This is a genomic window from Gluconobacter sp. P5H9_a, from assembly GCF_018812085.1.
GTDB lineage: Bacteria > Pseudomonadota > Alphaproteobacteria > Acetobacterales > Acetobacteraceae > Gluconobacter.
The window spans coordinates 173015-229847 of the sequence record NZ_JACRVW010000005.1; the positions used below are offsets into that span (position 1 = coordinate 173015).

58 protein-coding genes and 1 riboswitch (2 of these 59 cut by a window edge) are annotated in these 56833 nt (G+C 57.7%); of the genes, 28 read left to right on the forward strand and 30 right to left on the reverse strand.

Going from position 1 to position 56833, the window contains the following annotated elements:
* The 9 genes from KP708_RS07460 to aat form a co-directional block, all read right to left on the reverse strand.
* A protein-coding gene (locus KP708_RS07460) for an AsmA family protein (RefSeq protein ID WP_215749056.1) crosses the window boundary here: on the reverse strand, nt 1-1622 show its 5' portion. It extends 952 nt beyond the left edge of the window; only the first 1622 of its 2574 coding nucleotides appear in the window; its start codon is at nt 1620-1622; its stop codon lies beyond the left edge, outside the window.
* On the reverse strand, nt 1619-2611 hold the full coding sequence (locus tag KP708_RS07465; protein ID WP_046899953.1) for an RluA family pseudouridine synthase: 993 nt from the start codon (nt 2609-2611) through the stop codon (nt 1619-1621). The genes KP708_RS07460 and KP708_RS07465 overlap by 4 nt, the downstream gene beginning before the upstream one ends.
* Nucleotides 2608-4020: a replication-associated recombination protein A gene (locus tag KP708_RS07470; protein WP_215749057.1), complete on the reverse strand. Its 1413-nt coding sequence runs from the start codon at nt 4018-4020 to the stop codon at nt 2608-2610. Before KP708_RS07470 ends, KP708_RS07465 begins: the two co-directional genes overlap by 4 nt.
* Before the next feature lie 77 nt (nt 4021-4097).
* Complete coding sequence (locus KP708_RS07475) at nt 4098-7328, reverse strand: DUF3971 domain-containing protein (protein ID WP_215749059.1); 3231 nt, start codon at nt 7326-7328, stop codon at nt 4098-4100.
* A gap of 64 nt (nt 7329-7392) precedes the next feature.
* A complete protein-coding gene (bcp, locus tag KP708_RS07480) occupies nt 7393-7878 on the reverse strand; it encodes a thioredoxin-dependent thiol peroxidase (RefSeq protein WP_215749436.1) in 486 nt (161 codons plus the stop codon).
* Between the two features lie 60 nt (nt 7879-7938).
* Nucleotides 7939-8325: a hypothetical protein gene (locus tag KP708_RS07485; RefSeq protein WP_046899957.1), complete on the reverse strand. Its 387-nt coding sequence runs from the start codon at nt 8323-8325 to the stop codon at nt 7939-7941.
* Between the two features lie 142 nt (nt 8326-8467).
* Nucleotides 8468-9040, reverse strand: coding sequence for a hypothetical protein (locus tag KP708_RS07490; RefSeq protein WP_215749060.1), 573 nt, complete (start codon nt 9038-9040; stop codon nt 8468-8470).
* Nucleotides 9037-9915, reverse strand: coding sequence for a hypothetical protein (locus KP708_RS07495; protein WP_215749062.1), 879 nt, complete (start codon nt 9913-9915; stop codon nt 9037-9039). The genes KP708_RS07490 and KP708_RS07495 overlap by 4 nt, the downstream gene beginning before the upstream one ends.
* Complete coding sequence (gene aat / locus KP708_RS07500) at nt 9915-10574, reverse strand: leucyl/phenylalanyl-tRNA--protein transferase (RefSeq protein WP_215749063.1); 660 nt, start codon at nt 10572-10574, stop codon at nt 9915-9917. The genes KP708_RS07495 and aat overlap by 1 nt, the downstream gene beginning before the upstream one ends.
* Nucleotides 10575-10666: 92 nt before the next feature.
* Between aat and KP708_RS07505 the strand changes: the two genes are divergently transcribed.
* Nucleotides 10667-10834 carry a hypothetical protein gene (locus KP708_RS07505; protein ID WP_157091174.1) on the forward strand — a complete coding sequence of 56 codons (168 nt, stop codon included), beginning with the start codon at nt 10667-10669 and terminating at the stop codon, nt 10832-10834.
* Between the two features lie 3 nt (nt 10835-10837).
* On the opposite strand, the gene KP708_RS07510 is transcribed toward KP708_RS07505, so the two are convergent.
* On the reverse strand, nt 10838-11230 hold the full coding sequence (locus tag KP708_RS07510; protein WP_252347239.1) for an MAPEG family protein: 393 nt from the start codon (nt 11228-11230) through the stop codon (nt 10838-10840).
* Between the two features lie 31 nt (nt 11231-11261).
* Nucleotides 11262-12095, reverse strand: coding sequence for an EcsC family protein (locus tag KP708_RS07515; RefSeq protein WP_215749065.1), 834 nt, complete (start codon nt 12093-12095; stop codon nt 11262-11264).
* A 120-nt stretch (nt 12096-12215) separates the two neighbouring features.
* Here KP708_RS07515 and KP708_RS07520 point away from each other — a divergent pair, with 120 nt between their 5' ends.
* Complete coding sequence (locus KP708_RS07520; RefSeq protein ID WP_202206396.1) at nt 12216-12731, forward strand: hypothetical protein; 516 nt, start codon at nt 12216-12218, stop codon at nt 12729-12731.
* 15 nt (nt 12732-12746) lie between these two features.
* On the opposite strand, the gene KP708_RS07525 is transcribed toward KP708_RS07520, so the two are convergent.
* Nucleotides 12747-13163 (reverse strand): EVE domain-containing protein, encoded by a 417-nt coding sequence (locus KP708_RS07525; protein ID WP_215749067.1) that lies wholly within the window; start codon nt 13161-13163, stop codon nt 12747-12749.
* A 148-nt stretch (nt 13164-13311) separates the two neighbouring features.
* Here KP708_RS07525 and ccmC point away from each other — a divergent pair, with 148 nt between their 5' ends.
* The 11 genes from ccmC to KP708_RS07580 all read left to right on the forward strand — a co-directional run bounded on the left by ccmC (nt 13312) and on the right by KP708_RS07580 (nt 24359).
* A complete protein-coding gene (ccmC, locus tag KP708_RS07530) occupies nt 13312-14073 on the forward strand; it encodes a heme ABC transporter permease CcmC (RefSeq protein ID WP_086634380.1) in 762 nt (253 codons plus the stop codon).
* Nucleotides 14070-14237 carry a heme exporter protein CcmD gene (locus KP708_RS07535; RefSeq protein WP_143412318.1) on the forward strand — a complete coding sequence of 56 codons (168 nt, stop codon included), beginning with the start codon at nt 14070-14072 and terminating at the stop codon, nt 14235-14237. Before ccmC ends, KP708_RS07535 begins: the two co-directional genes overlap by 4 nt.
* Entirely contained in the window at nt 14234-14737 is a 504-nt protein-coding gene (gene ccmE, locus KP708_RS07540) for a cytochrome c maturation protein CcmE (RefSeq protein WP_064273832.1), read from the forward strand. The genes KP708_RS07535 and ccmE overlap by 4 nt, the downstream gene beginning before the upstream one ends.
* 8 nt (nt 14738-14745) lie before the next feature.
* Nucleotides 14746-16725 (forward strand): heme lyase CcmF/NrfE family subunit, encoded by a 1980-nt coding sequence (locus tag KP708_RS07545; protein ID WP_215749069.1) that lies wholly within the window; start codon nt 14746-14748, stop codon nt 16723-16725.
* Between the two features lie 12 nt (nt 16726-16737).
* Complete coding sequence (locus KP708_RS07550; protein ID WP_046899968.1) at nt 16738-17292, forward strand: DsbE family thiol:disulfide interchange protein; 555 nt, start codon at nt 16738-16740, stop codon at nt 17290-17292.
* A complete protein-coding gene (locus KP708_RS07555; protein ID WP_215749440.1) occupies nt 17292-17750 on the forward strand; it encodes a cytochrome c-type biogenesis protein in 459 nt (152 codons plus the stop codon). Before KP708_RS07550 ends, KP708_RS07555 begins: the two co-directional genes overlap by 1 nt.
* Before the next feature lie 4 nt (nt 17751-17754).
* Nucleotides 17755-18495, forward strand: coding sequence for a c-type cytochrome biogenesis protein CcmI (gene ccmI, locus KP708_RS07560; RefSeq protein WP_086634377.1), 741 nt, complete (start codon nt 17755-17757; stop codon nt 18493-18495).
* Nucleotides 18492-18776: a hypothetical protein gene (locus KP708_RS07565; protein WP_046899971.1), complete on the forward strand. Its 285-nt coding sequence runs from the start codon at nt 18492-18494 to the stop codon at nt 18774-18776. The genes ccmI and KP708_RS07565 overlap by 4 nt, the downstream gene beginning before the upstream one ends.
* Nucleotides 18777-18975: 199 nt before the next feature.
* A complete protein-coding gene (locus tag KP708_RS07570; protein WP_215749070.1) occupies nt 18976-20382 on the forward strand; it encodes a lyase family protein in 1407 nt (468 codons plus the stop codon).
* A gap of 114 nt (nt 20383-20496) precedes the next feature.
* On the forward strand, nt 20497-21999 hold the full coding sequence (locus KP708_RS07575; RefSeq protein ID WP_215749072.1) for a S10 family peptidase: 1503 nt from the start codon (nt 20497-20499) through the stop codon (nt 21997-21999).
* A 155-nt stretch (nt 22000-22154) separates the two neighbouring features.
* Nucleotides 22155-24359 carry a histidine kinase dimerization/phosphoacceptor domain -containing protein gene (locus tag KP708_RS07580; RefSeq protein ID WP_215749074.1) on the forward strand — a complete coding sequence of 735 codons (2205 nt, stop codon included), beginning with the start codon at nt 22155-22157 and terminating at the stop codon, nt 24357-24359.
* Nucleotides 24360-24444: 85 nt separating this feature from the next.
* On the opposite strand, the gene purF is transcribed toward KP708_RS07580, so the two are convergent.
* The 4 genes from purF to thiC all read right to left on the reverse strand — a co-directional run bounded on the left by purF (nt 24445) and on the right by thiC (nt 28700).
* A complete protein-coding gene (gene purF, locus KP708_RS07585; protein WP_202206389.1) occupies nt 24445-25884 on the reverse strand; it encodes an amidophosphoribosyltransferase in 1440 nt (479 codons plus the stop codon).
* Nucleotides 25885-25909: 25 nt separating this feature from the next.
* A complete protein-coding gene (locus KP708_RS07590; RefSeq protein ID WP_215749076.1) occupies nt 25910-26473 on the reverse strand; it encodes a CvpA family protein in 564 nt (187 codons plus the stop codon).
* 3 nt (nt 26474-26476) lie between these two features.
* Nucleotides 26477-26779 (reverse strand): hypothetical protein, encoded by a 303-nt coding sequence (locus KP708_RS07595; protein ID WP_237389821.1) that lies wholly within the window; start codon nt 26777-26779, stop codon nt 26477-26479.
* 67 nt (nt 26780-26846) lie between these two features.
* Complete coding sequence (thiC, locus tag KP708_RS07600; protein WP_237389820.1) at nt 26847-28700, reverse strand: phosphomethylpyrimidine synthase ThiC; 1854 nt, start codon at nt 28698-28700, stop codon at nt 26847-26849.
* 58 nt (nt 28701-28758) lie between these two features.
* Nucleotides 28759-28908: riboswitch (TPP riboswitch) on the reverse strand.
* Nucleotides 28909-29009: 101 nt separating this feature from the next.
* On the opposite strand from thiC, the gene KP708_RS07605 reads away from it, so the two are divergent.
* Both KP708_RS07605 and KP708_RS07610 read left to right on the forward strand, forming a co-directional pair.
* Entirely contained in the window at nt 29010-29507 is a 498-nt protein-coding gene (locus KP708_RS07605) for a DUF1543 domain-containing protein (RefSeq protein WP_215749079.1), read from the forward strand.
* A 31-nt stretch (nt 29508-29538) separates the two neighbouring features.
* Nucleotides 29539-29886: a gamma-glutamylcyclotransferase family protein gene (locus KP708_RS07610; RefSeq protein WP_252347240.1), complete on the forward strand. Its 348-nt coding sequence runs from the start codon at nt 29539-29541 to the stop codon at nt 29884-29886.
* A 75-nt stretch (nt 29887-29961) separates the two neighbouring features.
* Here the strand turns inward: KP708_RS07610 and hemA are convergent, their stop codons facing one another.
* On the reverse strand, nt 29962-31173 hold the full coding sequence (gene hemA, locus KP708_RS07615; protein WP_215749081.1) for a 5-aminolevulinate synthase: 1212 nt from the start codon (nt 31171-31173) through the stop codon (nt 29962-29964).
* Nucleotides 31170-32123 carry a LysR family transcriptional regulator gene (locus KP708_RS07620; protein WP_215749083.1) on the reverse strand — a complete coding sequence of 318 codons (954 nt, stop codon included), beginning with the start codon at nt 32121-32123 and terminating at the stop codon, nt 31170-31172. Before KP708_RS07620 ends, hemA begins: the two co-directional genes overlap by 4 nt.
* A 112-nt stretch (nt 32124-32235) precedes the next feature.
* Here KP708_RS07620 and KP708_RS07625 point away from each other — a divergent pair, with 112 nt between their 5' ends.
* The gene (locus tag KP708_RS07625; protein ID WP_215749084.1) at nt 32236-32940 is read left to right on the forward strand and encodes a pirin family protein; all 705 of its coding nucleotides are present in this window, start codon (nt 32236-32238) and stop codon (nt 32938-32940) included.
* Nucleotides 32941-33071: 131 nt separating this feature from the next.
* A complete protein-coding gene (locus KP708_RS07630; protein ID WP_215749086.1) occupies nt 33072-33431 on the forward strand; it encodes a YidB family protein in 360 nt (119 codons plus the stop codon).
* A gap of 52 nt (nt 33432-33483) precedes the next feature.
* On the opposite strand, the gene KP708_RS07635 is transcribed toward KP708_RS07630, so the two are convergent.
* Nucleotides 33484-34473, reverse strand: coding sequence for an EAL domain-containing protein (locus KP708_RS07635; protein ID WP_252348088.1), 990 nt, complete (start codon nt 34471-34473; stop codon nt 33484-33486).
* A gap of 240 nt (nt 34474-34713) precedes the next feature.
* Between KP708_RS07635 and KP708_RS07640 the strand changes: the two genes are divergently transcribed.
* Nucleotides 34714-36000 carry an MFS transporter gene (locus tag KP708_RS07640; protein WP_215749088.1) on the forward strand — a complete coding sequence of 429 codons (1287 nt, stop codon included), beginning with the start codon at nt 34714-34716 and terminating at the stop codon, nt 35998-36000.
* Here the strand turns inward: KP708_RS07640 and KP708_RS07645 are convergent.
* Genes KP708_RS07645 through KP708_RS07660 form a run of 4 tightly spaced genes read right to left on the reverse strand, consistent with a single transcriptional unit; the run spans nt 35997 to nt 39210 of the window.
* Nucleotides 35997-37604 (reverse strand): NAD(P)/FAD-dependent oxidoreductase, encoded by a 1608-nt coding sequence (locus KP708_RS07645; RefSeq protein WP_215749090.1) that lies wholly within the window; start codon nt 37602-37604, stop codon nt 35997-35999. The two genes, KP708_RS07640 and KP708_RS07645, sit on opposite strands and share 4 nt — an antisense overlap.
* Complete coding sequence (locus tag KP708_RS07650) at nt 37601-38218, reverse strand: TIGR00645 family protein (protein ID WP_046899986.1); 618 nt, start codon at nt 38216-38218, stop codon at nt 37601-37603. Before KP708_RS07650 ends, KP708_RS07645 begins: the two co-directional genes overlap by 4 nt.
* 60 nt (nt 38219-38278) lie before the next feature.
* Entirely contained in the window at nt 38279-38602 is a 324-nt protein-coding gene (locus tag KP708_RS07655; RefSeq protein WP_046899987.1) for a ribbon-helix-helix domain-containing protein, read from the reverse strand.
* A 26-nt stretch (nt 38603-38628) separates the two neighbouring features.
* Entirely contained in the window at nt 38629-39210 is a 582-nt protein-coding gene (locus KP708_RS07660; protein ID WP_215749446.1) for a DJ-1/PfpI family protein, read from the reverse strand.
* Between the two features lie 195 nt (nt 39211-39405).
* Between KP708_RS07660 and KP708_RS07665 the strand changes: the two genes are divergently transcribed.
* From KP708_RS07665 to KP708_RS07675, 3 genes are read left to right on the forward strand one after another with little or no spacing between them, the layout of a single operon-like run.
* The gene (locus KP708_RS07665) at nt 39406-40374 is read left to right on the forward strand and encodes an ATP-binding cassette domain-containing protein (protein ID WP_215749091.1); all 969 of its coding nucleotides are present in this window, start codon (nt 39406-39408) and stop codon (nt 40372-40374) included.
* Nucleotides 40371-41195, forward strand: coding sequence for an ABC-2 family transporter protein (locus KP708_RS07670; protein WP_086634362.1), 825 nt, complete (start codon nt 40371-40373; stop codon nt 41193-41195). The genes KP708_RS07665 and KP708_RS07670 overlap by 4 nt, the downstream gene beginning before the upstream one ends.
* Nucleotides 41192-41992 carry an ABC transporter permease gene (locus KP708_RS07675; RefSeq protein ID WP_202206376.1) on the forward strand — a complete coding sequence of 267 codons (801 nt, stop codon included), beginning with the start codon at nt 41192-41194 and terminating at the stop codon, nt 41990-41992. The genes KP708_RS07670 and KP708_RS07675 overlap by 4 nt, the downstream gene beginning before the upstream one ends.
* Nucleotides 41993-41994: 2 nt before the next feature.
* Here the strand turns inward: KP708_RS07675 and KP708_RS07680 are convergent, their stop codons facing one another.
* A complete protein-coding gene (locus tag KP708_RS07680) occupies nt 41995-42582 on the reverse strand; it encodes a DUF805 domain-containing protein (protein WP_215749093.1) in 588 nt (195 codons plus the stop codon).
* 213 nt (nt 42583-42795) lie between these two features.
* On the opposite strand from KP708_RS07680, the gene KP708_RS07685 reads away from it, so the two are divergent.
* The 4 genes from KP708_RS07685 to KP708_RS07700 all read left to right on the forward strand — a co-directional run bounded on the left by KP708_RS07685 (nt 42796) and on the right by KP708_RS07700 (nt 48864).
* On the forward strand, nt 42796-43842 hold the full coding sequence (locus KP708_RS07685) for a cation diffusion facilitator family transporter (RefSeq protein WP_215749095.1): 1047 nt from the start codon (nt 42796-42798) through the stop codon (nt 43840-43842).
* 8 nt (nt 43843-43850) lie between these two features.
* Nucleotides 43851-44744 carry a cation diffusion facilitator family transporter gene (locus KP708_RS07690; protein WP_215749097.1) on the forward strand — a complete coding sequence of 298 codons (894 nt, stop codon included), beginning with the start codon at nt 43851-43853 and terminating at the stop codon, nt 44742-44744.
* A gap of 299 nt (nt 44745-45043) precedes the next feature.
* The gene (locus tag KP708_RS07695; protein WP_202206372.1) at nt 45044-46501 is read left to right on the forward strand and encodes a chloride channel protein; all 1458 of its coding nucleotides are present in this window, start codon (nt 45044-45046) and stop codon (nt 46499-46501) included.
* Nucleotides 46502-46902: 401 nt separating this feature from the next.
* A complete protein-coding gene (locus tag KP708_RS07700; protein ID WP_215749098.1) occupies nt 46903-48864 on the forward strand; it encodes a Hint domain-containing protein in 1962 nt (653 codons plus the stop codon).
* Between the two features lie 87 nt (nt 48865-48951).
* Here KP708_RS07700 and KP708_RS07705 read toward each other — a convergent pair whose 3' ends face one another.
* Nucleotides 48952-49737, reverse strand: a complete 786-nt coding sequence (locus tag KP708_RS07705; protein WP_215749100.1) for a phosphatase PAP2 family protein — start codon at nt 49735-49737, stop codon at nt 48952-48954.
* 179 nt (nt 49738-49916) lie between these two features.
* Here KP708_RS07705 and KP708_RS07710 point away from each other — a divergent pair, with 179 nt between their 5' ends.
* Nucleotides 49917-50198, forward strand: coding sequence for a SelT/SelW/SelH family protein (locus KP708_RS07710; RefSeq protein ID WP_063904605.1), 282 nt, complete (start codon nt 49917-49919; stop codon nt 50196-50198).
* Here the strand turns inward: KP708_RS07710 and KP708_RS07715 are convergent.
* Entirely contained in the window at nt 50183-50713 is a 531-nt protein-coding gene (locus tag KP708_RS07715) for a DinB family protein (protein WP_202206369.1), read from the reverse strand. The genes KP708_RS07710 and KP708_RS07715 overlap by 16 nt on opposite strands.
* A 178-nt stretch (nt 50714-50891) precedes the next feature.
* Between KP708_RS07715 and KP708_RS07720 the strand changes: the two genes are divergently transcribed.
* A complete protein-coding gene (locus KP708_RS07720) occupies nt 50892-51947 on the forward strand; it encodes an aromatic ring-hydroxylating dioxygenase subunit alpha (RefSeq protein ID WP_215749102.1) in 1056 nt (351 codons plus the stop codon).
* 53 nt (nt 51948-52000) lie between these two features.
* On the opposite strand, the gene KP708_RS07725 is transcribed toward KP708_RS07720, so the two are convergent.
* The 3 genes from KP708_RS07725 to KP708_RS07735 are packed head-to-tail and all read right to left on the reverse strand — an operon-like array spanning nt 52001 to nt 55344.
* Nucleotides 52001-53041 (reverse strand): WD40 repeat domain-containing protein, encoded by a 1041-nt coding sequence (locus tag KP708_RS07725; protein WP_215749104.1) that lies wholly within the window; start codon nt 53039-53041, stop codon nt 52001-52003.
* Nucleotides 53038-54024, reverse strand: a complete 987-nt coding sequence (locus KP708_RS07730; protein ID WP_086633998.1) for a GTP-binding protein — start codon at nt 54022-54024, stop codon at nt 53038-53040. Before KP708_RS07730 ends, KP708_RS07725 begins: the two co-directional genes overlap by 4 nt.
* Before the next feature lie 21 nt (nt 54025-54045).
* Nucleotides 54046-55344 carry an O-antigen ligase gene (locus KP708_RS07735; RefSeq protein WP_252347243.1) on the reverse strand — a complete coding sequence of 433 codons (1299 nt, stop codon included), beginning with the start codon at nt 55342-55344 and terminating at the stop codon, nt 54046-54048.
* A gap of 59 nt (nt 55345-55403) precedes the next feature.
* On the opposite strand from KP708_RS07735, the gene KP708_RS07740 reads away from it, so the two are divergent.
* The gene (locus KP708_RS07740) at nt 55404-56402 is read left to right on the forward strand and encodes an aldo/keto reductase (protein WP_202206365.1); all 999 of its coding nucleotides are present in this window, start codon (nt 55404-55406) and stop codon (nt 56400-56402) included.
* Here the strand turns inward: KP708_RS07740 and KP708_RS07745 are convergent.
* On the reverse strand, nt 56377-56833 hold the 3' end of the coding sequence (locus tag KP708_RS07745; protein WP_252347290.1) for a glycosyltransferase family 4 protein. 623 nt of this gene lie beyond the right edge of the window; 457 of the gene's 1080 nt are visible here — the last part of the coding sequence; the start codon falls outside the window, past its right edge — the gene reads right to left on this strand; its stop codon occupies nt 56377-56379. The genes KP708_RS07740 and KP708_RS07745 overlap by 26 nt on opposite strands.

Consider the following 56833-nt stretch of genomic DNA (forward strand, 5'->3'; position numbering starts at 1 on the left):
TCTACGGTCCCCGTCGCTCCCGGAATAGTTGCAGGCGGAGCTTTCGCAGGCTGCTGGGCAGTTGCTTTCACATCCTTCAGCCAGACATCTCTCAGCGCATCGAGATCAAGCTGGGTTGCGTGCAGATGCCCATTGAGGAGCGGCGTAGAGTTTTCATCAGTCAGAAGATGAAGGGTGCCATCAAAGTCTGCCTCGCGGCTCTTGAAAGCCATATCATCCAGCGTGGCTTCACTCAGCCCTTTGCTGCTGACCGTGCCCTGAAGCGAAACGTCATGCAAAAGAACGCGCGGCAGGTGAAGCGCTTTAGCCCCGCCCTGCACTACAAGATGACTCTTCTCGGCTCCTACCGTGCCAGACACAGTTACTTTGGCATCATCCTGAGCATTAATGGGCGGCGTCGCGCCTTCAACATTCAACGCGGTGGACAGAGACAGCGGCATGGACCGCAGTTCAGCTTCGACAGGCACTTCCGTATGGAAACGATCACGTCTTGCGAGATCAACCTGTTCGAGGGTCCCGGCTTTACCAAGAATTCTCCAGCCCGTATCGCGCCACAGCACATCTGCTGCCACGGAAAGCGGCGCAGATGCTGCATCAGCATCAAGGTGGAGATTACTCACCGCTGTTCCACGAACCGTCAGACCCGCAACATGCAGATGAATGCGGCTGGGTGCCAGACTCGCCAGTAAGGCCCGCGCCTTCTCGGTCCAGGTCGCATTTGCCACCTGCCCGGCATCACCCTGCACCGTGATGTCTCCGCCAAGTCCACGCATGTCAGGCAAGCTGGCATGAGGAAACAGGCGATGAGCATCCTGCAGATTAGGCCATTCTCCCTGCGCAGTCAGAACGAGGCCGCGCAGATTCGATGCATCATGAATCTGACCGTCCACATTCAGCCAGTCGCGCTTGGCATCCGTTCCAAGCGTCGAGCCCAGACTGAAAGTCCATGGCTTTGCGCCAGCGCGCAGAAGCGCAAGATCACCCACATGCCCCTGCACAGTGAAGGGGGTTCCGCCGTGGCTCCCCTGCAAATTGATCCAAGGGCTTTGGCTTCGCAGACCAGCCAGATCCATCGTGCCAATCTGGAAGCTACCGCTCATTTTCTGAGCCTGATCGCGCCAGCTCACTGTGCTGTTCGTCAGATGCAATGCATCCAGAGAAAGATCCCAGTGAGCCTGCACGCGCTCACCAACATGCTGTCGAACCGGCAACGGAGCCTCTGCGCCACCTGCGTCTGAACGCGACGGCTGACTGAACGTCCAGTTGGCATTTCCGTTCGCATCGCGCTCAAGCGACAGCGTAGCACCATCCACCACGAAGTCCTGAAAGCGGACCTCGCGGTGAAGAAGCGCAAGAACAGAAAGACCCGCATGCACGGTCCTGGCCTGAAACACCGGAGCCTGGCCCGGGCGCTGCAACACCAGATTGCGCGCCTCGAAAGACGGCCATGGCAGGATCTGGATGGTGGAGCTTTTCACCACCATCGAAAGGCCCGTCTCTTTTTTCAGAGCCTCGGCCACACGCTGGCGCAGCGCATCCTGATCAATCAGCTCATGTGCAGCAATACTGACGCCCACGAAGGCAACAATGACCCCGATGAGCGCGCCAGTGAGTTTCCTCATTTTGCAGGCCCTCTGCTTCCCTTGATGCGCTTCGGCGCAGGTGTATCGCCCGGCACGAACCCAAGTGAACGGAAAGTTTCGCGCATATGCGGCGGCAGTGGTGCCGTTACAATCAGACGACCACCGGCGGGATGCGGAATATCCAGCTGACGGGCATGCAGATGCAGCTTGTCGATGAAGCCTTCCGGATGAGCCGTTTTCCCACCGTAGCGCGGATCACCCACAATCGGCGTGCCCAGAGACTCACAATGCACACGAAGCTGATGCGTCCGTCCCGTCAGTGGAGACAGGCCGAGCCAGGAGAACTTCTTTCCCGCAGAATCGATCGTCTCGTACTCGCTCTTGGCAGAAACCGCATCTTCTTCACCGCGGGACGCCGCCACAACAAGAGCAGCACCACCCGCACCAATTTTGGCCAGAGGCTGGTCAATAATGCCAGACGCCTGCGCCGGACGGCCGACAACAATCGCCCAGTAGGTCTTGCCAACATCACGCCCACGGAACGCTGCTGCCAGCTTGGCAGCCACACCAGGCGTACGCGCAATCAGGAGAATACCGGACGTATCCCGGTCAATCCGGTGCACAAGGCGCGGACGGTCTTCGTCTTCCTTGCGCAGGCCGTCCAGCATCATGTCCACATGCTTGGTGATACCCGGGCCACCTTGCGTAGCCAGACCAGATGGCTTGTCCAGCACCAGAAGATGATCATCCTGATAGATCACCATCTTCTCGATTTCGCGCACCAGCATCGGATCTGGCGGCGGCAACGGGGCCTGACGGGTCATGTCCGGCAGCGGCGGAATACGCACGCTCTGCCCAGGAGCAAGACGTGCGTTGCTCTGGACCCGGCCACCATCAACGCGGATCTGCCCTTTACGGCACAGCTTCTGGAGCGCGCCCTGAGTGAGATTGGGGTAGTGACGTCTGAACCAGCGATCGAGGCGCAGATCGGCTTCGTCTTCGGTTACAATGCGGTTGGAAACTTTCATGGATCGCGGGATGCCCTTTTGGCGGCCCGTATGTCCAGAAGTTTTCTGATACGGCCCTCGTAACCCCGGTCTGTCGGCTGATAGAGCGAGACCCGCTCCATGCCCTCCGGGAAATAATTCTGTCCCGAAAATGCGTCTTCGGAATCATGGTCGTACTCGTAGCCCTTCCCGTAGCCAATGTCTTTCATCAACGTTGTCGGGGCATTGAGAATATGAGACGGCGCCATGCGGCTTCCGGTCTCACGGGCCAGCTTCCGTGCGGCCTTGTAAGCCATATACACCGCATTCGACTTGGGCGCCGTCGCCAGATGAACCACGACCTGCGCCAGCGCCAGCTCACCTTCCGGAGACCCCAGCCGCTCGTAAGTCTGCCAGGCAGCTACGGCCATCGGTAACGCGTTCGGGTCCGCCTGCCCAACGTCTTCCGCTGCAAACCGGGTCAGGCGACGGGCGATATACCGCGGATCTTCGCCACCTTCGAGCATCCGGGCGAACCAGTACAGCCCTGCATCCGGATCACTCCCCCGCAGGGATTTGTGCAGCGCAGAAATGAGATTGTAATGCTCTTCCCGGTCACGGTCATACAGAATGGCCCGTCGGGACAGGATAGCCGCAAGATCTTTCGGGGTCAGTTCCCTGTCAGAGTCCAGAACAACCAGTTGCTCCACCATGTTCAACAGGTAGCGTCCGTCACCATCCGCCATTGCCCGAAGGCTGGCACGCGCTTCCCGATCCAGCGGCAGGCGATGGCCTACGTCTTTTTCCGCATGAGTCAGCAGCGCTTCCAGACTGGCATCGTCCAACCGGTTCAGCACCAGAACCTGACATCGGGATAAAAGCGCGGCGTTCAGCGCGAAAGATGGATTCTCTGTCGTCGCCCCCACCAGCACGACCGTCCCGCGCTCGACATACGGCAGGAATCCATCCTGCTGCGCCCGGTTGAACCGATGGATTTCATCCACGAAAAGCAACGTGCCACGGCCTGTTACGTCCTGACGCCGATCCGCCTCTTCAAAGGCTTTGCGCAGTTCAGCAACACCAGAAAAAACAGCCGAAATCTGTGCATAATGAAGATTGGCTTTGCCTGCCAGCAGGCGTGCAATAGTCGTTTTGCCGCAGCCGGGCCCACCCCACAGGATGAGGCTGGACAATGTGCCCCGCGCAAGCATTCGCGTTAGAGTACCTTCTGGCCCCAGCAGATGATCCTGGCCGCGCACCTCTTCCAGTGTTTTCGGGCGCAGACGATCTGCGAGAGGCTGCGTCCGTGAAGGCGGACGAGCGGGTATTTTGGGCGCCTCAATAGGGCGGGACGGTGAAGGCTGCCGAGCAGACTGCGTGTTCCCACGGGACGGCGGCTCGCGCCCCGCAGGTCCGGGATTTGTCCCGAACAGATCTGTCATGTCCGCCATGGCTGCCTCCTGATACGGGAACGATCATAGAACTCCCGTACATATTTCGGAACAGCTGTGACTTTAAGGAAGAGCGCCTACTGGAGAATTTTCCGCAGAGCTCCTGGAAGAAGCATGGAAAGCGGATTGACGGTCAACTCAGGCTGACCAACGACACCCGTCACATCAAATGTCGCGGCCAAGACGCCCCCGCCCTTCTCTGGCGCCAGAATATGCCCGATCCCCGGTAGTTTCCCCGGCAGCGCGTTCAGGCCAAAGAGCGGCACAATAGTGCCATGCAGAGCCAACGCTGACGTATCCAGATCCACCGGCCCTTCTACAGTTGCGCCAAGAGCCTGATTACCGATTGTTCCATCGCGCAGGACGAGCTTTCGCCCTTCCAAAGCAATCTTCGTGGACACGTGGCTTACGCTGAAACGATCTGTGCGGCTTTGCGACCAGTGCAGCGGGGAAAGATCGGAAACGGCCGTGAGGGTAAAGGGCGGCTGAAGGAACTGAAACGGCCCGATTTCCAGCTGCCCCCTGAAGGGCGGAAGTCCCAGCCCAAGGCCCGACGTGCCAGCTTTCTCGCGCAGGAAATTCCCATCCAGATGTGCCACGCCGCCGCCGATCCGATCATATAAGCCCAGCCCTTTCAGCAGTGCTCCCAGATTGTCCACATCCAGAACGAAGGGCTGCCTCCGGCCTGTATCCGCCAGAACGGCTCTCACACGCGACGGGGCATCCAGTGCAAATCGCCCGGATGTCAGGCTGCCGTTTCGTAGTTCGATATGCGACACGACGCCCCCAACCAGCCCTTTAGGACCGAAATAAACCCGCGGGGCGTGCAGATCGATTGACCAGGCATCTCCGACACCGGAGGTCTTGTCGGCGGCAGGGCTCCCTGCTTCGCGTGACGCAGCCTCTGCCGCATCCCGGGCGGCCTTGCGCGAGGCCGGATCGAAGAGTGGTGCAAGATCCAGCGGATCAGCGTCCAGAGCGATCTGAATGGGAGCGGACGGCTCCTTCGGCAACATAATCTGGGCGTCACCTTCGCTTCGGCCCAGACGGAATCCTTCAATAATGATGCTGCTTAAACGTCCGGCCTGCGTTACGCCGCGACCTGCGACAGAAAGCGTCTGACCATGCGCCTGCAACCCATCCAGCGCCACCATGTCATGGCCCCGAAAGCCAATATGGGCAGACGCGACAGCTGCCTCCCCTTCAGGCTTGGTCCAGACCGGAACAGTAATTCCGGCCTTCTCCATGTTCAGGGAAAGAGCAAGATCCGCAAGCGTATCGGCATGCTCTATGTAATGCGCTGAAAGCGTGGCATGGCCGGTAAACAAACCCGCTGGCACAAGATGCGACTTCACTGCAGACAGGGGATCCAGAAGCGCCGTTGCACGAATATCCTGCAACACACGTCCCGGCGCTCCCTGCTGGAAATTTTCATCCAGCGCGACATGGACAGGAATGCCCGACAACCGCCCATCCCCTGTCAGGTTCAGGCCGTTTTCCGTCGCTCCGAGTGTGCCGGACGCTCCATCAACAGGCCGCCCCATCAAGACATTGCCAAGATGCACGTTGGCAAACGAGGCTTTGGCCTGAACATGAATGTCACTGTTTTTGAGACGCGCCGTCAGCGGCAGCGTTAGCCGAGCCTGAGCATCAATAGTCCCGGAAGGCTCCGTGAACGGAAGCGGATGCCGTGACAGAAGATGCAGCCTGGGATGAGAGAGAATATCCCGAAAAGCCGCGACCGATCCCTGAAGATGGGTCTTGATATCCCCTGTCGTCGGGCCTTTCTCATACAGATTACCAATGCGCACCTGACCGTCAGGGATGCTGATGATTCCATCTGGCGTGGCCTGCTGACCATGCTCCAGATCAAGAACCAGCGTATCAAATCCATCAAACCCGAGACGTGCATCGATACCCGTCGCGGGCGGCACAGGCCGCAGCCAGTGCACGGTCAGGTCATGGCCCAGCAACTGGCCATCCATGCTGGTGGGGAGGATGTGCGACAGCCCATCGCTCGTATGAAGATGGGTTCGAACCCTCAGGTCCCGGCCCTGCCCGCTGGTGATGTTAGCAGCGATCCATTTCCGCCCCCCCTTGATGATACCGGAAGGCCAAACGCTCCCGAGCGTCGCAAAATCAAACCCATCAAGACTGGCCGTCGCATCTCCATCCAGCACGTGAATATGCTGGAGATTATTGACGGTCAGATCAGCGGTCGCATGAAGGTGCGTCAGGGCATTATTGGTATCAGCAAGCGTCAGCGAACAGTCAGGAACGGAAAGTCTCGCGGCCCCCTCTGTCCCAGGTTTTGCCATAACCAGATGAAGGGACGCCTTGCCGTCACGCAGATCAACGGGCAGCGCTTCTTTCTGCGCAACATGCCCGGCTCCAAGGGCAACCTGCATCTCAATGCTGGCTGGAAGCTCTCCCATGCCATGAGGCACGACATGAATGTCCGCGCCAACGGTCAGCGGGACGTCCCATGCCGCTAGAGCCGGGGCGAACATACTTAACCCGGACGGTCGGAACGTCGTGGACGTCAAATGCCACTGGCCAGTGGTCGGGGAGGTCTGTCCGCCTTTTGCCGTCAGAAGCGTCTGGAATGATCCAACACGCACGGAACTGCGCCACCAACCATTCCACAGGTAATCATGAGACGCAGCAGCGACTTTCAGCCGCTGCCCGTGTGCTTCAATCGGCCCCAATAACAGTCGTTGTCCATTGGGAAGCCCCAGCAGCGTAATGCTGACGTTCTTGAGGTCCAGGGCCGCCAATCGGTCCATCTGTGTCGGAACACCGCGGCCGCCGTGTTTCTGGGATGGCAGATCCAGATCGACATCACCATTCGGCTGACGACGCAGAACCAGCGTGACATCCTGCAGGCGCAATCTGCGCGGCGCGATGATGCCGTGCAGAAGTGGGGCAAGTGCCAGAACCGTATCGGCCTCACCGGCCTGTTCGGCAGGTGTACCATCCAGCCGGGCGACCGTCAGCCCGCGCGCTTCAAGCATCAGCCCCGCAGAAATACCGCCGGAGCTTGGTTGCCATTGAACACGCAGCCGGGACCACGAAAGGCGCCCGGCGGGATGCCCCGGCTTTTTGCCTGCGACGACAGACACCGGTTCAATGAGACGTGAAACTGCTGTGATATCGACTGGCCCATGTGCCAGCTTCCACAACAGGACAGCCGACAGCGCGCCGGCCACGGCGACGGGAGCGACAAAGGCAATGCAGGCCCACCGTGCAACATGCAGATGACGGGGCAAATGAAACGGGCCAGGTGTGTAAGGATCAGGCAGGGCCATGACTGGTTTGCCGGGAAGCCTCCGGCGTTCTCCCTGTCTGTGAAAGAGATGGCTGGAGAGGCTCTCAGGCCCCTGAGGTCAGGCTCCGGAACGCTTCTGCCACAAGGGCAGAGTGCTCAGCAGGCTTAACTTTGCGCCAGATGTGACGGATTACGCCGCTCCCATCCACCAGAAAGGAACTGCGCTCCATGCCCATGTAGGTGCGGCCATACATGGATTTCTCAACCCACGTACCATAGGCCTCAGCCACCACATGGTCTTCATCCGACGCCAACGGGAACGTCAGTGAGTACTTTGCAGCAAAGCGCTGGATTTTTGAGACGGCATCCGGGCTGACACCGATAATGGTGAGGCCTTCACTGTCAAAAGACGGCAGGTTCTCCTGAATGGAGCAGGCCTGCGTCGTACAGCCGGGCGTGTCAGCTTTCGGATAGAAATAAAGCAGATATGGCTTACCCTTCAGCGCATCGCTGCTGACGGTACCGCCGCCCGAGACGGGAAGCGAAAACGCAGGGGCCTGGTCGCCCACCTGAAGAGCATGATCTGTCATAGGCACCATGATTGCCTGACACCCTTCGCCCGATCAAGGCGGACGAAGGGTAAAAAGGGCTCAGTATTGCGGATAAACCACAACTGGCGGCGGCGGAGCATAAACGACCGGCGGCGGTGGCGCATAAACCACACGTGGCGGCGGGGCATACACGACCGGCGGCGGTGGCGGACCATAAGAGTTGCTCAGCATGGCGCCACCAACGGCACCGATCGCCAGACCGCCTAGAATGCCACCAACGACGGCACCGGTATTTCCACGATGACCGCCACGATGCCAGCCCGGTCCCGGGCCATAATATCCACGCCCAGGGCCACCGTATCCGGGACCGCCATATCCGCCATGCCAATGAGCTTCAGCGGCGGGAACTACGGCATTCGGGGCAACTACTGCCGTGCCGATCAGCAGGGGCGCAGCCAGAAGGACTGCACGGGTGATGCGACGCATGGCAAATCTCCTCATTACGTCAGACGGGGGATCAGAAGAGATCCTGTCCGTCCTGTGAGAAGAAATCTGCCACACGAAAATGGCAGGAAAAGGCAACAATCATGGCAAGATTTTCTCAAATTATGACTATTGCCCGCCCCTCTCAGTGCTTTGGGTCAATCCGGTGATAACCGGCTGGTGGATCGAAGAGTTCTACTGACTGAGACGATCGATTTACCGAGGCAGCCTGCACCACAAGCCGTCCGCTCTGGGTCGCGCCGAGCAGCAGACCATCCGCCGTGTAACAGAAGTCTGTGGGCTTGTTGTCGGTGTCCGCGGCTTCCCAGATAACGCACGGCTCACCAGCAATTGTGGCCGGACCAACCTGTTTCCACGCCCCTGCCGCAGGTGTTCCCGGAGCGGAAAACGATTCGCCCGGTGCCTCGGTGACCGTGGCAGTTTTCAGAGCCGTATCCAGAACCATCAGACGATGAAGCCGATAATCCGTCAGCATGACCGTTGAGGCCCCTTCCGGATCAACGCGCTGACGCCACATCTGCGAGTTCCAGCGCATCCGCTGGTGCAGATGCTGCCCTCCCGGCCCCACCATGATGTAATCGATATCCGCATCGTGCATCGGTGTGACAAAGGGGGCCGTCATGGTGTCAGCAGCGTTCGCTGCGCCGGTTACGAGAACAGCCAACGTAAAGGCGGCGGCCAGAGAAATACGCTTCATTCTTTCATGCCACCGTTTACTGGTCCGCTTGGCGGCTGATCAGGTGAGGAGACCGTTCCGTCGCCAGCCGAGTCATTAGGAACAGATGGCTGGGTCGTATCCTGTGACGGCGCAACCTGCCCTGGCAAAAGCGTTGGAGCCGCAGGACCTGACGTTTCCGCAGGAGTACCTTCTGCCGCAATATGACCCGGCGTCTGCACATTGGAATCGCCCGCAGCGCCACCTTCCGGCACAGGAGACGGCGTTAATGTGTTCGCCTGATTGCTGGCTCCCCCCTGACGGCGAGACGCCGTGCGGGGCGTAATTTCCTGAAAACCAGCCGGAGGCTGGAAGGTCGCGGTCGGGAGATCCCCATAGGACAGGCTTACAGCTCGGATAGAGCCCGAGGCACCATCGGCATCCACACCATCCTCGGCAAGAATGACACCATCGTCAGTCACGCAGGCCGAAGCTTTGCCATGGGCTGTCTGGATATCCCAATGATCACAAACGGCCCCGGCAATCGTCTCTTTACCGCCTTTGGTGTACTTCATGCCCAGATCCAGCATGAACGGATTATGCAGTCCGTGCTGGGGACGAATATGTGCGTACAGTTTGCGCGGCACCATTACGAGCGTCACGACCTGCCCCGGCCGGTCCAGAATCGTGATGCCTTGCCCATCTGCTGAGTCGATCCGCAGGAGATCACCCGAGCCTGAGAAATAGACCTTCACATCGCCGCCCTGGGAGGCCGGAGCAGACAGGTGATAGGTCACGGTCGCATCACGCGCGGGCGCCAGTCTCGGATGGTCATCAGCGAGAGCCGATCCGCCACTGCCTGCAAAAAGCAGGCCAATGAGAAGAGCAGACTGATGCCGCCGGAGGAATGAAATCATCAGGATTCTCCTGGATGTGGGCGCAGAGACGCGATGTCATCGCGCAGGGCGTGCAGACTGAAATCATCCGGCCAGATGGTACGGACAGTCAAAGCCTGGTTCAGCAGCGCCAGATAATCTGCCGCCGGGATACCGATGCCCCCAAGCGTTGTCAGATGGGGAGTGGTATATTGCGTATCCAGAAGGCGATACCCTCCCTTTCGCAATCCTGCAACGAGATGAACCAATGCAATCTTGGAAACATCGCGCTGGCGGGAAAACATGCTCTCCCCGAAAAATGCTCCGCCGAGTGCAACGCCATACAGCCCCCCTACCAAGGTGCCTTCGTCCCAGACTTCGATCGAATGTGCAAAACCACGCTCATGAAGAGCGCCATAGAGGTCACAAATTTTCGGGCTGATCCATGTTTCCTCCCGGCCCGGCGCAGGGTCTGCACAAGCGAGCATGACATCCCCAAAGGCATGATCCGATGTAACCTGAACCTTGCCAGACCGGATCGTACGCATCAGTTTTCGGGGAACAATCATTGCGTCGAGTGGAAGTACTCCACGCTCCTCTGGAAAATACCAGCTGAGCTCGTCACTGTCCCGATCAGGGGCCATCGGGAAAATCCCCGAGGCGTAAGCATCCAACAGGATTTCAGGCGTAATGTCAGACACCCGGTTTCTGCTTCGCGTCGCACATGGGGGATTATTCACCTTTCTGTACCCGGATGTGGTACATAGTACTCCAATCTCGATGGAGTACTGCATTGCCTATAGCGTTTGTTTATCTGATCTGTCTGATTCCGCTCGGGCTCGCACGCTTCCTGCTCCCTGAAGCTGACGGCCTGCTGATGGCACTCGTCAAAATCTGTTTTGCAGGAATTGTGTTCTGGGGCCTACTGGACTTCTGGCGCCTTCGCCCCAAGCGAAGCTGATCGTCAGATCAGTCCGCCCAGAACCAGAAACAGCCCGATCATCGACACTCCCCAGATCAAACTGCGGATGCTTCCCAGACCCAAGGCATAGGCTGGAATATAAGCCAGTCGCCCCAGGAAGTAGAGGCCTGCTCCCCAGGTCACCAGACTTCCGTCCCGACCGGCCACATGGGCCACAAGGACTGCCCCGATAAAGATCGGGAGCGTCTCCTGAAAATTTGCCTGTGCCCGCCGCATTCTGGCGGCAACGCCTGTGTATCGCGGGGCTTCGCCATCCCGGTTACTCGTGGCCCACTGCACACCATCCTGCCTGCGGCAGGCCGCTGACGTCAGAAACAGCTGCACGACAGCCAGAACCAATGTGAAACTCAGCCAGAGAAGACTGCTCGGCATCATATTTCCAGCTTTCGTTCAGCGTCCTGAAAAATCAGGAAAAGGTTTCCGATGCGGCACCTGAGCGGATGTCCACTGCAGCTTCGTGAACAGCGCGACCGTGAGTGCGCTCCAGACGACGGATCGTGAAATGTGCCCGCGCAAGTGCGCGATAATGGGCGAGGAAGGCAGCGTTAAGCGAAGCACCACAGAGCGCACCTGCAACCGGAACCATCTGCAACGCGAACTTCCGCGACAGGCCAATTCCATAATGAGAGGCCACTTCGGAAATCAGCATCACAACCGGGCGTCCACGCAGCAAAGCACGCGCGGAGAAGAAGCCGAGCTCCCCATCGTCCTCTTCCTGACGGGCAGGGAAAGTTTTGAGTGCAAACACTTCAAGACACGCGCGACGTGTTCCCTCATCACGCAGATCCTCACCCTCTTCACGGGCAATCCGCGCGATTTCCCGCATGATGGTCAGGGTTGTGAACCCGACGTCAGGGGCCAGTCCAAAAATTCCACCAAAACCACCGACGGCGCCCGACACGGCAACAGCAGCCTGTCCGGCGTTCTCACGCCACGGCTCACGAACGAGCGGGACGTCATTCTTGATGCCGACAATCGCAATATTGAAGGCACGTTCGATCGCGATTTCAGCCGTCTTCTGAATTTTCTGTTGCACTGTGGGCGCAAGGCCAAGGCCTTTCATCCCGAGTCGCGCAGCCTGCCCGACGGCTCCTCCCATGAGATCCGCCAGACGGACAAGGACACCGCGCCCCTGTTCGACGCGTTCCAGCACGGACTGAAGCTGGGCCAACGAGTCCCCGTCCAGCGCCAGTGATGCAAATTCGTTACTCGGAAGCTGCGAGCCATTCTCTACGGTCATGACGATCAAAACTCCTGTTCGTAAGACCTGAAACCGTTTACCCGATAGCAGGTTTCATATCGCATCACGAAAGCCCCCTGCTTGACGGGTGCCCCGGCCGGGTGTGGAGAAGGACATATTATGAAAACATTTTCCCGCTGGATCCTGTCTGCCCCGCTGGTAGCCAGCCTCCTTGTGACAGCAGCCGCACCGGCCCTGTCCGCTCCACATCATGCCCATCGTAGCCATAGTACGGCCGATCTGCCACAGATCCCGCCCTCAACGGCGCATCAGCTGAACAACCCGCCAGAGAAAAACCTGACGCCCGCCCAGCAGGTTGCACTGCCAGACGGTGGAGCTCCGCCGCCGCCGCACGGCTATGTTGCCGTGGAAGACTCCGAGGAAAGACTCGCAAATTTCAGCGGCGAAGTGCGAACGCATCTTCCTGTCGGCATGCCGGGCACCAATGCTGAGCAGAAAACCAACGGCACAAACAACCTGCCGTCCCACTTCAGCATTTTCGGTATGCCAGTAAAGTTCAACGCCCCCGTTACGGCGCCCTATCACAGCGAAGATCTTCCCCTCACCTACGCTGGGCACCCGTCCAACGGGCAGACCAATGTTCTCGTCAACGGGGATGCGTCAGACATTCATTGACCGGTAACGGGTCCGTCAGGCGCGGACCCACCCGCCGATTTTCGTCAAATGCCGGAACTCCTGCTCCGTCACCGGAGCGACAGAAAGGCGGGATTGTCTGAGAAGAGCCATCTCTTCCAAAGCCGGATCGGCCTTGATCTGAGCCAGACTCACTGGAGTCGTGAAAGCACCACTTGCCTTCACATCCACGCAAACCCAACGCGGATCGTCCGCAGTCGGGTCCGGATAAGCCTCTTTCACGACCCTGACGACACCAACGATCTGCTTTTCGCTCACCGAATGATAGAAAAACGCCAGGTCATCCGTCTTCATGGCCGCAAGATTGTTCCGCGCCTGATAGTTGCGAACGCCGGTCCATGGTTCGATGTCATTACGAACCTGTTCATTCCACGAAAAGGCTTCGGGTTCGGATTTTATCAGCCAGTACGCCACGTCTTTCTCCTACGGAAAGTTCCCATTTCGCGCTCATTTCCGTGAAACGTGATAACAGTCATAGGAACAATGGGACAATGCGCCCCTTCCGAATGCGTGGGGTTCGGACTATTTCAAGTAGAAATATTTCTCCGAGTTGAGAGTTCCCGTGCGCCCTACGCCCAACCTGCTCCATCGTTATGCCAATCCGGGGCAATTCCTGCGTCTGGCCCGTGCGCTTCAGCCGTGGCTATCCACAGGTGCGATCATCTTCCTGACCGTCGGCATTGTCTGGGGTCTCTTTTTCGCCCCCGCTGACTGGCAACAGGGCGAGACGGTCCGGATCATGTATGTGCATGTCCCAATGGCCTGGCTTGCCTCCTCCTGCTACCTCGGTCTCGCAGTCTGCGGGCTTCTCTCCCTCGTGTGGCGGCATCCGCTGGCGGATCTCGCCGCCATCGAAATTGGCCCGGTCGGGGCCTGCGCAGCCGCTCTTTGCCTCATTACAGGCTCCCTCTGGGGACAGCCGATGTGGGGCACCTGGTGGGTATGGGACGCGCGCCTGACCTCCGTTCTGGTGCTGTTTTTCCTGTACCTGGGGCACATCGCCCTGATCCGGGCCTTTGATGAACCCGCCCGGGGACAACGCGCTGCTGCCATTCTGGCACTGGCCGGCGCCATCGATCTGCCGATCATCAAGTTCAGCGTCCAATGGTGGAATACGCTGCATCAGCCGGACAGCATCACGCTGACTGGTGCACCGACCATGTCCATGACGATGCTCTGGCCGCTCCTCATCACGACCATCGGCTTCACTCTTGGTGTCGCCGCTGTCATTTTCGCCCGGCTGAGTGCCGCAATCCACGAGAGCCGCGCGCGTCAGCTGATGGCACGCTCCAGGCTCAACCGTCCGGACAGGTCCGCAGCATGATGCACCTTCCCAATCACTGGCCCTATATCGCCGCAGCTTATGGTCTCACCATCGGCTGCTCGCTGGTTCTCGGTATCGGCGCGGCTTTGCGTCTGCGCCGTGCCAAAGCCCGGCTGGCGGCTGTCGAAAGCCAGCTCCGCCACCGTGAAAGCTCTGCATCATGACCCGCAAGACACGTCGGCTGTGGATTGTCATCGCCTGCCTCGCCTGCATCAGCTCCGCGGCAGCCCTGACGCTGAGGGCCTTCTCTTCCAACATCGTATTCTTCATGGCCCCGTCTCAGGTCAAGGCGCACCCCCCGGCGCCTGATCGCACGATCCGCTTGGGCGGAATGGTTGTTGCAGGCTCACTGCACCGCATCACGGAACACGATGCCCCGGTAAACTCCTTCAACGTGACGGATGGTCAGGCTTCAGTCGAAGTTCACTACACCGGCATCCTTCCTGACCTTTTCCGCGAAGGCCAGAGCGTAGTGGCACTCGGCACGGTGCAGAAGGATGGTGGTTTCACGGCCAGTGAAGTGCTTGCCAAGCATGACGAGACTTACATGCCCAAAGAAGTGGCCGAAGAACTGAAGCGTACCGGCAAGTGGGACCCTCGTTTTGGTAAAGCCCCTGACGCGGCAAGCTGGGACACCATGACAGCCAAGAAAACCGGAGGCTGAACGCCATAATGTTTGGACCAGAACAGGGCCATTTTGCCCTGGCCCTCGCCTGCGTTCTCGCACTCATTCAGTTTGTCGTTCCCCTCTGGGGCGCTCACAAGCGCAATGCCCGCCTTGTCGCCATGGCGCCATTTTTCGCGGTTTCACAGCTTTTCGCTCTGGCCATCTCTTTCTTCAGCCTGATCATGTGCGCCGTTCGGGATGATTTCTCCGTCCAGAACGTCGCGGCAAACTCCGCTGCCTCCAAACCGCTGCTGTATAAAATCACGGGTGTCTGGGGGAACCATGAAGGGTCCGTCCTGCTCTGGACGCTGATCCTCGGCGTCTGCGGCGCAGCCGTATCGACCTTTGGACGCAATCTCCCGGACATTCTCCGTGGCCGCGTTCTGGCCATTCTTGGCGGTGTTTCAGCCGGGTTCCAGCTGTTCTGCCTCCTGACCTCCGACCCATTCGACCGCGTTTTTCCGGCTCCCATGGATGGTCAGGGCATGAACCCGCTGCTTCAGGACCCGGGCCTCGCCTTCCATCCGCCCATTCTCTACACGGGCTATGTTGGCTTTGCCGTCCCATTTGCGTTTGCCGTTGCTGCTTTGCTTGAAGGCCGGGTGGATGCCGCTTGGGGCCGCTGGGTTCGACCTTGGGCCGTAGCGGCCTGGTGCTTCCTGACCTGCGGCATCGCTCTTGGGTCCTGGTGGTCTTATTATGTGCTGGGTTGGGGCGGCTACTGGTTCTGGGACCCGGTTGAGAACGCTTCGCTCATTCCGTGGCTGACCGGAACCGCACTCGTTCATTCCGCCATCGTCGTAGAAAAGCGCGAGGGCCTGAAAATCTGGACGGTTCTGCTGGCTATTGCGACATTCTCATTTTCCCTGTCCGGCACATTCCTCGTCCGTTCAGGTATCCTGAATTCTGTCCATGCCTTCGCGAATGATCCGGCCCGTGGCGTGTTCATTCTGGCACTTCTGGCTTTGGTCATTGGCGGTTCGCTCGCACTCTTTGCATGGCGCGCACCGTCTTTGACATCTGGCGGCCTGTTCTCGCCCGTCTCGCGAGAAGGCTCGCTCGTTCTGAACAATATCCTGCTGTGCTCGATCTGTGCGGTTGTTGTGACAGGCACAATGTACCCGCCATTCATGCAGCTTCTGGCGGGGCGCACCATTTCAGTGGGCAAGCCCTTTTTCGATGCGGCAACCATCCCACTCACAATTCCCCTCCTTTTGGCCATGGGCGTCGGAACAGCGCTGCCATGGAAGCGGGCGCAACTGGCACGAACATTCTCCCACCTGTTTGTCGCGGCCATTCTCGGAGCTATCGGCCTGGTCCTGTGTTTCTGGAAGTTCTCTGGAGCATTGCCTATCGCCTGTGGCGCACTGGCGATCTGGGTCATGGCGGCCTCCGTTACGGATGTTCTGCGCCGCATTGGCCTTGGTCATTCCAGCCGCAGCGAGATGCTGGCGCGCGCCAAAAGCCTTCCCCGCTCAAGCTGGGGAGCAGCGCTGGCACATATCGGTGCGGGCATTACCGTGCTGGGTCTGTGTGGAATGTCTGGTGCCCAGCATGCGATCGTAGAGATCCACGTTGGCGAGACCCGCAGTCTCGCCGGTGATGACTGGACGCTCATCAACGTTCATGACTATGCCGGACCGAATTACCGCGCGATGCAGGCAGATATTGCCGTACGCCACAACGGCAAACTGATCACGATGCTGCATCCGGAAAAGCGGGACTTCACCACACAGAACCAGACCACAACGGAAGTCGCGATCCATACGAACTTCATCACGGATCTTTATGGCGTCGTGGGAGACCGGCACGGAACGGGCGCCGATGCGACCTATGTGCTACGTCTGCACAAGAACCCGCTTGCCCCGTGGATGTGGCTTGGCGGGCTTGTTATGGCCATCGGCGGAGCGTTCTCGCTCTCGGATCGTCGTCTGCGCGTTGGCGCACCGAAGCGGTCTGCCGCACGGACCATGGCCAAAGCCTGAGGAGAGACACGCATGAATGCAACACGACGCGGCCTCCTGACGGCCCTTCCGATTGTTGGCGCTGGCGTTCTGGGCGTCGGGTTCTGGAAAATGCTGCAAGGAATGGAAAGCGGCGGCTTTGACCCGCGGGCCATCAAAAACCCGAATGTCGGCCGCCCTATTCCTGAATTCGCCATGCCAGGTCTGCCCGGGCTGGGTGACGGATTTACGGATAAGGAGCTGAAGGCTGAAACACGCCCGGTTCTGGTAAATTTCTTTGCGTCCTGGTGCATTCCCTGCGTTCAGGAAATGCCTGGCCTACGATCCATTTCCCGCAATATGCCCATCTGGGGCATCGCGTATGAAGACAAGCCGGAAAACGCGAGCGCCTTTGTTCAGCGTGATGGCACGCCTTATGCCCGCGTGGCTTCTGACAGACATGGCCGCGTCGCGATCGACTGGGGTGTAACGGGCGTTCCCGAAAGCTTTCTTGTCGCCCCCGGCGGCCGGATTCTCTGGCATGGCAGTGCCGCTCTCGATCCGCAAATCTATGACGCGGAAATCCGGCCAAGGCTTGCAGGACTATGATGAAACGTCTGTCTGCCCTGCTGGTTGCTGTGGCACTGGCGGGAGGCGGCATCGCTCTCGCAGTTGATGACCCGTCAGAAATGCTCCCCAATCCAGTGCAGGAAAAGCGGGCGGAAGCCATCGGTGCTCACCTCCGCTGCCTCGTCTGTCAGAATGAGAGCATCGAAGACAGCAGTGCACCGCTGGCCCGCGATCTGCGCAAAGTTGTTCGCGAGCAGGTCGCGGCGGGGAAGTCTGACCAGCAGATCATGGACTGGATGGGAGATCGCTATGGCGAATTCATCCGTCTGGCTCCCCAGTTTTCATGGTCAACAGCCCTGCTCTGGCTGATGCCTGCTCTGGCCCTGGTGGCCGGTCTTGTTATTGCGTGGCGTGCGACGAGACGTCGCATCGTTACACCTGTGCCGCTCTCAGATGATGAGTGTGCACGCCTGGATGCCCTGTCGGGCCGGGAGTAAAGTCTTGTTCTGGTTGGGAATCCTGAGTGTTGCAGCTATCACGCTGCTACCGGCCCTTTATGGCCTCCGCCGCCTCCGCCGCCGCGTGGACGCGCGGGACTCTGCTTTGACGCTCTATCGCGGCCAGCTCGCCGAACTCGACCGGGACCGGGATCTGGGCCTCGTCAACGGCGACGAGTACGGGGCAGCCCGCATCGAAATCCAGCGGAGGCTTCTGGCTGCCGACGAATCTTCCGCCACACCAGACCTGAAAGATGCAACGGCCCGTTCGAAGCGTTTTCTCCCCCTTCTGGCCGTTGGTCTTGGCATCCCGGTTGCCGCATTTGCGCTGTATATCGTGAACGGGCACCCGTCCCTGCCGCCACAGCCTCTAAGCGCCCGTCAGGTCAAGCCAGACGCTAAAGCCATGGTCATGATCCAGAAGCTTCAGGCGCAGGTCGCCACGATTCCAAAGGACAATCCGACTTACGAGACAGGTCATGTCCTGCTGGGTCAGATCGAGGCGCGCGCTGGCCTGACCTCAGAAGCCATCGCTGACTGGAAGTCCGCTCTGGACATTCATTTCACTCCAGAGCTTGCAATCCAGCTCGCAGAACTCCAGACCCAGAAGGACGGGCACATTTCCGCGAGCAGTCTTGATCTGTATCGCCGTGCCCTGGCGGCCGCCCCGGCTGATGCGCAATGGCGCCTGGCTGTGGAAGCGCGGATCGCCGTCGGTGAACATGAGGAGAATCACGGCCAATGATGGAACCCCTTTCCACAGCCGTCACAATCTGTCCGGTCTGCCGGCAAAAAATCCGGTCGACCGCAGAACACTGTCCGAATTGCGGTGCTGAACGTCATTTCGGGCCCCGGATGATCGAATCCGCCATCTGTGCCTTCGCAGGGATGGTTCTGCTTTCAGCCGTTTCGACCATGCTCCTCCCGATCTCCCTGTGGACGATCGTCTTTGCGGCCGCAGGTCTTTGCGCGGGTTTTCTGTTCTCCCACAATCGCTTCGGTGGGGATCGCTGGCTCGGCCGTTAAAGGCCGACATCTCAGTCAGCAGTTGTCTGTGCTTCAAGCAAAAGCGCCCATCTGCTGATCGTCTGCGTCCGACAATGCTGGGGAACGTTTTTCACGCGCCCAGCCTCATCTGCGTCCCTTCCCCTGTTTTCCCCCTGATCCTTCTGGGATAGTTTCCGCGCAGGCATGAACTCCGTCCTGCAGGAAAGCTCCAGACCGCATGAGCCGTATTGAAACCGATGGCATGGGCCAGATCGAAGTTGCTGATGATGTTCTGTGGGGCGCTCAGACACAGCGCTCCCTGAAATATTTCAGCATCGGCCGCGAACTGATGCCGCAGGAAATGATCGAGGCTTATGCGATCATGAAGCGTGCCTGCGCCTCGGCCAATGCAGCCAGTGGCCGCCTGTCCCAGGATCGCGCGGATCTGATCCATACCGTCTGCGATGAGATCATGACCGGGCAGCATGACCGGATGTTTCCGCTCCATGTCTGGATGACGGGCTCTGGCACGCAGTTCAACATGAACGTCAATGAAGTCATCGCAAACCGGGCCAGCCAACTCACGGGTCAGCCGCTGGGTAGCAAAACACCGTTACACCCGAACGATCACGTCAACATGGCGCAGTCCACCAACTGCAACTTCCCCACGGCCATGCACATTGCGGCTGTTCTGGGTGTACATCGCCATCTCATTCCTGCCCTCACCAGACTGAGGGATGCCATCGCTGCCAAAGCGGAAGAATGGAAGGATCTGGTCAAGGTCGGCCGCACGCATCTTCAGGATGCTGTTCCCATTACGCTTGGTCAGGAATGGCATGGCTACGCCGGGATGCTGACAGACAATATTGCACGCCTGGAAGCGGCCCGTGATGGCCTCCTCCCGTTGGCTCTCGGCGGAACGGCACTCGGCACTGGCGTGAATACAGACCCCGGATTTGACACCCGCGCCTGCGGAGAAATTGCGCATCTGACGCAACTAGGCTTCACGGCTGGCAAAAACAAATTCGCCCTTCAGGGCGCGCACGATGCACTTGTCCACCTGTCGGGTTGCCTGCGGACTGCGGCGGGAAGCCTGTTCAAAATCGCCAATGACATCCGCCTGCTGGCCTGCGGCCCTCGTGCCGGTTTCGGCGAACTGCTGCTGCCAGAAAACGAGCCGGGCTCTTCCATCATGCCAGGCAAGATCAACCCGACACAGGCTGAAGCCCTGTCCATGCTCGCCCTTCAGGTCATGAGCAATGATGTGGCGGTTGGCTTGGGTGGTGCATCCGGCATGATCGACATGAACGTGTACAAGCCACTCATGATCCACAACATCATGCAGGGCATCACGCTTCTTCATGACGGGTCAGAGAACTTCCGTCAGCATCTTGTCGAAGGCATTCGCGCTAACGAAGACAAACTGAAGCAGGATCTGGACCGCTCTCTTGTGCTTGTTACGGCGCTTTCTCCCGCCATTGGATACGACAAGGCCGCACAGGTTGCTCATCATGCAATGGAGAAGAACCTGAGCCCGAAGGAAGCCGCTCTGGAACTGGGCTTCATGGCAGCCGATGACTATGACCGCGTTGCCGATCCGCGGCTGATGCTGTCTCCCAACATCAAGGCGCCTCAGGGCCAGTAACAAGACAATACCGGCCCCGCATGACGAAAACTTCATGCGGGGCCGGTGGCAGACGAGCATCCGTGCTGGTAGGGCAGAAACAACCCTGCAATTCTCATTGGAGATGACAGACAGATGATGTCCCGCCGCGCGCTGCTGCTTGCCCTGTCCCTTCTTTCCCCCGTTTCTGCCTTTCCTGCCCTGGCGGCAGATGCCCCGAAGGACACGCCCAAAGCTGACGCAGCCAAGGCCTCAGACAGCTTTCCCGGTGAAGCTGCTCTCCTACCCACTGACTCCGTTACGAAGCATCATCTGAATGGCATCGCCTACACCGCGCATGCTGGCACCCTGACCCTCCGTGGCCCCGATGGGAAGCCGACGGCGCGCATGTTCTACGTGTCCTACACCAAGGACGGCGCCGCGGATGCCAAGCGTCCTGTCTCGTATTTCTTCAACGGTGGCCCCGGTGCCGCAACAGCCTATCTGAACCTTGGTGCCGCAGGCCCGGTCGCCCTGACCATGCCTCCCAAGGATGCAACCGACGGCACTCACGCGAAGCTCGGTGACAATCCGGATAGCTGGCTTCCGTTCACGGACATGGTGTTCTTCGATGCCGTGGGGACAGGCTATTCACGCCCGCTCGACACCGCCAAGGCTGGAGACCAGTTCTACGGCGTCAAACAGGATGCCAGCACGTTTGCCAAGGCTATCCAGCTCTGGACAGCCAAGAACAGTCGCCAATCCTCCCCGCATTATCTAGTGGGTGAAAGCTATGGTGGCATTCGCTCCATTCAGGTCGCCAATGCGCTTCAGATGGAACAGGGAATTCTGTTGAATGGCGTCGTGATGCTGTCTCCTGCCATCGAAATGCCGCTTCTGGACACGGACGAGAACCCTCTGTCTGCTGCCCTCATGATCCCCAGTCTGATTTCGGCACATGAAAGCCCGAACGTCACTCAGCAGTCGGCTGATGCAGCATATGAATGGGCGATGGGCACTTATCTTCCAAAGGTTGCGGGCAAAATCCCGAGCGGCGAAGACGGAAAGACATTCTACGCCGAAGTCGCTCACCGTACGGGCCTTCCAGAGGATGTGGTAACGCGCCAGCATGGTGTTCCGGCGATCGGGTCGCATGACGTCATGTCCCAGAACGGTCGCCTTCACGGCCTGTATGACTTTACGCAGACGATTGCCGACCCTGCGGCAGACGGTCTGGACGAGAGCCCTGACCCAACGCTGTTCGGCTTTGGCCGGGCCTATGGCAACGCGTTCTCTGGTTATGCCGCCAATGACCTCGGTTTCCAGACTCCGCTGACCTATGACCTGCTCTCTTTCAAGGTCAATTCAAGCTGGAAATGGAGCGAAGGCGGTCCTGCTCCTGTCCATCAGATTCCAGTGTTGAACCGTTTGCTGGCGCTTGATCCGGGTCTGCGTGTGTTCGTTGCAAACGGGTACTACGATCTTGCCTGCCCATTCGGCACAGCCCGCTGGATGAAGGACCATCTGACGGTCGGAGCAGACCGCGTTTCCCTGCATCTCTATCAGGGTGGCCACATGCTCTATACGCGCCCGGCCAGCCGTCATGCTCTGTCTCTGGACGTTGCATCCTGGATGCAGCAGGACGCAATCCAGCAGTAAGCCAAATTGACAACAGGGGGCAGAAAACCTTAAGGTTCACGATATATTCCTGTTGAATTGTCGTATTTTCACAGGGGTTTGCTTTTCGAGCAGCCCCTGCCTAGATGACAAGACCAGATACTTTCTGCATTTCCGCCAAGAGGGATTTTCAGACCTTGACCTTATCGTCGAAGATCTCTCTCCAGTCGGGGCAGCCCCTTTCAGATGCCCTGCTCACATCCTGCGATCGTGAGCAGATCCATCGCCCGGATGCGATCCAGCCCTACGGGCTTCTCCTGATTGCCAAGGCCGATACTCTTCAGATTATTGCCGGCGCAGGCGATCTGGAAGCGCGCCTCAATTCGAACTGGCTCGGCCAGAGCCTACCTGATCTTCTGAACATTCCAGCAGATGGGCTGAAACAGTCAGGCGGCAAGGCCCTGAATAATACCCGGGTCTCCGGCCTGCAGGACGAGACGTTCAATGCCCAGTTCCACGTCTCTGGCGAGCACCTTCTGGTAGAGCTGGAGCCTCTGGACAGTCGTAATTTCCTGACGTGGGAAATCTTCAGCCAGATTGATGCCACAGCTGATCGTTTCGAGCGTTGCCCGGACATTGCTGCCGTGTGCCATCACGGAGCGCAGATCTTCGCCAAGCTGACCGAATTTGATCGCGTTCTTGTCTATCGCTTTCAGGAGGACGGTTCTGGCTGCGTGATGGGCGAAAAGCGCAATGACGCTTTCCCGTCCCTCATGAATCATCATTTTCCAGCCAGCGATATTCCCCGGCAGGCGCGGGCGCTTTATCTGCGCAACCGTATCCGGGTCATTCCAGACATTCATTATGAGGCTGCCCCTATTCGCCCTGCTGAAGCAGGGGTTTCGGGTATCGACCTGAGTGACGTCCAGCTTCGCAGCATTTCGCCCGTCCATTTGCAGTATATGTCGAACATGGGCGTGGCGGCCTCAGCCTCCATCTCCCTGGTCGTGGACGGCATTCTGTGGGGCATGATCACTTGCCACAACGCCACTCCCCGCATTCTCTCTGAAGACATCAGAGCGGCATGCCGGACGCTCGCTGGCGTCATGTCACGTCAGCTTCGGAACAAGGAAGAACTCATCACGTATCAGGAGCGTTTGCGCCTGAGAAATGCCATTGAGTTCGCGACGTCCCATTTCGACCCTGCCGCGTCCGTAAAGGACAACCTGCAGCGATCCGTCACGGAGTTACACAGCCTGTTTCCCTGCGATGGCTTTGCAGTCATTGATCAGAAAGAGATTAAAACGTCTGGCAAGGTTCCTGAACATTCGGATCTCCTCGCCATTCGTGACTGGCTCCGTCTGGGCAGCAATGGCGGGATTTTCTGTAGCTCGTGTCTGGGCAAGGACTACCCACCCGCAGAGATGTGGCCCGAGGCTTCTGCCGGAATTCTGGCCATCACACTTCCTTTCCGAACTTCCCTGACGCTTGTCTGGAGCCGGGTCGAGATCGTTCAGGTCATCGAGTGGGCAGGCAATCCTCACAAAGGAGCACCTGACCACGACGGGATTCTGCATCCCCGCAAATCTTTCGAGTCTTGGGAGCAGACCGTTCTAGGCCATTCCCATCGATGGACGACAGAACAGAAGCAGGCTGCCCGTCGTCTCCGCCGCAGCCTGATTGCCGATTATCAGACCCAGCAACTCCGCGAGCTGAATGCGACCCTGACGGCGACAGTTCAGGAACGTGAGAGCCTGATTCAACAGAAAGACTTCCTGATCCGTGAAGTAAACCATCGTGTGCAGAATTCACTGCAAATGGTGGCATCTTTCCTGAAGCTTCAGGCCCGGACTTCCACGAACGAAGAAACCACCGAAGCTCTTTCTGAAGCCCAGCACCGAATTGCGGCCATCGGGCTGGTTCATCGGCGTCTGTATCGTGGCGATCAGATGGGCATGGTTGATCTGAGCCGCTACCTTGAAGAGTTGATGGAAGAGCTCTGCTCTTCACTTGGCGAGGAATGGCAGGCGCAACTTCGCATGGTTCTATCACCCGTCTCCATTTCGGCAGACCGCGCCATCAATGTAGGGCTGGTGCTGACGGAACTGGTCATCAATGCCAGCAAATATGCCTACGGCGGCCAAGCCGGTCCGCTTTACCTCTCGCTTTCCGTCACTGGCGACCGTCTGACGCTGACTGTTTCTGATCAGGGCCGTCATGACATCAATCTGAACGGAAGCGGTTTCGGGACACGCATGATGAAGGCTGTCGTCGGCAGCCTTGGTGGTACCCTCACCTATACGCCGCTTTCCCCGGGCCTTGAGGCTGTCATGGCCGTGCCGCTCGACATCAACGGACCTGCCTCAGCGCATGAAGACATTCCTGACGGTCTGTATTCCTGAAAGCATCTGTCTGAGCACAAAAAAAGCGCCTGCTCCCTCATGAGAGCAGGCGCTTTTTATATGGTCGCAATAGAGCGAATATCACTCAGGAAACCAGATTTCCTTCTTTATCCACGAGTGCAATCGGATAATCGCCCGTGAAGCAGGCATCACAATAGCGACCGGCCCCATCTGCACGGCTTTCATGACCGAGCGCCCGATACAAGCCGTCAAAGCTGATGAACGCCAGACTATCGACACCAATAACGGAAGCCATTTCTTCCATTGTGTGCGTCGCAGCCATTAGTTTGCTCTCTTCGGGCGTATCGATGCCATAGAAGCAAGGGTGACGCGTTGGCGGGGACGTAATGCGCATGTGCACTTCCGTCGCACCGGCCGCGCGCACCATATCCACAATCTTGCGAGACGTCGTTCCACGTACAATCGAGTCATCGACCAGAACGACCCGACGTCCAGCCAGAACCGGACGATTGGCGGAGTGCTTCATCTTCACGCCAAGGTTTCGGATCTGATCCGTTGGCTCAATGAATGTCCGGCCGACGTAATGATTGCGGATGATACCCAGCTCAAACGGGATGCCGCTTTCAGCCGCATATCCGATCGCAGACGGTACGCCGGAGTCCGGCACTGGCACGACGACGTCCGCTTCGACTGCCGTCTCGCGTGCCAGCTCCGCACCGATGCGCTTGCGGGCTTCATAGACAGGCTGGCCTTCAAGCACTGAATCAGGCCGTGCAAAGTAGATGTATTCAAAAACGCAGAAGCGCCCACCCTGATCGCCAAACGGGCGAAGAGACCGAAGCCCCTCAGAGTTTATCACTACGATTTCGCCTGGCTCGATGTCCCGAACATATTCCGCACCAATGATGTCGAGCGCACAGGTCTCACTGGAAAGAACCCAGCCACCATTCGAATCTTCGTAACCCGGCATCCGACCCAGAACCAGCGGACGTACGCCCAATGGATCACGCATGCCAATCAGGCCGTCATCGGGCGTCAGGGTAATAAGGGAATATGCCCCCTTCACCTGCTTGACGGCATCAATGAACCGATCGAGCACTGTGGTGTACAGAGAGATGGCAATGAGGTGAATGAAGACTTCCGTATCCGTGGAAGAATGGAAGATACATCCGCGCTTTACCAACGCCTGCTTCAGGGTCGCGGAGTTGGTGAGGTTCCCGTTATGGGCGACTGCCAACCCACCGAACTCATAGTCCGCATACAGCGGCTGCACATTCCGGACATGCGTTCCGCCTGTGGTGGCGTATCGGTTATGACCGATTGCAACGCTTCCCGGCAGCGTCGCCATGACACGGCTGTCTCCGAAGACATCACCGACCAGCCCCAGACCTTTGTGCTGATGGAACCGTTCGTTATCGAAACTGACGATTCCAGCAGCTTCCTGACCACGATGCTGAAGCGCATGGAGTCCAAGAGCGGTCAGGGCAGACGCATCAGGCACGCCCCAGACGCCGAAAACGCCACATTCCTCGTAAGGACGGTTGAGAGTATCGGAGGCAGTCATGCAGTTCGGCCTTTCCGGACTGGGTTCACAACGACGCGTCATGACCGCTTGTGAGCGGCGATGCAAGATGTGGTTGCAATGAATGTGGCAGATAACCGGCAAGTCGGGATGCTCCGGCTTCAATATATGGCCCGGTGAAGCTTCCCTGCATCAGGTAGGAGGTCCAGGAGCCGAAAAAAGACCCTGCCAGCAGATAAAGTGCGATCAGCATCACATATCCGCGCAGAATGCCGAAAATAGCGCCCAGTATGCGATCTACGCCGCCAAAAAGAGTGCCCCTCACCGCTGCTCCTACACGCCCGGCGATCGTCGTCAGAGTTAGCAGAATGACGACAAACAGGACTGCCGCGCTTACGCTCTCCGCCAACCAGCTTTCATGCAGATACGGAGAAATCCACGGAACAAGGGCAGCGTGAAACCGATAGGTGAGAATGACGGCAGACGCCCAGGCAACAAGCCCAGATAGCTCGGTCGTAAAACCGCGCGTGAGTCCCCACAGAGCAGACAGACCAATAACGATCAGCACGCCGATATCCAGCCGGCTCAGATCATCCGGCGAAATATGAGACAGATCTGGAAGAGAGGGCATGGCTCAGGGCAGTTTGGTGGAACGGTAATGACCGCCTTTACGGGGACGGATGCCATTAGCACGAAGTTCTTCCGCCAGGCGGATTCTTTCGTTCAGTTCTGCCCAGACCTGGTCAGCATCAACACCCCGCGCCTTCCACACCTTCTCAAGAAGGCCGACAAAAGCCGCACTTTCCCGAACCAGGCCCGCACGATCATTGACCATGACATGCAGCACGCAGCTTGAAGCCGAATTGCCCAGTCGGGTCGCCAGTTTCGTGACTTTGCGGGTTTTTCGGAATGGGCGAAGGTCTTCCTTAAGCGGCATCACTCTATGATGAGGGTGATGACCTATGGACGCAAGGCCATCACCCTCAATCATTCCGCGAAGGGCGTTATTCCGCGATCGTTTCTACTTCGTTTTCTGGAACGTAGAGTTTTGCCCCATGTTCCTGAAAGACCTCACTCATCTGCGCCATACCATCCTGACGTTCCGCCTCACGGCGAATGTCATGACTGATTTTCATGGAGCAGAACTTTGGACCACACATTGAGCAGAAATGAGCCGTCTTGTGCGCCTCTTTCGGAAGCGTTTCATCGTGGAAGCTGCGTGCCGTATCCGGGTCCAGCGCCAGATTGAACTGATCTTCCCACCGGAACTCGAACCGTGCACGGGACAGCGCATCGTCTCGTAGCTGAGCCGCAGGATGTCCCTTCGCCAGATCTGCCGCATGGGCAGCAATCCGGTAGGTTATAACGCCCGTTTTCACGTCTGAGCGGTCCGGAAGACCCAGATGTTCCTTCGGCGTCACGTAGCAGAGCATCGCCGTCCCGAACCAGCCAATCATGGCCGCCCCGATACCGGACGTGATGTGGTCATAACCCGGCGCAATGTCGGTCGTTAGCGGACCAAGCGTGTAGAACGGCGCTTCCCCACATTCCTTGAGCTGCTTGGTCATGTTGACCTTGATCTTGTGCATCGGCACATGACCCGGCCCTTCAATCATGACCTGACAGCCCTTTGCCCAGGCCACCTTCGTCAGTTCACCCAACGTCGTCAGTTCAGCAAACTGTGCCGCATCATTCGCATCGGCAATCGACCCCGGACGCAGGCCATCCCCCAAGGAGAAGGTGATGTCATACCGGCGCATGATGTCGCAGATCTCTTCGAAGTGCTCGTAGAGGAAACTCTCGCGGTGATGCGCCAGACACCAGGACGCCATGATGGAGCCACCACGGGAGACAATGCCCGTCGTACGCTTTGCTGTCAGCGGAATGTGCTGAAGGCGGACACCGGCATGAATCGTGAAATAATCCACGCCCTGCTCGGCCTGCTCGATCAGCGTGTCGCGGAAAATTTCCCACGTCAGCTTCTCAGGAACACCATTCACCTTCTCCAGCGCCTGATACAGCGGCACCGTGCCGATCGGCACTGGAGAGTTCCGCATGATCCAGTCACGGATGTTGTGAATGTTCCGCCCTGTAGAGAGATCCATCACCGTGTCCGCGCCCCAGCGGATGGACCAGACCAGCTTCTCGACTTCTTCTGCGGCAGACGACGTCACCGCCGAATTGCCGATATTGGCGTTCACCTTCACAAGGAAGTTTCGGCCAATAATAACCGGCTCAAGTTCCGGATGGTTGATATTGGCGGGGATAACAGCCCGGCCCCGCGCAACTTCTTCCCGCACGAATTCAGGCGTAATGAAAGCTGGAATAGAGGCCCCAAAATCCTCGCCATCGGCAAGGCGTTCTTCTGCCCCTTCAGCCATCTCAGCACGGCAGACATTTTCGCGATGAGCAATATAGATCATCTCTTCCGTGATGATCCCTGCCCGCGCAAATTCATACTGGGTGACGAATTTCGCGCCCTCGCCGGAATAGACCTCATGTGCCGCAGGACAGGCCGGAACAGCCTGAGCTTCGCTGGCAAATCCATTGTCTTCCGGTTTGACCGCACGAGCTGGAACCTGCTGGAAGCCCCGCTTTGCAAGCCATTCCGCCCGCGGAGCAGACAGACCCTTCTTCACGTCAATCGTGACAGACGTGTCTGTGTACGGACCAGACGTGTCATAAACTCTGACAGGCGCCTCATTGGCTGACGGATGCAGCGCGATTTCGCGATAGGGAACCAGGATATCCGGACGCCCCGGTGCTTCGGACCATTTCTTGCAGGACCCTTGGATCGGGCCTGTCGTCACGTGATCTACCGCTGGTTTCTGGTTCAGGTTTTGTGGAATATCACCCATGTTCGCCCCCTCTGAGGCAGAGGGAGTAACAACACGGAACACCGGCTATGCCAGTTTCGTTGTGTCTCAACACCATTCCCTCCGCCGGTTCTAACCGGATCAGGTTTCCCGGATGCAGAATGCACCCGGCAGGGTCGTCACACCGCAGACCTTGCAGTCTTTCAGTGACCTCTCAGCTTCTTCGGGCGAAGCTCCCCCTGGTAGGGGCCACACTCATCGCATCCGCTTCGTCCTGTCAATGCGTTTCACCGTGAAGTGAGGCCGATAAACAGCTATGACCCGCTTTATTTTACTCAGGAGGGCACGCCCTTGAACCTCTATGTTTTCTATCTCGGCGGGGCAGCACCCGGCGCCAATATCGAAGTTCATGATGTTCAGTTTGCGATCGCGAACAAGCCGGAAGATGCCTATCCCTCTCTTGCGGAGCGCTGGTTTGGAGTACGAAACTCCCTGCACGTTGATGCCTATGGTGTCATTGCATGGGCTGACGGACATGCTGTCACACTCAGTCCTGAAAAGCCTGTAGGCGGCAAAACGCTCTATTTCATCAATATGGGTGGGTATGCGCCTGACGAACTCAAGGAAGAGCACGCCTTCACGTTTCTTGTTGCTGCATCGCCAGAAGAGGCCAAGGCAACAGCCAAAAAGACCTTATTACCGGGCTATGACCACCGCCACCGCGATAACTTCATGGAAGTGGATGACTGCCTGCCTCTGGAACAGATTGACGGGCTTTACATCCATCTGACTCCACAGGACGACGGGCACCCTGTCACAGCGCTTTGGCAAGGCTACCGAAAGATCTAACGTCCCTGCGCTTTATCTCACGGAGCTACTCATGCCTGACCAGATGCCAGTTTACCTGTTTTCTTACGGAACACTCCAGCAACCCGAGGTTCAGTTGTCCTCATTCGGTCGCCTGCTGCATGGCGAAGAGGATGCGATGACGGGCTATCAGGCGTCGATGATGGAAATCACAGACGCTGCTGTCATCAAGGCCAGCGGCAAACGCTTTCATGCTGTTATTCGCCCTAATGACAATCCACAGGACGAAATCACGGGGCAAGTCTTCCGCATCACTGAAGCTGAGCTTCTCGCTGCGGACGCTTACGAAGTGTCCAGCTACAAAAGGGTGCAAGTTGCCCTGCGCTCAGGCAAAAATGCGTGGGTCTACGTGCTCGCCTGACCAGCTTAGAATTAAAAAAGGCAGCCAGTGACCCGGCTGCCTTTTCCAGAATTCAGAACGCTGACCTACCTGACTTCAGGCAGCTTCAGAGCGCTTGAGCTGACGTTCGCGCCATAGCGTAGAGAGTGCTTCGACCAGTTCATCAATTGCTTCGTTTGTATGAAGCGGCGTCGGCGTCAGACGCAGACGCTCCGTTCCGCGCGGGACGGTCGGGAAGTTAATCGGCTGGATATAATGCCCGAAGCGGTTCAGCAACTCATCGGAGAGATCCCGGCAAAGTTCTGCCTCACCCACCATGACGGGGACGATGTGGCTCGGATTGCCGACATGCGGAATGCCTGCCTTGTTTAGAGCGGCACGCAGATAGGCAACCGCACGCTGCTGACCTTCACGCTCGACGCTGCTGCGCTTGAGATAACGGACGCTGGCCAGAGCACCCGCAGCAATCATCGGCGGCAGAGCCGTGGAGAAAATAAAGCCAGAACCAAAGGAGCGCACGAAGTCACAAAGCGGCGCGGAGGCAGCAATGTAGCCACCCACAACGCCGTAGCCTTTGCCCAACGTCCCTTCAATCACCGTCAGACGATGGGACAGGCCCAGCTTTTCAGCCACGCCCGCACCGTGATCGCCGTACATGCCAACAGCATGAACTTCATCAAGGTAAGTCATCGCACCGTATTTGTCGGCCAGATCACAGAAGGCTTCGATCGGTGCGATGTCACCATCCATGGAATAGACGGACTCAAACGCAATGATCTTGGGAACGTCTACTGGAAGTTCTTTCAGGCGACGCTCCAGATCTTCCACATCATTGTGACGGAAAATCTGCTTCTCAGCGCGGGAATGACGGATACCTTCAATCATGGACGCATGATTGAGCTCATCAGACAGAACCACGCAGTTGCGCAGACGGCCTGCAATCGTTCCCAGCGTCACCCAGTTAGACAGGTAACCTGAGTTGAAGAGCAGTGCACTTTCTTTGCCGTGCAGGGACGCCAGCTCTTTTTCCAGCTCCACATGATAGTGGTTGGTGCCGGAAATGTTGCGTGTTCCGCCTGCACCAGCACCCGTCTCATCAAGGGCATCATGCATCGCCTTGAGGACTTCCGGGTGTTGCCCCATGCCGAGATAATCGTTGGAACACCACACTGTGACGTCACGACCGAGCCCATGATGATAGGCTTTCGGGAAATTGCCGGACCGGCGCTCAAGTTCCGCAAAGTAACGGTAGCTGCCATCGGCGCGCAGACCGTCCAGGGCGGACTGGAACATCGCATCATAATTCATCGCGTTTTCTCCTGCGCGGCACTGTAATCCTGTGAAATCTTTCCGCCAAGGGCCTGCTCCAGATAGGCCAGCAGAACACGGAGCCGCGCAGGCATCTGCATCCGGGTGGCACCACACCCTACGACCATGAACCAGACCGACAGAACACTCCCCCGCCACTTCGGCAGAACCTCGACCACTCGCCCCGCCTCCAGATCCCTCCGCAGCATGAAATCTGGCAGAAGCGCTAGGCCTGAGCCATTTCTGAGCGCCGGCAGAAGCATGTCTCCACTATTGACCATCATCCGGTTTCGAAGTCGGACAGACGCCTGCTGGCCATTCTCATGTGTAAGGCGAAGAAGGTCCGGCAGATCGGAATTCGCGTAGAGCAACCCTGCATTTCCTGAAAGATCTTCCGGTTTTTCGATCCTCCCGAGTCTCTCCTTCATCTGTGGCGAACAGACCAGCCGCATCACAGAACGGCAAAGAAGATGAGCCCCTCCGTTGGTTACGGGGGCTAGGTCTCCCGGTGTAATGCGGACAGCTGCTTCAAACCGGCCACTCAGCAGGTCGACGGTCCGGTCATCGAGATCAATCTCCATAGAAATATCCGGATACCGGTCCATGAATTCCGGCAGAACAGGTCCAAGAATATCCAGCCCGAACCCCATGGGAGCAGCCAGGCGGATCGTTCCCCTTGGGCTGACCGAGCCTTCCCGCAGCTCTGCTTCCAATCCTTCACCATCGGCCAGCATCCGCCGTGCGCGTTCCAGACATGCCACTCCGGCGGATGTCAGGGAGAGGTGACGGGCACTTCGCTGGAAAAGGGTCGTCTTCAGGCGATGCTCCAGACGTGCAATCACCTTGGACACTGTAGGCGGAGACAGCCCTAGAGTTCGTGCCGCAGAGGCGAACGAGCCGCTTTCGGCGACACGGGCAAAAACAGCCCACCCTTCAAGATCCGGGAGCATAGAGCCTCTCTAAGATGCGCTTTATGGAAACTTTATGTTTCCATCAATTCCATTTTCTTTACGCCACATTGCGCCCATCTTGAAGGCCATAACCTTTACTGAGGAGCGACCAATGCTCGATATCAGACCCTTCTCCTCGCTTGGCCACGCCAACCACGGATGGCTGGACGCCCGGCATCACTTTTCTTTCGCTGGCTACATGGACCGGCACCGCATGCACTGGGGCCGTCTGCGCGTCTGGAACGATGATAAAATCGAAGGCGGCACAGGCTTCGGCGCTCATCCGCACAAGGACATGGAAATCATCACCTATGTTCGCACCGGAGCCATTTCTCACGAGGACAGCCTTGGCAACAAAGGCCGTACGGAAGCTGGTGACGTTCAGGTCATGTCTGCCGGCAGCGGCATCGTCCATGCCGAGTTCAATAAGGAAACCGAAGACACCACCCTCTTCCAGATCTGGATCATCCCCAATGAACCAGGTGGCACGCCCAGCTGGGGCACGCGACCATTCCCAAAAGATGCTCGCAATGGACGGTTCGTAACCCTTGCCTCCGGCTTTCCGGAAGATGATGCCCTGCCGATCCGGGCCAAGGGCCGCGTTCTGGGAGCAACCCTGAAAGCTGGCGAAACCCTGACCTTCGAAACCAGCCGGGAAAACTTCTCCTATCTCGTGCCGGCGACAGGAAGCCTGGAAATCGATGGGCGAACCGTTGCAACGCGGGACGGTGCAGCGCTGACCGATGTGGACAGTATCGTCATAACTGCGCTGGAAGATGCAGAAATTGTTCTGGTAGAAAGCGGCCCCCTCGACTGACAGGGCAAGGCGGAAACATCACGCAAAGGTGTTTCCGCCGCATGCTACACACGCTCGATTCAAACGTTGTTACTGTAGGGCCAAGTCCCCCCGGATGCGGCCAGTCTCTCTCTTGATGAGGAGTACGGGTCATGACAACCACGACCGAGACCAAAGGCCAAAAATCCACCTCCCTATTCGTCCGTTTTGGTGACTGGCTTAGCAATGCCAGCATGGACAGATCAGGGCTGACAGAAGTGACCATCCGACTGATGCGTGACGACTGTCATCTTGCGACCCGTGTGAGCGAAATTCACAATACGGAAAGCAATCCTCTCACCCCCAAGGAAGTTGAAACCCTTATGGGAGAGAAGCACCTTAAGTATATTGCGGATCAGACGGGGCAGTCCCTTGAGGCTATCGAGGATGCTCTGACAGGCGTTCTGCCCATGCTTGCCAACTTGCTTCGCGTAGATCCAGAACGCCTGTTCCAGTACCAGTGTAAGATATGAGAACCTGAACGGCAGCTATTATCACCTATCGAAGGTAGCTGCCGTTTTCTCATTAGAGGCCTTCAGCCGTACGGGTCATGCGCCGCCTCTTTGAGCGACCCTCCACACTTGCAAAGCGCTCATTGATCTGAGCGGTCGTTTCAGCTCCAGCCAAAATGAGCCCGGACGCCTCGGAGCAACCGGTTTTCTGCACAAATTCCAGCTGCTTGGTCGTATCTACTCCTGTAGCACGAATGCACAAACCAAGCGCTTTGACAGCCTCAAGAGCGGCCCGGTAGAATACAACTGCACCTTCGTCGAGCTCTGGAACGTCGCCCTGCGGATTCCAGGTTAAGCTGGACGCTGACAGAACTGCCAGATCAAACTGAACACCGTCCAATAGACCGCTAATGGCGCGTTCTCTCAGTAAAGTCAGGCTGGAGACCGAAGACCCAAAGCCGTTCGTGAAGATCTGAACACCCCGATCACGAAGAGACGCCAGCGTGTAACAGACTTCGCGCTCCTCTTGAGCGATCCCGCTTTCCTGAAAAACCAGATCCAGACGCGAAATGGGAAACCCGCTCTGATCCAGAACACCGTTTAAACGACTGTTGAACGCTGCATCCGGTGCCTGATCGTCTTCGAGCGAGACCATCAGACGCATACCATCCGGCCAGCCTGCCGCCTGCGTACAGGCAACCTGCAGAAGCTCCAGATCAAMTTCTCTCTGCTGCTGCTCAAGCGGCTTGCGGCGACTTCGCCGGACGGTGCGGCGTGGGATAGCCAGCCAGAGCTGGCTCATGTCCACCTGCGCGCCAATCAGCTTTTCCATTCCCGCCCGGCCAGCCGCCATCCGAGGCAGCCATCGCAAAGGCGGCAGAGCACTTTTCTGGCGCGCTCGACGGCTGCGCAGGGTCGTGGCAAACATCGTGGCGTTTGTCGGAGAAATGTTCGTGTCGGACCTCACAGGATCATCTCTTCGGTCTCTGGTCACAGTGCCAGTCACTTTGGGGCCAAAAGAGGCTGCATCCGCAAAACTGACATCCTGTCCTGCATCATCCAATTTCGAACATCTCCTGTTCCATCTGCGCGACAGAATGACGGGAGAAGGCTAATTTTCCCTTAACAACAGCCGTTTTTCGCTCACTTTCCCGTGGGGTTTCGACAAAATCGCGGAGGAACCAAGAGTCAAATTCTTCGTTCGCTCAATCAGGACAATTCTGCTACCGATTTTGCTCCAGCGGATTTTCCGTGCCACTTCCTTCAAGCGCGCAGGTTCAATCTGCCTGTCAGGACATTGTTGATGACGGATGCTCTCTCTCGCTCCGCCCCGAACACGTCTTCCCGCAACTCTCTCAAGGCTTTGCTACCTTTCTGGCAGGTGACGTTTGCGTCTTTCCTGGGATGGTTTCTGGACGCTTTTGACCAGACATCCCTGATGTTCACACTGCCGGACATCGCTCATGATTTCAGCTGCACCATCGGCACACTGGGGATGGTTCTGACAGCCCAATCCCTTGGACGAGCCATAGGTAATACAAGCTGGGGCTGGCTCGCTGACCGTTATGGCCGTCGTTTGGCCTTTATGCTCGGCGTCGTCTGGTTCGGTGTTTTTTCTGCCATGACGGGCCTGTCCCACAGTCTTCTGATGCTGGGTATTGTCCAGTTCCTGTTCGGCATCGGTTTTGGTGGTGAATGGACCGCCTCTGCAGCCCTCCTGATGGAAAGTGTTCCCGCCTGGACACGTCCGATGGCGTCTGCGCTCATGATGTCAGGTTATGAAGTCGGATATTTTGCAGCAGCCGGAGCGCAGGCTCTGATCCTGCCGCATTATGGCTGGCGCGTGCTGTTCTTCATCGGACTGGCGCCTGCTCTTCTTGCGATTTTCATTCGCCTCGGGGTCAAGGAAAGCCCGGTCTGGCTGCGGAACCGGGCAGACCGGGCGGCCGGTCAGGCCAAAACGCCGACACAGCCTCTTCCCAAGGTAAAATTCCGCCTGAACGGAGCGGCCCTACAGGCAATTGCCTTCATGGCGTTTCTGGAATTTCAAAAAGCGGCCATTTACACATTTTACCCGACGATCCTGCGTGGGAGCCATCACCTGACACCACAGGACATCTTCATTCCCATTACCCTCTACTGCATCGGATCGTTCGCTGGAAAAATCCTGTGTGGCTGGCTGGCAGAACGATGGGGTGACCTGAAGGTCATGCTTGGGGCGATTGCGATTGTCGTTCTGACAATCTGGCCGTTCCTGAGCGCTCCGTCCTGGAGCATGCTGCTGACGGCAGCCTTCGTCATGGGCGCTGCTGCATCCGGTATCTTTGCCCTTGTGCCGCATTATCTGGCGAAATGCTTCCCTTCCGAGACACGTAGCTTCGGAATGGGGCTGGGTTATGCTCTAGGGTCTATCGGGCAGGGTATTGCCGGATGGCTGATCCCGGGAATTGGCCGGACCCCGATCACACTCCCGCTCACTGCGGAAGCCTTCGTAGTCGGGTCCAGTGCCGTCACGGCCGGTATCGCCCTGCTTCAGCCGAAGCACCTTCCGGGTGAAACCATGGAAGGCGACGAAGAAGCAGCCTCTTAAAGAGAGGCTGCCAGCCACTCGGCGGTACGGATTCCATCTATGCCGGCGGACAGAATACCGCCGGCATATCCTGCCCCTTCTCCCGCAGGGAAAAGCCCATGCAATGTTGGGCTCTGGCCATCACGGTCTCGCTGAAGCCGGATCGGGGAAGACGTACGCGTTTCCACTCCGGTCATAACAGCATCATCCATCGAGAAGCCCTTCAGCTTGCGTTCAAAACGCGGCAAGGCCTCACGAATGGCGTCCGAAACAAAATCCGGCAGACAGAGCGTCAGATCAGTCGGTGTCACACCCGGCTGGTAGGACGGCACGACGTCCCCCAGCGTTGTGGAAGGGCGACCGGCCAGAAAATCCCCGACGCGCTGGGCAGGAGCACGGTAATCGCCGCCACCGGCCACAAACGCTGCCTTTTCCCATTTCCGCTGAAGTTCGACACCCGCCAGAACATCGTTCGGAAAGTCCTTTTCCGGCGTCACTTCAACGACAATTCCACTATTCGCATTCCGTTCGGCACGGGAATACTGGCTCATGCCATTGGTCACGACCTGTCCGATTTCAGACGTCGCCGCTACGACCTGTCCGCCCGGGCACATGCAGAACGAATACACAGCCCGGCCATTCGACGCGTGATGAACCAGCTTGTAATCGGCAGCACCGAGCAGGTCGTTCCCGGCGTAGGAGCCGAAACGGGCTGTATCAATGACAGACTGGGGATGTTCGATCCGCACACCGATAGAGAACGGCTTGGCGTCCATAGCGACATTCGCATCGCGGAGCATTTCGAAGGTGTCGCGTGCGGAATGCCCAACAGCCAGGATAACGCGCTCGGCAGGCAGGGTCTCTCCCGTTGAAAGGCGTAGGCCTCGCAGACGGCGTTCTGTTCCCTCACCTTCCATGTCAAAGCCATCGACGCGCGTCTCAAACCGGTACTCGCCGCCGAGACGTTCGATTTCCTCGCGGATGAACATCACCATCGTGACCAGTCGGAAGGTCCCGATATGGGGCTTGGAGACGTACAGGATCTCTTCCGGCGCACCCGCCCGAACAAACTCTTCAATGACACGTCGGCCCAGATTGCGGGGGTCGGACACGCCAGAGTAGAGCTTGCCGTCAGAGAACGTCCCGGCTCCGCCTTCCCCAAACTGGACGTTGCTCTCGGGCGTCAGAACGGATTTCCGCCACAAGGCAAACGTATCCACCGTTCGGGCGCGAACCTCTTTGCCACGCTCGATGATGATAGGCTTGAGACCGGCCTGTGCGAGCGTCAGCGCCGCCATGATCCCGCAAGGGCCTGCCCCGATAACCACGGGGCGCGGCATCCCTTCGGGCAAGGTGGCTTTGGGAAGATGATAGGTTGTGTCAGGCGTGGAGCGAACATGCTGGTCCGCTTCGTGGGCCGCAATCACAGATGCCTCGTCCGTCACGTCACAGTCGATGCTGTACACCAGAACGATGTGGCCGCGCTTTCGGGCATCGTATCCGCGTCGGGCGATCTTGAAACTTTTCAGGGCCTCGGAGGGGATATTGAGGCGCGTCAGCACCGCCTCCCGGAGCGCCTCTTCAGAGTGCTCCAGCGGCAGGCGCAGTTCTGTCAGGCGAATCATGCGTCGTGCTTTTCTTTGTGCTGGGCGGCGTCAGGCTGCGGATCAGCGTGATGCGTATCCGGCGAACCTTCCATGATGCGATCCATGACGGCCATCAGAACACCGGACACAACGAAGGCCAGATGAATTCCGACGCTCCATTCCAGAGCACGCGTGGAGGTGTCATCCACACGGATGAAGTCAGCCAGAACATGGATGGCAGACATGGCGACGATGGACGCCATGAGCTTGATCTTGATATCCCCGAACGTCACGTGACCAATCCAGGACGGATAATCTTCGTGCTGGCGGATATCGAGACGGGAAACAAAGTTCTCGTAGCCCGAGAACATGACGATCAGCAGCAGGTTCGCCAGCAGGACCAGATCGATCAGATCCAGCACACCAACGAAAACGTCATCGAAATCCAGGCCTGTTGCTTTGAGAACAAGAGCCAGAAGCTGCTGGAAGAACTTGAAGGCCACCAGCAGCAGCCCGATGGTCAGGCCGAAATAAAGCGGTGCGGCAATCCAGCGGGTTGCGAAGAAGGCACGTTCCATGACGTGTTCTGCGCGTCGCGAGGACAAGGGATTGCTGCCGGGTTTCTGGCCCTGTGGGGAAGAAGGAGTCGTCATGGTCCTTCTGTACGATTTTGCGAGCGTTTCCGCCAATGCCTCTTTGCTGCGCCGTATCGATTATCCAACACGACGCAAGGCAACAGTCTGACCAACGGCGGAACTGGAACCTGACTGCACGCGTCGTTCCCGGTCCAGATAGCGAAGGCAGCTGACGCGCAAAAACGACGCCATATTTGGCAGTTCACCACGCAATTCGAGAATTTCGTCCGAAAGCTTGGTGATGAGCTGATTGACGGTCATGCCATCTGCCGCCGCGATTTCCGTCAGGATGTCCCAGAACATGTTTTCCAGCCGGATCGTCGTTACGACCCCATGAATCCGCAGCGACCGCGTGCGGCTTTCATAGAAGATCGGATCGGCACGGACATAGAGTTCACACATATGGGCTCTCCTGACGGAACAAAGGCTCAGGCTTCGATTTTGGTTCCCAGAACCTTCAGGAACTGACCAATCCATGCCGGATGTGCTGGCCACGCTGGCGCTGTTACGAGCTTGCCGTCTGTCACTGCACCGTCAATTGGGATGGCCTGATAATCAGCTCCTGCGAGGATCATTTCAGCACGACAGGCCGGATAAGCGGAGACCTTGCGGCCTGAGATGACATTTGCTGCGGCGAGAAGCTGCGGACCATGGCAGACAGCAGCAATCGGTTTGTCAGCCGTGACAAAAGCGCGGATCAGGTCCAACACGCTCTCATCGGTGCTGAGCTGCTCCGGGGCACGGCCGCCGGGAATGACCAGTGCGTCATAGTCTTCCGCTTTTACGCCTGCATAAGTGGCGTTCAGCGTGAAGTTATGACCGCGCTTTTCAGTGTACGTCTGATGGCCTTCAAAATCGTGGATGGCCGTTGCCACCTGCTCTCCAGCCTTCTTGCCCGGTGACACCACATCAACCTTGTGTCCCACCATCAGCAGCATCTGGAATGGCACCATGATCTCGTAATCTTCAACGAAATCACCTGCGAGCATGAGAATACGTTTACCGGCCATTGGATCATCCTGACGATCAAGGTTCACAATACTGCTCCCGTCTTACCGTATTTGAGAAGCGCGTGGGTAATAGGTGGTGACGACATTCCGCTCTGTCACCATGGCCTCCCACTTGCCTGATTATGAGAGCTCACGCAGAACTATTATTCCGTTCAGTCATGGCACCCTGGTGCCGTCAGAAGGCCCTGTTCCGTCATGAAGAATGCTGCCGCGATTGAGGTACATGACCTCCGCAAGACATATCAGGTGCGTGATGGCGGCAGTTGGCGTGGCAAAACGCGCGAAATCACGGCTCTGGACGGCATTTCTTTCACAGTCCCCGCAGGCGAGATTGCCGGTTTCATCGGGCCGAACGGCGCTGGGAAATCTACTGCCATCAAAATACTGACGGGTATCCTGCGCCCGACCTCCGGGACCGTCCGCGTTGGCAACCTGATCCCTTGGGAAAACCGGATCGCACATGTCGCGCGGATTGGCGTGGTGTTTGGCCAGCGCACGCAGCTCTGGTGGGATCTTTCCGTTGGAGAAGGACTGGCGCTTCTCCGGGATATTTACAGCGTGGAGCCAGCAAGGTTCCTCCGCAACCGGGAGCGTCTGGCGGATGCGCTGGATCTGCACGGCATCATGGATCAGTCCGTCCGGCAGTTGTCTCTTGGCCAGCGCATGCGGGCAGAAATCGCCGCTGCCCTGATCCATGATCCGGATGTGATTATTCTGGATGAACCTACGATCGGGCTGGATGCCCCATCCAAGCTGGCGGTACGCGCTTTTGTGCGGGATCTGCGACGCGAGCGCGGCACAACGGTGCTTCTGACCACGCATGACATGCATGATATTGAAGCACTGGCAGACCGGGTCATCGTCATCGGTCACGGTCGTATTCTTGCCGACAGCCCGTTTGAAGCCCTTCAGGCGACCACTCTGTCGGAGCGAATTCTGGAAGCAGATTTTACCGGGCCGCTGCCAGACCTGCTTCTGCCCGATGGCGCGACAGAAACAGCGCGTGGCTCTCGCAGCGTGACGATCACGTTTGATCCGCAACGCCTGCCCGCGCCTGTGCTTGTGGCGCATCTTTCAACACTACCGGGCTTGGGTGATCTGCGGATCGGGCGGCCGGCGATTGAAGAAATTATTACACGCTTCTACGCGGACCACGCATCGTGACCATCAAACCTTATGTGACGTCTTTCGTCCTGCAATGGAAAATTGGTCTGCGATATCGTCTTGCGGTGCTGGCGGGGCTTGTGGCGCAGATGTGGTTCGGCGCGATTTCCCTCATGGCCTATGCCGCGGTTTACCATCATGCTCCCGGCGTAGATGCCCCCATGACGCTGCGTCAGGCCATGACTTACACCTGGATCCAGCAATCCCTTTTCACCCTGCTTCCTCTTGGCTGCCTCCCCGCCATTGGTGAAGCAGCAAAGAGCGGAGCAATCGTCTATGACCTGTTGCGCCCCGTCGATCTATGGAACTGGTGGCTTTCGGCCTCGCTTGCCCGTCTTCTTGGCAACGCCATCCCGCGCGCAGTTCTTCTTGCCGCTGTTGCAGGGCCGCTCGCTGCCCTCGTTGGGCTGAATGGCTGGAGCCTCGCCCCGCCCGCCTCATTATGGGCCGCAATGCTGGCTCTGTGCTCCTTCATCCTCGGTGCTTTCATCTCTGCAAGCATCGTGATGTGGTGGAATATCGTAACGGCCCGAACATTATCGCCTCTCGGAACGTATGCTGTCGGCACACCACTGGCTGTTCTGCTCTCAGGAATGCTCCTGCCGCTGCCACTTTATCCGGACTGGGCGCGTGAGTTGCTCCTGTTTCAGCCTTTTGCCGGAATTTCTGACATTCCCATTCGGCTCTACATGGGCATGGCCATCCCGGGCGGCGTTCTGACCGCCTTGGGCATTCAATGTTTCTGGCTGGCCGCACTCACACTTGTGGGGCGCTTCTGGATGCATCGCACCATCTCCCGGATGGAGGTTCAGGGCGCATGAATGCGTTTTCACTCTACCGACGGATGGCAGCAGCCTCGATCAAGGCACAGTTGCGGTATCCCGGAACATTCGCACTTCAGTTAATTGGAAATTTCGTCACCACCCTACTGAGCTTCTTTGGAATCTGGAGCCTGTTCCAGCGGTTTGGTAGCATCGCGGGCTGGGATATTGGTGCCGTGGCCGTTCTATACGGACTGGTAAACGTATCTTTTGCGATTGCCGAAACCCTTGGCCGCGGCTTTGAGGTTTTTGGCGGCGAGTACGTCAAGACAGGTTCATTTGACCGGCTTCTTCTTCGCCCACGCTCAACACTCGTCCTGCTTCTTGGCCACGAGCTGCGACTGCGCCCGATCGGCCGCTTCCTTCAGGGGGCATTTGTTATGGGAGCAGGTTTCTGGCTCTCGCCACATGTCTCATGGGCGACAGTTTGGCTTTTGCCCTGGGCGGTGACGGGTGGGGCCGCCATGTTTCTGGGCGTTCTGATCGGACAGGCCGCCCTGTGTTTCGTAACGGTCGAAGGGCTGGAGGTTGTAAACGTCCTGACCTATGGCGGCGTGGAAGCAGGACAATACCCGCTCACCATGTTCGCGCGCTGGCTCCGTCGCTTCCTGACATGGGCGCTCCCGCTATCAGCCGTCTGCTACTATCCTGCTCTCGCCATGCTGAACCATCCTGACCCTTTGGGTATGCCCATCTGGTTCGGCCTGCTCTCGCCGGGAATGGGCTTTACGTTCCTTGGCCTGATGGTTCTGTGCTGGCAGAGAGGCGTAGCCGGATATGTTTCAAGCGGAAGCTGAGGCTATTTGGCCGGATAGCCCCATTTGTTGATCCGGTAGTCCGTGTCGAAGCACATCATGATCAGCAATGGGATGGTTCCGATCACTGTAAAGTATAGTAGCACCCACCAGCCTGAGCGTCCGGTGTCGTGCAACCGTCGGACTGACACGCTGAGATCCACCACGAACAGATAGAGCCACGCAAAAAAAGCTGCGATACCCAGTAACGCGACAATGCCGCCGCCTCCATGCCTGAGGTCACTGGAAATCATGGAAATGACGATGGAACACAGGATCCCGAAAATCCTGAAATACCAGTATTCCTTCCGGCGGGAGCGGCCCTGAAAATCCGTTGCCCGGCGCAGACAGGACCTGACAGCATCCGTAAAAGACATGTCCGCAGCAGGCAAAGACGTAAACTGCCCGAACTGAATATCCAGAAACACATTGTTGGCCATTGTGCCCCAAGGCTCGAAATCCACCCGCTGCCCCTTCATGGGCGCCAGAGTGTCCCGCCAGTTCATTTTCGAAAATGCATACCGAACGTCCTGATCATTCAGGATCACGCCTTCGCTCGTCTGAACATCAAATCCGAGAACGGTGCCTTTCATGGACACTCTCCCTGCAAGTGCCCCTCTGCTGACATTGCAGGGTTAGGCCTCCTCTTTGTTACGGAATATAACCGGCGCGTCCAGCCACGGCATGGGAAAACTACCCTCCTGCCCGCATCAACCCCGACAATTCTGCAAGAGCCAGATCATCGCTTGGGTTGATGGAACGAGATGCTATATGATGCGACACTCCAGCCACAGATTTGCCCGGACATGACATCAGATCACAGCCACACGTGCGCACAAGGCCATGACCACACTGATCATGACCATTCTCATGCAGATGGGCACGACCATGCCTCTCGTGATCACCAGGATCATGACCATGAAGGCTGTGACGGGCATGATCACGGGTTTGGTTTCGGGCGTCCACATACGCATGCACCGGCGAATTTCGGCCGTGCGTTCGCTATCGGGATCATCCTGAACACGGTTTATGTCGTTGCCGAAGCCCTCTGGGGCGTCTGGGCACACTCCCTGTCCCTTCTGGCAGACGCAGGACACAACCTGTCGGACATTCTGGGCCTTGGCGCAGCATGGCTGGCCGAAAGTCTGGCCCGTCGTGCCCCTACCACACGCTTCACCTATGGCCTGCGCCGTTCCACCATTCTTGCGGCCTTCGTGAATGCGACAGTCCTGCTCCTGGTGACAGGCGGGATCATCTGGGAATCCATCGTTCGGCTTTTCGCCAACGCGCCTGTTGAGGGAACGGTCGTCAGTTGGGTGGCGCTCGTCGGAATTGCGGTCAACGCATTTACCGCCCTCCTTTTCATGAAGGGGGCCTCGAACGACCTCAATATTCGCGGCGCGTTCATGCACATGGCATCTGATGCCATGATGGCCTTTGCCGTTGTGATTGCGGGGCTCCTGATCACATGGACGGGCTTTCAGATCATTGATCCGATCGTCAGCCTGATTGTCTCTGTGTCCATCATTGTCGCAACATGGTCCCTGCTTAAAGGGTCGGTGTCCCTATCCCTTGATGGCGTTCCTGCCGGGATTGTACCAGCTGACGTTCAGGCCGCCCTATTGGCCGTTCCCGGTGTGACCGGGCTGCATCACCTGCACATCTGGCCCATGAGCACGACGGAAACCGCTCTGACTGTGCACCTCATCCGGGATGAGGCCACATTGCAGAGCCCTGAGCAGATCATCACGCAGGCCACAATCCTTCTGCGTGACAAGTTCAAAATTTCTCACCCCACCTTCCAGATCGAAAGTTCACCAGCATCCTGCGATCTTCAACAGGTCTGCTGCTGAGAACTTCAATGATTTCAACGCGCATCAAGATTGCCTACGCTTCCATCGGGGTGAGCGTAGTGGTTCTGGCCATCAAGTACGCAGCATTCTGGGTGTCCGGCTCAGATGCCCTGCTGTCCGATGCGATTGAAACCATTCTGAATGTCATTGCGGCATTTGGTACCTTGTGGGCACTCTCCATTGCGGCTCTCCCCGCCGACGACAACCACCCTTATGGCCATGGCAAGGCAGAATACCTGTCCGCCGTCATTGAAGGCGTTCTGGTTGTTTTAACGGCACTCGGCATTCTCGTTGTTGCCGTACATGACTGGATGCACCCCACGCCGGTCCATGCCCCGTTCCAGGGCGTTGCACTGAATGCGCTGGCCGGTGTCGTCAATCTGGTCTGGGCACGCGTCCTCATCGGGTTTGGCCAGAAGAATTCATCACAGGCTCTGCTGGCTGCGGGCGAGCATGTTCAGTCTGACGTCTGGGCGACTGTCGCCTTGGTCATTGGCGTTTCCCTGATCCCGGTCATCAAATGGGACCGTCTGGATGCAGTTCTGTCCGCGCTGGTCGCCCTGAACGTTCTGCGAGCCGGCTTCTCGATGATGAGCCTGTCCATGTCAGGCCTTATGGATGAAATTCCGGGCACAGAAGCCGTGGAAACCGTAAAGGCTGTCATTTCCTCAAGCGGAACGGGTGCTCTCGAAGCGCATGATCTGCGCCTGCGAAAGGTCGGGGTATTGCATTTCGTAGAATTCCACCTTGTGGTCCCGAGCGAAATGAGTGTGCATGACGCTCATGAAATTTGTGACCGGATCGAGGCAGGCCTGAGGGAAGAACTGGGCCGAGCTTCAATTCATATTCATGTCGAACCTGCTGACAAGGCCAAGCATTCCGGCATTCTGGTTCTCTCCTGAACGGCAAATTTTACTACCATTATCAGTCTCTTTGACCAGAAGTCTCCAATCTCAGACCACGCCTTACAGTGGAAACCAAACTATAAGGCTTTGACTGTAAAAAGGGCGGCCCTCCGAACATGCTTTTGCTGCGACAGTCTTTCCGGTTTCGGGTTGTACAGGCCTCTGATTTTTCTACTTGATCGGTTCAGACTTCTTGACCCGGCGCGAAGAAGGCTGGCAGGACCGGACATGTAACGCGCGGAGTTTGTACCGGGCGTATCTTCCCTTGCCCGACACTCCTTCCTGGACGTCCTCCATTGGCCGATACTTTGCCCCCTTCTTCAGGCTCCGCTCCCAAGCCTCTCCCACCGGGGCATCTGTCCTCGCAGCACGCCCTGCGCCGTAAAGACCGTATTCATCATCTGAGACGCTCGGCCCGCGCCACGACAACCCAGTGGCGGCGCACTGTCATCTACTGGATCGGCGCCGTTCTCATTGGTGTTGTTGCCGTGCTTTTCGCACGCATGGGCGACGCAGCGGCTGACCTGAGAACACGAATTCTGGAATGGCACCCCTGGGCGATGCTGTTCGTCGCTCCAGCAGGTCTTGCCTTCATCACATGGATGACCCGAACCCTTTTCAAAGGCGCACAGGGATCGGGTATCCCGCAAACAATCGCCACTCTGCACATCGAGAATTACACGATGGTGGACAGGGTGCTGGCGCTCAAGATTTCTGTTGGAAAGATTCTTCTGACCTGTCTGGGCCTGCTCTGCGGTGCTTCGATCGGGCGCGAAGGCCCGAGCGTTCAGGTCGGGGCATCCATTATGCATGCCTTTTCACGTCTGCTGGGACAATCCAACATCGCTGCAAAGCGCAGCATGATCCTTGCCGGTGGCGCCGCTGGTATGGCCGCAGCATTCAATACGCCACTGGCCGGCATCGTCTTTGCGATCGAGGAACTCTCACATTCCTTTGAACAGCGCACATCCGGACGGACGCTGACAGTCGTTGTTGTCTCCGGTGTAACGGCAATCGCGCTGTTGGGAAACTACACCTATTTCGGCCATGCAGACGTTGATATCCCGGTTGGCACAGCGTGGATCGCGGTGCTGACCTGCGGCATCCTCGGCGGACTGGCAGGCGGAACGTTTGCAGCACTGGTCATCAAGGCGTCGCGCGGCCTTCCTGGCCCTGTCGGCCGTTTTGCCGGAAAACGCCCCATCGCGTTTGCTGCCGCTTGTGGGCTCGTACTGGCTATCATTGGCCTGATCTCCAAAGGCACAACCTATGGAACGGGCTATGCACAGGCTCGCGCTATCTTTTCAGGAACAGAGCACTATCCAGCCTCTTTCTTTGTCCTGAAATATCTCGCGATGCTGGTGTCCTATTGCTCAGGCATTCCGGGCGGCATGTTTGCACCATCCCTGGCGATTGGTGCTGCTATTGGAGGCTGGGTTGAGCAGTTTCTGCCCCACACTACACCCGGCGCAGTCGTACTGCTGGGCACAGTCGCCTATTTCTGCGGCGTCGCGCAGTCGCCCCTCACAGCGACCATCATCGTCATGGAGATGTGTGACAATCAGCAGGTCACGCTTGCGCTACTGGCCACATCCTTTCTGGCGTTTGGCGTTTCTCGCATGGTGTGCCCTCGTCCACTGTACACCGCGCTGGCTGACAGATTCATGGAAGCCAACGAACATGCCCTGCGACCGCCCAGACCTGGGGCGCCAGAATCGAACACAGAAAGCACCGACAATAAAAAAGCGCTCTAAGGAGCGCTTTTTTATTAAGAAACGTCGCCTGAGATTCTTTTCGTTAATAAGTAATTAATCCAAATTCAAACTCTTCCAATATGCCTCGATATCTCTATCGAGAGATCAATTCATTTTACTGCGTGATAACGGCTAGATTAGCCTGAGTTTTCCGCCATTTCTTCATCTCCACAGATGCCGATCTTAGAAAAAAAATTTCACATAAAGATACAAAAAACAAAACTTCTTATTGTTTTTAAAATCTGAACATGTCATTGAACCGCCGTGCCTGAAAAGAACACGGATTCAGGAGCCTCAAGGCAATAACAACTCCACATGCCCATAATCAAAAGTATCTTTGATTGAACCAGTGGCATTCATTATGGACGCAACCGCGTCTTTCCCCAAGAAAAGACATCATAGTGAACCATAGAACTCCTTCCCGATATCCTGATCCTTGCCATAATGGACTGACACGTAGACAGCATAATACGACCGTCAGTGGACTCTATATTTCAGGAAAGAATGACTACCTCGTCGTGCAATCCGGTGGCATAGCCATCGACACAACAGTCACGGCAGGTGGTCACCTGCAGGTTTACTCTGGTGGCAAGACCATCAGTTCCATTCTCACAGTCCCCGATACGGAAGAGGTCATCTATTCCGGCGGAACCGCGACCGGCACAATTGCCACCAGAGGAGCAGGTCAGACCGTCAACAAGGGAGGCGTTGCCAGCAACACCGTTGCAAGCAATGGCAATCAGTTCATCTTCGGTGGTTCGAGCTTCAATGCGTCCATTCAAAGCGGCGGCAAGCAGACCCTGACCTCGGGAACGGCGACGGCCAACACCGTTACCTCTGGCGGCACAGTGGTTGCAACTGGCGGCACGACAGTTCGCGATCGTATTCTGGCAGGTGGCGTTGAGAACATCAGCCAGAATGCTGTTGCTTCCGGTGCGACTGTATCTGGCGCTGCTGCCCGTCTGAACGTTTTGAGTGGCGGCAGTGCCGTCAACACGATCGTCAATGCCGGAGGCAACATCGTTGTCGGAAGTAAGGGCACAGCGAGCGGGACGATCGTCTCTTCGGGTGGCTCTCTTGTCATTCAGGGCGGCAGCATAACCGGCACGATGCTTGTGCCCGGCGGTCAGATTGACGTCAGCACGCTGGACTATCAGGGCAACACGGCCGCAAAGATCGTCGGCAATGTCCTGACCGTAACTCAGGGTAAAGCATCCTACACCATCAAGCTCGTAGGCGATTACTCCAAGTACCACGCCCATTTCTCTCCAGACCGGAATGGAAAGACCGTCATCTCTCTGGATAAGGGAGCGGAAGTCTGCTTCCTCGCGGATACGATGATCCGCACCACGACCGGTGACATGCCCGTTCAAGACATCCAAATTGGCGCCAAGGTTCTCGCGTGGACACCTGAGGGAGAACAGGCTCGCCCAGTTGTGTGGGTGGGTCGGAAGCACGCCATCGTCCGTCAGCGACTGGCTTCGGATGTAGCGGGTTATCCGGTTCGCATCTGCAAGAATGCGATTGCGGATGGCGTTCCGTCCAAGGACCTTCTGGTTACGCCAGAGCATAGCCTGTTCATTGATGGCGGCCTGATCCCGGCCCGTATGCTCGTGAATGGCCGCAGCATTATTTACGACACCTCGATCACATCCTACGATTACTTCCATATCGAAACGGATGTTCATTCCGTCCTTACGTCTGACGGAATGCTGACCGAGAGCTATCTCAATACAGGCAATCGTGATGGCTTCACGCAGGACAATGCCGTCGTCAGCCTGAGCAGCCCTGTACGAACATGGGAAGCAGATGCCGCTGCACCGCTGACCGTCAGCCGTGACAAGGTTGAGCCCATCCATCACGCTCTTGCCCAACGCGCGGTGGACCTCGGCCTTGCAGACGTTCGTGACGTCAAAACGATCGTAACAGACCCGGACCTGCATCTGATCACACCGGCAGGCAAAATGATCCGTCAGTCCCGTGAGAGCAATGGCCGTGCGATCTTCATGCTGCCGTCAAACGTGGGCAGTGTGCGCCTTGTTTCGAGAACGGCAAAACCATCTGACGCCATCGGGCCATATGTGGATGACCGTCGTGAACTGGGCGTGCTGGTTGGGGACATCACCCTGTATGCCTCGGAAAGCACACGCAGGATCACATCTCATCTGGAAGCATCCGAGCTTCTAGGCTGGGCTGACAAAGACAACACCGCCATTCGCTGGACACTCGGCGATGCCGAACTCGATCTTGGTTCCAGCCCTGTACCGCACGGCATGTCTCTTCTTGCCGTAGAAATCGTTGCTGGCGGCCCATACATCGACCAGCAGCCCACTGAAGTCTCTGTTCTTCAGGCACAAAACTGAAAACAGCCACCCTAAAACAGGGTGGCCGCGTGACAGAACTTCAAAAACAATCCGGCCGTAGGACTTCAAGCCCTTGGCCGGATTTTATCATTCAGACAGAATGGAATGTGCAGCAGCGTCTGCTTCTGCAGCACAGTCAGCAGCATCTGGTGCAGGCGCCGTAGCCTTCATGGCACGCAGTTCTTCGCGGGCCGCAGCAAGATCATCCTGCAGTTCCGGAGCAGCAAGAAGCGCATCCATTTCAGACGATGCATTCAAAAAGCCAGCCTGCACGTCTGATTTCCAGTGCGCTCCACAGACAATCCGGCTCTCACCAAAAACACGCCCACGCTGCAGGAGCATGGTGGCATGTTCAGGCATCAGGTGGGCCAGCACAAGCGCCATGCCATATCCTGCCGTCGTGTGGCCGGACGGATATGAGGAATGAAGGCCCAAGCCCTCGGGCGAGGTGCAGATCGGGAGGTTCGTACCAACAAACGGACGCGTCCGATGCCAGTAATGCTTGGCTTCAGAGGTCCGGTGGATGATGGGATTTTCCATCCGCTTCAGGACGCTGGCCAGATGCGGCGCTTTGGCCAGATCCAGCGTGTAACCAACGGCGCAGGAAAAATCGCGAACCAGATGCGGCACTTCCAGATCTGCATCTTTCTGCGCCAGCGCCCAGCGCGGCGTATCTTTCAAGGCGCGCGTCTCATGAAAAACCCTGTCATCATCCGCCTGTGCAGCACTTCCCACCCCCGGCGGAGGCGGCAGAACAAGCCGGACATCCGGTGCTGCGGTTTCCGGCAAAGGCTGCCGAGAGGGTGCTTCACAAGCTGAGAGCAGAGTAGCGCACATCAGAAGCGCAACAGGCAGGCGAACAGAAGAAATCATGCGGTGCAGGGTCTCGCAAAATGGAAAAGATGATCCACTTTCATAATGTTCTCTTCCTGTCGGAGGAAAGTGTTTCTTTATGACCGTTGCACGTCATCCCTGAAGACACATCTGACAGATGGCAGAGTTACCGTGCTGTGCAATGATGCTCCTCAACGCTTCACCCCGGGAGAAAAGACATGTCCTCCACAGCACCGCGCGTCTCAATCCGATATTGCACGCAATGCAACTGGCTTCTGCGGTCTGGGTGGATGGCTCAGGAACTGCTCTCCACGTTTGGGCAGGCTCTCGGGGAAGTCGCCCTGATCCCTGATACTGGCGGCCGCTTTGAAATTCATGTTGATGACGTGCTCGTCTGGGAACGCAAGCGCGATGGGGGATTTCCTGGCCCCAAAGAGCTCAAACAGCGTGTCCGGGACGTCATCGCGCCTGAGCAGGATCTTGGTCACACAGACCGCTGATCCTCATCCCGGAGAAACACCGTCAGGTCATTGGATGGCCAGTTCTCCGGGATCTGCTTGAGCATGTCGCCCACAAAACCACGGTGATAAGTAGCGTGATTGACGACATGAAGAATGATCTGCTCACGGGTCATCCGCCCAGGCTGTCCATCAACAAATGTAAATGAAACCGGACAGTTCAGATCGTCCACGCTCCATTGTTTCACGGCAGCCAGATACCACTCGTTCATGGACTGTGTTGCCTGCCAGAGCGTCTTGAGATCAGGTATCTGGTCGGTCTGACGTGACCGATAACCGTGATCCTTCCCCTGAAGATGATGACGAAAAATGTCGTCAACGACATACACATGGTTCAGCGTACCCAGAATGGTGCTGAACGTCGTCTGCCGCGGCTTCACAATCTCCAACCGGGGCAACTGTAACAGCGTTTCGTATGCCAGCCTGTCAGCCCAGGCGCGGTATTCCAGAAACAGAAAAAGCGTCTTTAAATGAGGCGGAAGAGACAGTCTGGACATACAGGCACCTCATTTCGATTTCGTTTCATACATGCCGTATTGGGGCATTTGAGGCAATTCGCTCCGCTCATCATGCCTCATTATTAGAACGCTTCAATCATATTTATAATATATCAGAGAACGCATGATCCATGGAATGCTCTGCGAGTCCGTTCTTCAGCCCGCGGGGACCCTAACCATGACCGCAGCCTGCGCCAGCCTCTCTGCCGCATCCGTTGACCTGCCACGGAACTGTACGTTCGAACCCGCAGACTGGCAGATCCTTGCCAAGTCCTGGCACCCGGTCGCCCTCTCCCGTGAACTCGGGGAGCGCCCGCTCGGAGCGGTTCTGCTGGATGCACCTCTCGTCATTTACCGCTCTGGAGATGATATCGTCATTGCCGATGATCTGTGCCCTCATCGTGGGGTGCCATTGAGCATGGGCAATGGAAACGGCGAGACGATTGCCTGTGCCTATCATGGTTTTCGGTTTGGCCAGGATGGTCGTTGCGTGCGTGTCCCTGCGCATCCAGACAGCAAGATCCCGCCGAAGCTCCACCTGAAGACCTACCCCGTTGTAGAGCGGTTCGGCCTCATCTGGACGTGCCTGCGCCCTGAAGGAGAAATCAATCTCCCACCGATGCCGCATTGGGACGATCCAGCCTTCCAGCAGATCACCTGCCCGTCCATCGACATCAAGGGCTTCGCAGGACGTCAGGTCGAAGGCTTTATTGACGTGGCACATTTTGCCTTCGTCCACACCGAGACTTTTGCAGACCCTGAAAACCCGATCGTTCCATCCTATTCACCCAAGCTGACGGAAACGGGGTTCGAGGCTGAATATCGCAGCAACGTCTCCAACTTTCCGCACGGGCTTCTGGGCGTTGAAGAGTTTGCGGACTTCGAATGGCTCCGGCATTTCCGGGTTTTCCTGCCCTTCACGGCAACGCTGGAAATCCACTTCCCGAACGATGGCAGGCTCGTCATCATGAATGCAGCCTCACCGGTTTCGGCTCGTGTGACACGCATGTTCGCGCCAATCTGCCGAAATTTCGATACGACTGGCTCCGTTGAGGATGTTTACGAATTCAATCGCCGCGTCTTTGAAGAAGACCGTCAGATTGTTGAGGCGCAGAAGCCGGAAAACCTGCCTCTTGACCCCAACCTCGAGGCGCATGTGATGGCAGATCGCAGTTCCATCGCCTATCGCCGAGGTCTGCGTGGGATGGGGCTGAGCCAGTTTTTCACAGCCTGAACGCAAAAAAGGAGGCCCAAAGGCCTCCTTTTCATGACGGTCTGAAGCGACACTCAGCTTGCTGCGGACAGATCCACAATACCAACTGTTCCATCTTCCGTTCCAAAGACGATAGCCCCGCCCTGCGGGGTAAAGGACACGGACGTCACCTTGCCACGGGCAGCTTTCTGGCCTGAGCAGAGAGGCAGCACACGCTGGTCCCCGCCCCCGATCTCAGCCAGAAGAACAGTCCCGTCTTCGTAGCCGGCCGCAATGATGTCTTCCTTCGGGTTGGGGCAAACAGCGCTGACAAACAGCCCCGGAAGACGGGCCAGCTCGGACGGTGCCTTGCCCATCGGGCCACCACCGAAGAACGGCCACAGCACAATGGCATCCGCCCCGGCCGTCGCCAGCCAACGGCCATTGCGCGTAAACGCCATGGACCGCACCTGCTTGGGATAGCCGCTCATGCGCATGTTGTGTCCATCTGCCAGACGCCAGCCATGCAGGTCATTTTCCTGCATGGACGTCACGAGAGCCTCCCCACCCGGATGAATGGCAATGCCAATATGGCTGCCTTTCCATTCGAACGGGCGCACCGTATCGACCTTGGCCTGCACGAACCAGACAGACGCACCGTTGTAATGCGAGGCCGCAACACGCTTGCCTTTGGCATCAAAAACAATGCCCGTCACAGATGACGGATGATCCAGCTTCTTAAGCGTTGTCGTGCCTTCAGCCGCCCGGACTTCAAGCTCCCGGCCAGCCGAGAACGCGAAATGCGTGGTGGATGACGCAATGCAATCGACCCATCGGCGCCCTTCGCTCAGAACCTGTGTTCGGCCATCAGCATAAGTGCGGACAAGCTTTCCGTCCTCACCGCCCGTCAGGAATGCATCCGGCAGGCTGTCCTGTGACAGGCACAACGCCCCCTCGTGAACCGAGAGAACCGTCCAGGCGCCAAGCGTATTCATCTTGTCGCGTGGAATGAGAATGATCTCACCGTCCGCCGTGGCCGCAGCCAAAGTCTTGCCATCACGTGACGACGCAACGCCGATGATCGGGCTTTCGAAGCGGCGTTCTGCGCCGCGATCTTCAATGATTTCCCGTGTCATTCCGCGATGCAGCTTTCAAAGCCGCGACGAAGCTGCGGGCGGTTCAGATTACGGCCGATGAAAACCAGACGGGAATCCCGGCTTTCTCCCTCACGGTAGGGGCCGATGAAGTCACCATCTGCCATCATGTGCACGGCCTGAAACGCAAAGCGCTGATCTTCACCCTTAAAGTGCAGAATGCCTTTGGAGCGCAGGATATCACCACCCTGTTCCTGCAGAAGCGCGCCAATCCAGGCCTGGAAACGCCGCTGGTCAATCAACTCCTTCACAGAGAGGGAAATGCTGACGATGCCCTCTTCATGGGAATGGTGATCGTTTTCCAGAAAATCCGGCATCGTGGACAGGGCGCGCTGAAGGTCAAAGCCACCACGGTCCAGAATGTCTGTCAGCTTCACGCCGCCATGCTGGGCTTCGTGAATTTCAGCCACGGCATTGATCTGGCGAATGCGGGCAACGATTTCCTTGCGGCGCTCTTCATCGGCAAGATCGGTCTTGTTCAGAACGATCACATCCGCAAATGCGAGCTGACTGACGGCCTCCGGGCTTTCTTCCAGCGTCTGCATGATGTTGAAGGCATCAACAACTGTCACGACAGCATCAAGCCGGGCCTTCTCGCGGATGTTCTCATCCACAAAAAACGTCTGTGCGACAGGCGCCGGATCGGCAAGACCGGTCGTCTCGACAATGATCCCGTCAAAACGACCACGACGGCGCAGCAGCCCGCCGAGAATGCGGATCAGATCGCCACGCACGGTACAGCAGATGCAGCCGTTGTTCATTTCGAACACTTCCTCGTCGGCATCCACCACGAGGTCGTTATCCACGCCAAGCTCACCGAACTCATTGACAACCACGGCATATTTGCGGCCGTGCTCAGCAGTCAGGATATGGTTCAGCAGGGTGGTTTTACCGGCGCCAAGAAAGCCGGTCAGAACAGTAACGGGAACGGTTCCGGCGCGTGCCGGATCACTGGTGCTGGACATTGGGGTGCCTCCGTAATCTGCTTACGATATAGGCCCGCGCGCGGTGTCTTGAAAGCCGTTGCGATAGGCCACCCCCAGACCGAGCATCAGAAATCCCCATCCACCCAACGGCAGATTCATGAAATCCGAAGAGGACGCGATGGGCCATTCCTGAATGAAGACCGCGGCAAAAAGACCGATTGCAATGGCTGAACCCTGCCGCCCTGGCCAGAGCGCCTTGAGCCAGCAGGCCACCATCAGCACAAACAGGATCAGGCCCGGAATACCAGCATTTACCAGAGCCTGAAGATAATGATTGTGCGGATGCTGAACACAGAGATCGCGCCAGCCTTTTTCTGGCGTTGCCATGGAAAGCCACGACAGACCGTGGAACGTCGCCGGGTCATCACAGTGATGGCGATAGGCGTCATAGCCCTGCCCCAGCAAAGGATGTTCCTGCGCCATCACCACAGCATGAGTGTAAATCTCGCCGTAAGGAGACTGGCTAAAATGCGTCAACTGCTGCCGGGCAAGCACAACGAGATGTGAGAAGCTACCGGGCGACAGCGCACTTGCGGCAAAGATCAGAAGCGGCATCATTGCCGCCGCGACAAGCGCTGCCGGGCGCATCGGCCGATACAGAAGCGCGCAGATGCCAATTCCGAACAGCGAAAGTGCGAATGGCATTCTCTGCCCCGCGAGGACCATGACGGCCACAGCAAGAACCGTCGCAGCACAGAGCCCCAGAGTGCGGGACCAACGACTTTTCCACCCCCCGATCAAAGTACAACCAAGCATCAGCATCGGCAGAATAAGGCGTGACAGCGGGGCAGCGGCACGGGGGTGCGTGTAAGGGCCTGTGAGAGTGCCATCATGAAAGCGCGGCACGCCAAACAGATTTCGTCCGAACGCCGCCTGAATCATAATCTGGAATGCGATGTAAAGGCCGCATCCACACGTGACCCAAAGCGCCCTTTTGCGCCAGACGTCATCGCGTAACAGCCAGCAGCCCAGCGCTGCAGCAGCCAGCGGAAAGCGAATGGCTGCCAGAGACTGGCCCAGTGCCCCATGACCGGGCGAGACCCAGACTGTGCACAAAACCTGCCAGCCCCACCAACAGAAGGTCGCGATGACCCAGGGCTCTCTTGCCCAGTCCCATTGCCGCGTTCGTGCCGACTGCACCAACAGCAGAACGGCAAGAATATCGAGGTCTGCTTCCGCCAGCCCTCTGAGATGCGTGAGTGTCAGCGGCAGCAGAACAGCAAGCCACTGGCCGAGGCGGGTCAGGGAAAAAGAAGACAGGCGCATGAACATTGTGGATGGCGGGTTTCGACTTTCCATGCAACCACCTCCATCCGAATGCGCTTTTTTGAAACAGTCCCTTTCTTATGGAGACAGGCATGTCCTCAGACACCATTCTCATTCCCGGCATCGACACTCCGGTTTCCCGCGTGGCTCTTGGCACCTGGGCCATTGGCGGCTGGATGTGGGGCGGGCCGGACGATGAAAACGGCGTTCGCACCATCCATGCAGCTCTCGATGACGGCATCAATTTCATCGACACAGCCCCCGTCTATGGCTTCGGGCACTCAGAAGAAGTTGTTGGCCGGGCACTGGCCGAAAAGCCAAACAAGGCTTTCGTCGCGACAAAGCTGGGCCTGAACTGGACGGATGATAAACCCGAAGACCGCAAGGTTTTCCGTGATTCCCGCCCTGCCCGCATCCGCAAGGAAGTGGAAGATTCCCTTCGCCGCCTGCGGGTCGAGACGATCGATCTCGAACAGATCCATTGGCCCGATGACAAGACGCCCATTGATGAAAGCGCACGCGAACTGCAGAAACTTCATCAAGAAGGTAAGATCCGGGCGCTCGGCGTCAGCAATTTCTCCCCAGAGCAGATGGATATTTTCCGCGAAGTTGCTCCACTCGCAACAATTCAGCCCCCGCTAAACCTTTTCGAACGCACCTGCGAAAAAGATATTCTCCCATACGCCAAGAAGAATAACGCCGTGGTGCTCGCTTATGGCGCACTGTGCCGCGGGCTTCTCTCCGGCAAGATGAACAAGGATACGACCTTCCCGAAGGACGACCTGCGTTCAGGTGATCCGAAGTTCCAGAAGCCGAAGTTCGAGAGCTATCTCGCCGCTGTCGAAGACTTCAAGGAGCTGGCCGCCAAGCGCGACAAGTCCGTTCTCGCCTTCGCCGTACGCTGGGTTCTGGATCAGGGGCCAGTCATCGCTCTTTGGGGTGCACGCAAGCCTGAACAGGTCTCCGGTGTGAAGGATGTCTTCGGCTGGTCTCTAACCGACGAAGAAAAGAAGGCCGTGGACGAAATTCTGGCACGTCACGTCCCGGATGCGATTGACCCGACCTTCATGGGGCCACCGAACCGCGACTGAAAGCAATAGCTGCCTGACGCAGCGCGACAAGGCGCACGCGGGCAGCCTCCAGACTGAACAGAGCAGCCCGTTCGCGGCCCTTACGGCCCAGCTCCGCTCTGAGTGCCGGGTTATCCATCAGTTGACCCAACGCCGCCTCTAGCGCTCCGGAAGCATCCGGGGCCGCTAGCAGGGCCGCGTCCCCGACTACATCCGGCAGCGCGCCAAATGGCGAGACGATCACAGCTGCCCCGCACGCCATGGCTTCCAGCGCCGTCATGCCAAATGGCTCCGGCCAGCGGCTTGGCACAACAACAATGGCCGCTTCCGACATGGCCTCCAGAACATCCGGATGGGACCGATAGCCCGTCATCAGCACATCAGCCTGTGCTGCCTGAGGCCGCAGCCGGGTCAAAAACGGAGTTTCCGGTGAATCCGGGCCAAATCTGTCA

Bases quoted from the DNA above. Each gene is read 5' to 3' on its own strand.
- KP708_RS07465 (WP_046899953.1), bottom strand. From the start codon at position 2,611: ATGAAAGTTTCCAACCGCATTGTAACCGAAGACGAAGCCGATCTGCGC.
- KP708_RS07470 (WP_215749057.1), bottom strand. From the start codon at position 4,020: ATGGCGGACATGACAGATCTGTTCGGGACAAATCCCGGACCTGCGGGG.
- KP708_RS07475 (WP_215749059.1), bottom strand. From the start codon at position 7,328: ATGGCCCTGCCTGATCCTTACACACCTGGCCCGTTTCATTTGCCCCGT.
- bcp (WP_215749436.1), bottom strand. From the start codon at position 7,878: ATGACAGATCATGCTCTTCAGGTGGGCGACCAGGCCCCTGCGTTTTCG.
- KP708_RS07485 (WP_046899957.1), bottom strand. From the start codon at position 8,325: ATGCGTCGCATCACCCGTGCAGTCCTTCTGGCTGCGCCCCTGCTGATC.
- KP708_RS07490 (WP_215749060.1), bottom strand. From the start codon at position 9,040: ATGAAGCGTATTTCTCTGGCCGCCGCCTTTACGTTGGCTGTTCTCGTA.
- KP708_RS07495 (WP_215749062.1), bottom strand. From the start codon at position 9,915: ATGATTTCATTCCTCCGGCGGCATCAGTCTGCTCTTCTCATTGGCCTG.
- KP708_RS07510 (WP_252347239.1), bottom strand. From the start codon at position 11,230: ATGATGCCGAGCAGTCTTCTCTGGCTGAGTTTCACATTGGTTCTGGCT.
- KP708_RS07515 (WP_215749065.1), bottom strand. From the start codon at position 12,095: ATGACCGTAGAGAATGGCTCGCAGCTTCCGAGTAACGAATTTGCATCA.
- KP708_RS07520 (WP_202206396.1), top strand. From the start codon at position 12,216: ATGAAAACATTTTCCCGCTGGATCCTGTCTGCCCCGCTGGTAGCCAGC.
- KP708_RS07535 (WP_143412318.1), top strand. From the start codon at position 14,070: ATGATGCACCTTCCCAATCACTGGCCCTATATCGCCGCAGCTTATGGT.
- ccmE (WP_064273832.1), top strand. From the start codon at position 14,234: ATGACCCGCAAGACACGTCGGCTGTGGATTGTCATCGCCTGCCTCGCC.
- KP708_RS07545 (WP_215749069.1), top strand. From the start codon at position 14,746: ATGTTTGGACCAGAACAGGGCCATTTTGCCCTGGCCCTCGCCTGCGTT.
- KP708_RS07550 (WP_046899968.1), top strand. From the start codon at position 16,738: ATGAATGCAACACGACGCGGCCTCCTGACGGCCCTTCCGATTGTTGGC.
- KP708_RS07555 (WP_215749440.1), top strand. From the start codon at position 17,292: ATGAAACGTCTGTCTGCCCTGCTGGTTGCTGTGGCACTGGCGGGAGGC.
- KP708_RS07565 (WP_046899971.1), top strand. From the start codon at position 18,492: ATGATGGAACCCCTTTCCACAGCCGTCACAATCTGTCCGGTCTGCCGG.
- KP708_RS07570 (WP_215749070.1), top strand. From the start codon at position 18,976: ATGAGCCGTATTGAAACCGATGGCATGGGCCAGATCGAAGTTGCTGAT.
- KP708_RS07575 (WP_215749072.1), top strand. From the start codon at position 20,497: ATGATGTCCCGCCGCGCGCTGCTGCTTGCCCTGTCCCTTCTTTCCCCC.
- purF (WP_202206389.1), bottom strand. From the start codon at position 25,884: ATGACTGCCTCCGATACTCTCAACCGTCCTTACGAGGAATGTGGCGTT.
- KP708_RS07590 (WP_215749076.1), bottom strand. From the start codon at position 26,473: ATGCCCTCTCTTCCAGATCTGTCTCATATTTCGCCGGATGATCTGAGC.
- KP708_RS07595 (WP_237389821.1), bottom strand. From the start codon at position 26,779: ATGCCGCTTAAGGAAGACCTTCGCCCATTCCGAAAAACCCGCAAAGTC.
- thiC (WP_237389820.1), bottom strand. From the start codon at position 28,700: ATGGGTGATATTCCACAAAACCTGAACCAGAAACCAGCGGTAGATCAC.
- KP708_RS07610 (WP_252347240.1), top strand. From the start codon at position 29,539: ATGCCTGACCAGATGCCAGTTTACCTGTTTTCTTACGGAACACTCCAG.
- hemA (WP_215749081.1), bottom strand. From the start codon at position 31,173: ATGAATTATGATGCGATGTTCCAGTCCGCCCTGGACGGTCTGCGCGCC.
- KP708_RS07620 (WP_215749083.1), bottom strand. From the start codon at position 32,123: ATGCTCCCGGATCTTGAAGGGTGGGCTGTTTTTGCCCGTGTCGCCGAA.
- KP708_RS07625 (WP_215749084.1), top strand. From the start codon at position 32,236: ATGCTCGATATCAGACCCTTCTCCTCGCTTGGCCACGCCAACCACGGA.
- KP708_RS07630 (WP_215749086.1), top strand. From the start codon at position 33,072: ATGACAACCACGACCGAGACCAAAGGCCAAAAATCCACCTCCCTATTC.
- KP708_RS07640 (WP_215749088.1), top strand. From the start codon at position 34,714: ATGACGGATGCTCTCTCTCGCTCCGCCCCGAACACGTCTTCCCGCAAC.
- KP708_RS07645 (WP_215749090.1), bottom strand. From the start codon at position 37,604: ATGATTCGCCTGACAGAACTGCGCCTGCCGCTGGAGCACTCTGAAGAG.
- KP708_RS07650 (WP_046899986.1), bottom strand. From the start codon at position 38,218: ATGACGACTCCTTCTTCCCCACAGGGCCAGAAACCCGGCAGCAATCCC.
- KP708_RS07655 (WP_046899987.1), bottom strand. From the start codon at position 38,602: ATGTGTGAACTCTATGTCCGTGCCGATCCGATCTTCTATGAAAGCCGC.
- KP708_RS07660 (WP_215749446.1), bottom strand. From the start codon at position 39,210: ATGGCCGGTAAACGTATTCTCATGCTCGCAGGTGATTTCGTTGAAGAT.
- KP708_RS07665 (WP_215749091.1), top strand. From the start codon at position 39,406: ATGAAGAATGCTGCCGCGATTGAGGTACATGACCTCCGCAAGACATAT.
- KP708_RS07675 (WP_202206376.1), top strand. From the start codon at position 41,192: ATGAATGCGTTTTCACTCTACCGACGGATGGCAGCAGCCTCGATCAAG.
- KP708_RS07680 (WP_215749093.1), bottom strand. From the start codon at position 42,582: ATGAAAGGCACCGTTCTCGGATTTGATGTTCAGACGAGCGAAGGCGTG.
- KP708_RS07685 (WP_215749095.1), top strand. From the start codon at position 42,796: ATGACATCAGATCACAGCCACACGTGCGCACAAGGCCATGACCACACT.
- KP708_RS07690 (WP_215749097.1), top strand. From the start codon at position 43,851: ATGATTTCAACGCGCATCAAGATTGCCTACGCTTCCATCGGGGTGAGC.
- KP708_RS07705 (WP_215749100.1), bottom strand. From the start codon at position 49,737: ATGATTTCTTCTGTTCGCCTGCCTGTTGCGCTTCTGATGTGCGCTACT.
- KP708_RS07710 (WP_063904605.1), top strand. From the start codon at position 49,917: ATGTCCTCCACAGCACCGCGCGTCTCAATCCGATATTGCACGCAATGC.
- KP708_RS07715 (WP_202206369.1), bottom strand. From the start codon at position 50,713: ATGTCCAGACTGTCTCTTCCGCCTCATTTAAAGACGCTTTTTCTGTTT.
- KP708_RS07720 (WP_215749102.1), top strand. From the start codon at position 50,892: ATGACCGCAGCCTGCGCCAGCCTCTCTGCCGCATCCGTTGACCTGCCA.
- KP708_RS07725 (WP_215749104.1), bottom strand. From the start codon at position 53,041: ATGACACGGGAAATCATTGAAGATCGCGGCGCAGAACGCCGCTTCGAA.
- KP708_RS07730 (WP_086633998.1), bottom strand. From the start codon at position 54,024: ATGTCCAGCACCAGTGATCCGGCACGCGCCGGAACCGTTCCCGTTACT.
- KP708_RS07735 (WP_252347243.1), bottom strand. From the start codon at position 55,344: ATGGAAAGTCGAAACCCGCCATCCACAATGTTCATGCGCCTGTCTTCT.
- KP708_RS07740 (WP_202206365.1), top strand. From the start codon at position 55,404: ATGTCCTCAGACACCATTCTCATTCCCGGCATCGACACTCCGGTTTCC.